The 57,671-nt window shown below is 41.7% G+C and carries 50 protein-coding genes and 1 other annotated feature (2 of these 51 running past the window's edge); of the genes, 20 read left to right on the plus strand and 30 right to left on the minus strand.

What is annotated here, in order from left to right; all coding sequences use genetic code 11:
* A protein-coding gene (gene brnQ / locus G476_RS0114105) for a branched-chain amino acid transport system II carrier protein (protein ID WP_026690677.1) crosses the window boundary here: on the plus strand, positions 1-132 show its 3' end. It extends 1,179 nt beyond the left edge of the window; the window shows 132 of its 1,311 coding nt (coding positions 1,180-1,311); the start codon falls outside the window, past its left edge; it ends in the stop codon at positions 130-132.
* A gap of 416 nt (positions 133-548) precedes the next feature.
* Here brnQ and ezrA read toward each other — a convergent pair whose 3' ends face one another.
* Positions 549-2,252, minus strand: coding sequence for a septation ring formation regulator EzrA (gene ezrA / locus G476_RS0114110; RefSeq protein WP_035186546.1), 1,704 nt, complete (start codon positions 2,250-2,252; stop codon positions 549-551).
* Positions 2,253-2,478: 226 nt separating this feature from the next.
* On the opposite strand from ezrA, the gene hisJ reads away from it, so the two are divergent.
* Positions 2,479-3,306 (plus strand): histidinol-phosphatase HisJ, encoded by an 828-nt coding sequence (gene hisJ, locus G476_RS0114115; protein WP_026690679.1) that lies wholly within the window; start codon positions 2,479-2,481, stop codon positions 3,304-3,306.
* Here the strand turns inward: hisJ and refZ are convergent.
* Positions 3,298-3,942 carry a forespore capture DNA-binding protein RefZ gene (refZ, locus tag G476_RS0114120; RefSeq protein WP_026690680.1) on the minus strand — a complete coding sequence of 215 codons (645 nt, stop codon included), beginning with the start codon at positions 3,940-3,942 and terminating at the stop codon, positions 3,298-3,300. The two genes, hisJ and refZ, sit on opposite strands and share 9 nt — an antisense overlap.
* Before the next feature lie 154 nt (positions 3,943-4,096).
* On the opposite strand from refZ, the gene G476_RS0114125 reads away from it, so the two are divergent.
* Positions 4,097-4,576 (plus strand): GAF domain-containing protein, encoded by a 480-nt coding sequence (locus G476_RS0114125; RefSeq protein WP_026690681.1) that lies wholly within the window; start codon positions 4,097-4,099, stop codon positions 4,574-4,576.
* 64 nt (positions 4,577-4,640) lie between these two features.
* Here the strand turns inward: G476_RS0114125 and G476_RS22940 are convergent, their stop codons facing one another.
* Positions 4,641-6,935 carry a sensor domain-containing diguanylate cyclase gene (locus G476_RS22940; protein ID WP_051314811.1) on the minus strand — a complete coding sequence of 765 codons (2,295 nt, stop codon included), beginning with the start codon at positions 6,933-6,935 and terminating at the stop codon, positions 4,641-4,643.
* Positions 6,936-7,419: 484 nt separating this feature from the next.
* On the opposite strand from G476_RS22940, the gene rpsD reads away from it, so the two are divergent.
* Positions 7,420-8,022, plus strand: coding sequence for a 30S ribosomal protein S4 (gene rpsD, locus G476_RS0114140; protein WP_026690682.1), 603 nt, complete (start codon positions 7,420-7,422; stop codon positions 8,020-8,022).
* 157 nt (positions 8,023-8,179) lie between these two features.
* Here the strand turns inward: rpsD and tyrS are convergent, their stop codons facing one another.
* Complete coding sequence (gene tyrS / locus G476_RS0114145) at positions 8,180-9,457, minus strand: tyrosine--tRNA ligase (protein WP_281170461.1); 1,278 nt, start codon at positions 9,455-9,457, stop codon at positions 8,180-8,182.
* Positions 9,458-9,503: 46 nt separating this feature from the next.
* Positions 9,504-9,708 (minus strand) — a binding site (T-box leader).
* 134 nt (positions 9,709-9,842) lie between these two features.
* Between tyrS and G476_RS22085 the strand changes: the two genes are divergently transcribed.
* From G476_RS22085 to G476_RS0114165, 4 genes are all read left to right on the plus strand, one after another.
* A complete protein-coding gene (locus tag G476_RS22085; RefSeq protein WP_084405749.1) occupies positions 9,843-12,893 on the plus strand; it encodes a transglycosylase domain-containing protein in 3,051 nt (1,016 codons plus the stop codon).
* 234 nt (positions 12,894-13,127) lie between these two features.
* Complete coding sequence (locus tag G476_RS0114155; protein WP_026690684.1) at positions 13,128-13,760, plus strand: GNAT family N-acetyltransferase; 633 nt, start codon at positions 13,128-13,130, stop codon at positions 13,758-13,760.
* Positions 13,761-13,786: 26 nt separating this feature from the next.
* The gene (locus G476_RS0114160; RefSeq protein ID WP_026690685.1) at positions 13,787-14,431 is read left to right on the plus strand and encodes an acetoin utilization AcuB family protein; all 645 of its coding nucleotides are present in this window, start codon (positions 13,787-13,789) and stop codon (positions 14,429-14,431) included.
* Positions 14,428-15,606 (plus strand): acetoin utilization protein AcuC, encoded by a 1,179-nt coding sequence (locus G476_RS0114165; protein ID WP_026690686.1) that lies wholly within the window; start codon positions 14,428-14,430, stop codon positions 15,604-15,606. Before G476_RS0114160 ends, G476_RS0114165 begins: the two co-directional genes overlap by 4 nt.
* A gap of 112 nt (positions 15,607-15,718) precedes the next feature.
* On the opposite strand, the gene G476_RS0114170 is transcribed toward G476_RS0114165, so the two are convergent.
* The 10 genes from G476_RS0114170 to G476_RS0114215 form a co-directional block, all read right to left on the minus strand.
* On the minus strand, positions 15,719-16,417 hold the full coding sequence (locus G476_RS0114170) for a 5'-methylthioadenosine/adenosylhomocysteine nucleosidase (protein ID WP_026690687.1): 699 nt from the start codon (positions 16,415-16,417) through the stop codon (positions 15,719-15,721).
* 142 nt (positions 16,418-16,559) lie between these two features.
* Positions 16,560-17,324, minus strand: coding sequence for a flagellar motor protein MotS (gene motS / locus G476_RS0114175; protein ID WP_035186547.1), 765 nt, complete (start codon positions 17,322-17,324; stop codon positions 16,560-16,562).
* Positions 17,311-18,126 (minus strand): flagellar motor protein MotP, encoded by an 816-nt coding sequence (gene motP / locus G476_RS0114180; protein WP_026690689.1) that lies wholly within the window; start codon positions 18,124-18,126, stop codon positions 17,311-17,313. Before motP ends, motS begins: the two co-directional genes overlap by 14 nt.
* Positions 18,127-18,172: 46 nt before the next feature.
* The gene (gene ccpA / locus G476_RS0114185; protein WP_026690690.1) at positions 18,173-19,180 is read right to left on the minus strand and encodes a catabolite control protein A; all 1,008 of its coding nucleotides are present in this window, start codon (positions 19,178-19,180) and stop codon (positions 18,173-18,175) included.
* Between the two features lie 191 nt (positions 19,181-19,371).
* Positions 19,372-19,932: a hypothetical protein gene (locus G476_RS0114190; protein ID WP_026690691.1), complete on the minus strand. Its 561-nt coding sequence runs from the start codon at positions 19,930-19,932 to the stop codon at positions 19,372-19,374.
* 225 nt (positions 19,933-20,157) lie between these two features.
* Complete coding sequence (locus G476_RS23615) at positions 20,158-20,304, minus strand: hypothetical protein (protein WP_156906573.1); 147 nt, start codon at positions 20,302-20,304, stop codon at positions 20,158-20,160.
* Between the two features lie 522 nt (positions 20,305-20,826).
* On the minus strand, positions 20,827-21,924 hold the full coding sequence (locus G476_RS0114200) for a bifunctional 3-deoxy-7-phosphoheptulonate synthase/chorismate mutase (protein ID WP_026690692.1): 1,098 nt from the start codon (positions 21,922-21,924) through the stop codon (positions 20,827-20,829).
* Between the two features lie 526 nt (positions 21,925-22,450).
* Complete coding sequence (gene ytxJ / locus G476_RS0114205) at positions 22,451-22,780, minus strand: bacillithiol system redox-active protein YtxJ (RefSeq protein ID WP_026690693.1); 330 nt, start codon at positions 22,778-22,780, stop codon at positions 22,451-22,453.
* A gap of 15 nt (positions 22,781-22,795) precedes the next feature.
* Positions 22,796-23,263 (minus strand): YtxH domain-containing protein, encoded by a 468-nt coding sequence (locus G476_RS0114210; RefSeq protein WP_026690694.1) that lies wholly within the window; start codon positions 23,261-23,263, stop codon positions 22,796-22,798.
* 3 nt (positions 23,264-23,266) lie between these two features.
* Entirely contained in the window at positions 23,267-23,737 is a 471-nt protein-coding gene (locus tag G476_RS0114215) for a DUF948 domain-containing protein (RefSeq protein ID WP_026690695.1), read from the minus strand.
* 168 nt (positions 23,738-23,905) lie between these two features.
* On the opposite strand from G476_RS0114215, the gene G476_RS0114220 reads away from it, so the two are divergent.
* Positions 23,906-25,021 (plus strand): aminopeptidase, encoded by a 1,116-nt coding sequence (locus G476_RS0114220; protein WP_026690696.1) that lies wholly within the window; start codon positions 23,906-23,908, stop codon positions 25,019-25,021.
* A 218-nt stretch (positions 25,022-25,239) separates the two neighbouring features.
* On the opposite strand, the gene murC is transcribed toward G476_RS0114220, so the two are convergent.
* The 10 genes from murC to G476_RS0114270 all read right to left on the minus strand — a co-directional run bounded on the left by murC (position 25,240) and on the right by G476_RS0114270 (position 35,188).
* Complete coding sequence (gene murC / locus G476_RS0114225; RefSeq protein WP_026690697.1) at positions 25,240-26,538, minus strand: UDP-N-acetylmuramate--L-alanine ligase; 1,299 nt, start codon at positions 26,536-26,538, stop codon at positions 25,240-25,242.
* A gap of 210 nt (positions 26,539-26,748) precedes the next feature.
* Entirely contained in the window at positions 26,749-27,423 is a 675-nt protein-coding gene (locus G476_RS0114230; RefSeq protein ID WP_026690698.1) for a hypothetical protein, read from the minus strand.
* Between the two features lie 66 nt (positions 27,424-27,489).
* A complete protein-coding gene (locus G476_RS0114235; RefSeq protein ID WP_026690699.1) occupies positions 27,490-28,596 on the minus strand; it encodes a nicotinate phosphoribosyltransferase in 1,107 nt (368 codons plus the stop codon).
* A 75-nt stretch (positions 28,597-28,671) separates the two neighbouring features.
* On the minus strand, positions 28,672-28,860 hold the full coding sequence (locus tag G476_RS0114240; RefSeq protein WP_026690700.1) for a hypothetical protein: 189 nt from the start codon (positions 28,858-28,860) through the stop codon (positions 28,672-28,674).
* Between the two features lie 158 nt (positions 28,861-29,018).
* Positions 29,019-31,715 (minus strand): DNA translocase FtsK, encoded by a 2,697-nt coding sequence (locus G476_RS0114245; RefSeq protein ID WP_051314812.1) that lies wholly within the window; start codon positions 31,713-31,715, stop codon positions 29,019-29,021.
* Between the two features lie 302 nt (positions 31,716-32,017).
* Entirely contained in the window at positions 32,018-32,284 is a 267-nt protein-coding gene (locus tag G476_RS22090; RefSeq protein WP_051314813.1) for a DUF4479 domain-containing protein, read from the minus strand.
* Positions 32,285-32,297: 13 nt separating this feature from the next.
* Positions 32,298-33,095, minus strand: a complete 798-nt coding sequence (locus G476_RS0114255; protein WP_026690702.1) for a DUF1444 family protein — start codon at positions 33,093-33,095, stop codon at positions 32,298-32,300.
* 167 nt (positions 33,096-33,262) lie between these two features.
* The gene (locus G476_RS0114260; RefSeq protein WP_026690703.1) at positions 33,263-33,583 is read right to left on the minus strand and encodes a thioredoxin family protein; all 321 of its coding nucleotides are present in this window, start codon (positions 33,581-33,583) and stop codon (positions 33,263-33,265) included.
* A 12-nt stretch (positions 33,584-33,595) separates the two neighbouring features.
* Positions 33,596-34,606 (minus strand): PTS sugar transporter subunit IIC, encoded by a 1,011-nt coding sequence (locus G476_RS0114265; protein ID WP_026690704.1) that lies wholly within the window; start codon positions 34,604-34,606, stop codon positions 33,596-33,598.
* 66 nt (positions 34,607-34,672) lie between these two features.
* Positions 34,673-35,188: a hypothetical protein gene (locus G476_RS0114270; RefSeq protein WP_026690705.1), complete on the minus strand. Its 516-nt coding sequence runs from the start codon at positions 35,186-35,188 to the stop codon at positions 34,673-34,675.
* A 181-nt stretch (positions 35,189-35,369) separates the two neighbouring features.
* Here G476_RS0114270 and G476_RS0114275 point away from each other — a divergent pair, with 181 nt between their 5' ends.
* Positions 35,370-35,816 (plus strand): YtoQ family protein, encoded by a 447-nt coding sequence (locus G476_RS0114275; RefSeq protein WP_026690706.1) that lies wholly within the window; start codon positions 35,370-35,372, stop codon positions 35,814-35,816.
* Positions 35,817-35,877: 61 nt separating this feature from the next.
* Here the strand turns inward: G476_RS0114275 and G476_RS0114280 are convergent, their stop codons facing one another.
* The gene (locus G476_RS0114280) at positions 35,878-36,390 is read right to left on the minus strand and encodes a DUF84 family protein (protein ID WP_026690707.1); all 513 of its coding nucleotides are present in this window, start codon (positions 36,388-36,390) and stop codon (positions 35,878-35,880) included.
* Positions 36,391-36,456: 66 nt separating this feature from the next.
* Positions 36,457-37,530 (minus strand): M42 family metallopeptidase, encoded by a 1,074-nt coding sequence (locus G476_RS0114285; protein ID WP_026690708.1) that lies wholly within the window; start codon positions 37,528-37,530, stop codon positions 36,457-36,459.
* Positions 37,531-37,727: 197 nt separating this feature from the next.
* Between G476_RS0114285 and G476_RS0114290 the strand changes: the two genes are divergently transcribed.
* From G476_RS0114290 to G476_RS22095, 3 genes are all read left to right on the plus strand, one after another.
* A complete protein-coding gene (locus G476_RS0114290) occupies positions 37,728-38,048 on the plus strand; it encodes a PepSY domain-containing protein (protein WP_026690709.1) in 321 nt (106 codons plus the stop codon).
* A gap of 298 nt (positions 38,049-38,346) precedes the next feature.
* The gene (locus G476_RS0114295) at positions 38,347-40,773 is read left to right on the plus strand and encodes a S8 family serine peptidase (protein WP_026690710.1); all 2,427 of its coding nucleotides are present in this window, start codon (positions 38,347-38,349) and stop codon (positions 40,771-40,773) included.
* A 338-nt stretch (positions 40,774-41,111) separates the two neighbouring features.
* Positions 41,112-43,514 (plus strand): S8 family serine peptidase, encoded by a 2,403-nt coding sequence (locus G476_RS22095; RefSeq protein WP_051314864.1) that lies wholly within the window; start codon positions 41,112-41,114, stop codon positions 43,512-43,514.
* A gap of 820 nt (positions 43,515-44,334) precedes the next feature.
* Here G476_RS22095 and G476_RS0114305 read toward each other — a convergent pair.
* Both G476_RS0114305 and trmB read right to left on the minus strand, forming a co-directional pair.
* Positions 44,335-45,186: a YtnP family quorum-quenching lactonase gene (locus G476_RS0114305; RefSeq protein ID WP_026690711.1), complete on the minus strand. Its 852-nt coding sequence runs from the start codon at positions 45,184-45,186 to the stop codon at positions 44,335-44,337.
* Between the two features lie 33 nt (positions 45,187-45,219).
* Positions 45,220-45,861, minus strand: coding sequence for a tRNA (guanosine(46)-N7)-methyltransferase TrmB (trmB, locus tag G476_RS0114310; RefSeq protein WP_026690712.1), 642 nt, complete (start codon positions 45,859-45,861; stop codon positions 45,220-45,222).
* A gap of 188 nt (positions 45,862-46,049) precedes the next feature.
* Between trmB and G476_RS0114315 the strand changes: the two genes are divergently transcribed.
* Both G476_RS0114315 and G476_RS22100 read left to right on the plus strand, forming a co-directional pair.
* Positions 46,050-46,373, plus strand: a complete 324-nt coding sequence (locus G476_RS0114315) for a hypothetical protein (RefSeq protein WP_026690713.1) — start codon at positions 46,050-46,052, stop codon at positions 46,371-46,373.
* Between the two features lie 68 nt (positions 46,374-46,441).
* Positions 46,442-46,741, plus strand: a complete 300-nt coding sequence (locus G476_RS22100) for a YtzH-like family protein (protein WP_035186554.1) — start codon at positions 46,442-46,444, stop codon at positions 46,739-46,741.
* A 43-nt stretch (positions 46,742-46,784) separates the two neighbouring features.
* Here G476_RS22100 and G476_RS0114325 read toward each other — a convergent pair whose 3' ends face one another.
* Together G476_RS0114325 and pulA are read right to left on the minus strand one after the other, a co-directional pair.
* Positions 46,785-47,585: a phosphotransferase family protein gene (locus G476_RS0114325; RefSeq protein ID WP_026690714.1), complete on the minus strand. Its 801-nt coding sequence runs from the start codon at positions 47,583-47,585 to the stop codon at positions 46,785-46,787.
* Positions 47,586-47,736: 151 nt separating this feature from the next.
* Positions 47,737-49,842, minus strand: a complete 2,106-nt coding sequence (gene pulA / locus G476_RS22105) for a type I pullulanase (RefSeq protein WP_051314814.1) — start codon at positions 49,840-49,842, stop codon at positions 47,737-47,739.
* Between the two features lie 435 nt (positions 49,843-50,277).
* Here pulA and glgB point away from each other — a divergent pair, with 435 nt between their 5' ends.
* The 5 genes from glgB to G476_RS0114360 form a co-directional block, all read left to right on the plus strand.
* Positions 50,278-52,194: a 1,4-alpha-glucan branching protein GlgB gene (gene glgB / locus G476_RS0114335; RefSeq protein WP_026690715.1), complete on the plus strand. Its 1,917-nt coding sequence runs from the start codon at positions 50,278-50,280 to the stop codon at positions 52,192-52,194.
* Positions 52,194-53,339 (plus strand): glucose-1-phosphate adenylyltransferase, encoded by a 1,146-nt coding sequence (locus tag G476_RS0114340; RefSeq protein ID WP_026690716.1) that lies wholly within the window; start codon positions 52,194-52,196, stop codon positions 53,337-53,339. Before glgB ends, G476_RS0114340 begins: the two co-directional genes overlap by 1 nt.
* A gap of 128 nt (positions 53,340-53,467) precedes the next feature.
* Complete coding sequence (gene glgD, locus G476_RS0114345; RefSeq protein WP_026690717.1) at positions 53,468-54,577, plus strand: glucose-1-phosphate adenylyltransferase subunit GlgD; 1,110 nt, start codon at positions 53,468-53,470, stop codon at positions 54,575-54,577.
* Positions 54,578-54,937: 360 nt separating this feature from the next.
* Complete coding sequence (gene glgA / locus G476_RS0114355) at positions 54,938-56,371, plus strand: glycogen synthase GlgA (RefSeq protein ID WP_342664061.1); 1,434 nt, start codon at positions 54,938-54,940, stop codon at positions 56,369-56,371.
* A gap of 13 nt (positions 56,372-56,384) precedes the next feature.
* Positions 56,385-57,671: the 5' portion of a glycogen/starch/alpha-glucan phosphorylase gene (locus G476_RS0114360; protein WP_084405751.1), read on the plus strand. 1,146 nt of this gene lie beyond the right edge of the window; the window shows 1,287 of its 2,433 coding nt (coding positions 1-1,287); it begins with the start codon at positions 56,385-56,387; its stop codon lies beyond the right edge, outside the window.

Raw genomic sequence — 57,671 nt, forward strand, 5'->3', positions numbered from 1 at the left:
GCCGATATCCTAACCGCACCGTTAACATCCGTTCTCAGCCTTCTTCCGTTTTTCGAACTAGGCATCGGTTGGATCATCCCTGCGATTATTGGCGGCACCTTAGGCTACTTTGTTTCAGAAGATCGAGAATAGCGTAGTACATTCGAGGTACCCATGTAGTGAGCAATCACTTCATGGGTATTTTTTTAATAAATGAGGAGCTTGCAATGATTCTTCCTAACGAAGGAGTGGAATTCTTCCAATATTGAGCTTATTTCTTCCAAACAGAACGTTAATTCTGCCATAATGGTGATTATTTCTGCCAATCGGAACGTTATTTCTGCCTCGAGCCTCCCAAAATAAAAAAGAAAGCATTGAAAAAGTTAAAGACCAACTTTTTCAGTGCCTTTATTTGAATGGCAATGGCTCCACTCGGTTGCGCGCCTGATACGAGAAACCCACTCGTATCAGGCTTTCAAAACAGGCAACCGTTACGCTCATTGCTTAGAAGGGACTAAAAAAGTTAAAGACCAACTTTTTCAGTGCCTTCTAAAAAAACCGAGTGTGATTTACACACTCGGCTGTAATGTTTCTTCTTTTTGGACGTTTTCCAATACATTCGGGTCAATTGGTTTGATTGCTTTCAGGCTCATCTCCAGCGCTTCTTCATATTGATAATTTCGGAACGCTTCTTCGGACTGGAGCAACAAGATATTTAAGCGATCATTCTGCCTTCTGTAGCGGTTTCCATATTGGATCACCCGCTCGGCTAAGGTCGCTTTTTCAATCACATCATGTAAAATTGCCATTACGTTCTCGATATGATCATGGGCTTGATCTACGTGATGCGTCACCTCATCTATGGATAAGGGAACCTCATCTATCTTATTGGAAGCTTGTATGAAGTATTTTTCAGCCGTATCCATTTCCTCAAGAATATCCCTTGGCAACCCAGGAATGTTGCTTTTTTGAAGTTTTTTCTGACCGCTGATTAGCTTTTGTCTTAGATGTCTTAGTGTCTCTTCCGCTTTTCTTTCGTCACTTCTCATGTCTTCAAGAACTTCTTTAGCATAAAACAGGTCTCGTTCTCCGGCTTCAAGCTTCTCTTTAAACTCCGACACCATTTTTCTTAATGCAGTATAAGACTGCTTTTGGTTCTCGATATAATCTTCAATCATGACGAATTGCTGAAGCAGTTCTTTCACTGTTTTTTCAATTTTCAAATGTGATTTGTAGTCTTCTTCCGTTATACGGTAGCTCATTTTCACTTCTTCGGTTTCAACTAACAATTGACGGAAGGTCTCTGGAAGTAAGTCCACTCGCTTGGCTAATTCATGAACTTCCTGAGTAACAACTTGCTTAGAGAGTGCTTCATATTCAAGCGTTTCGTATATGCCCTCGATTTCGCTCTGAATATCTTGAATGGGCTCTTTTACTTCGTCTACTTTTACTTCTTCCAATAGAAGAAATAGCCCGTCCAACTCTTGTTTCATCTTCGTGATTTGGCTTCCAAAACTAAAGTGTTCAATAGCAAAGCCCTTTGCTTCCATCTCTTTTAAACCAAGGGACAGTTCAGTGAGTTGCTTTGGTAATTCCTTTTCCAATAAAACGAGATAAGGAGGAACGTCTTCGATTAAACGATTGATCTCTTTTAGAGATTCTTTCATTGCTTCAAGGGTCTCCCTTGCAAGAAGGTAATTCCCTTCAGTTGTCTGCTCTTGGAATACATCAAAGGAGCCATGAACTTCTTTCATCATCTGATCGAGCTTCAGGCCAGCTTCTCCTAGTGTACTTCGCTTCATCCAAAGCTTCTTCTTCGTTTCATCATAGTAATGTTGTACTTCGCTGATTTCTTCTCTGTTTCGTTCTTCACTTTCAACTAATTCATCAATCTCTTTAATCATGTTTTTCATATGGGTTTCAATTGCGGCTAGAGTATAATCGACTTCCACTAACAGCTTTTTCCCTTTTCTGAACCGGTACTTGTTCACTGACTCTTCAATATCAAATAATTTCTCTTCCACGTCAGGAAGCTGGTGTGTAACAATGTCATCCCACTCAGAACGCCAAGCTTCGAATCGTTGCTCCGTTTCTCCAGACATAGTCAGACCTTTAATTTTCGAGATTTCTTCTGTGACAGGCTCATTCATAATTTTCATTTTCCATTGTTCCAACCTGTCAACTTCTTTATAGATCTTCTTTCTTGAAAGCGCTCCAATAATGATTAAAATGATAATGATTCCAATAAGACTATATATGATTGCAGCTGTCATAGGAAACCTCCTCTGTATCTTGCGTTTGATTATGTATGTCATGTAAAAGACTGATTGAATTTGTCGAAAAAGCGCTACTGCTTGTTGCAGTTATCACTTATGTTCCTTATAATATCATGGAAAAATATATATTTGAGCGATTTTATTGGATTTTTTTTAGTTCTTTCTGACTTTTTTCTTTTTGTTGACAAAATCTGATCGATTTTTACAAAGGGGTGAACGATTGATGATTCAACACGACGGTCATGTACACAGCGCTTATTGTCCTCATGGGACAAGCGATTCTTTCGAAGACTATGTTCAAAGAGCAATAAAATTAGGATACAAAGGGATGACATTTACAGAACATGCCCCTTTACCTCCATCGTTTCAAGATCCTGTTCCAAATCAAGATAGTGCGATGCACCCAGACCACCTTAGATCGTATTTGGAAGAGCTTCAGGTCGTAAAAACGAAGTATAAAAATGAGATTGATATAAGAATCGGCCTAGAGGTAGACTACATTGACGGATTGGAAAGAGAGACCCGTTCGTTCTTGAATGATGTCGGGCCTTTTCTTGATGATGCCATTTTGTCCGTCCACTTTTTAAAGATAAATGATCATTATACATGCCTAGACTATTCACCGGACATGTTCTTACAAGCGGTTCATGACTGTGGTTCTCTCGAAGCCTTGTACAACCTCTATTTCAAAACAGTCTTGCAGTCTTCAAAAGCTGACTTGGGTCCATTTAAACCGAAACGGATTGGGCACATTACATTGGTCAGGAAATTCCAAAAGCGCTATCCCGTTTCATTTCCATATGTACCAAAGGTTTTGCCTATTTTAAAAGAAATAAAGAAACAAAACCAATCGCTCGACATAAACGGAGCCGGTTTCATCAAGCCCCTTTGTGACGAAAGCTACCCTTCCTTTGACGTTCTCAAAGAAGTAGAGGAATTAAATATTCCGTGTGTATACGGTTCAGACGCACATGCAACAAAACAACTCGGAACCGGAATCATTGCTATTCGTGATCGTGTAACATTAACATCACCAAAAGCCCTATCCTAAAGGACTCTCCTTTAGCTCTCTTGGAATCTCACCATTGAACAGTGGTGAGAGCCACCTCGTTATTTCTTGGTAGTAACGGCTTAAGAAGTGACCTTCATGAGGCATGAGATGATAGACCTCTCGTATATATTGCGGATGGAGAAAGGGTAGAATGAGCATCCCTCTAAATTGCAACACCCAATAATCATTTGGTGGGTGACGAAATTCCCCTTTCTCGTAGCCCGTTTTAATAATCTTTTTATATAGGGATTTTTCCTTTGTTAAATATGTGGTCATTAGTTCACGAACTAAAATCGTATCAAGTGTAATTTCTCTGTGGACGAACCGCGCCAAGTGGTGTCTTCTTTGCTGATAAGCCATGACGTCCCACATAGCAGACAAGAGCACCGCTCCAGCTCCGGTTTCGTCAATATGTTCGATGTGCCTCTCGATTGATTCAACAAACCCTTCCAGAAAGTCTGTCATTAAATGTTCCAACAAACCTTGTTTACTTCCAAAATAGTAAGAGATCAATGCGACATTTGCATCCGCTTTTGATGCTATATCTCTAACTGATGTTCCTGCATATCCTTGAACATTGAACAAATCAATGGCTGCCTTGATTACTTTTTCTTTTGAGGCCTTCCTTGATGGCACAAATGATCACTCCAGACATTAAACCAAATTTCCTTATTCTATCGTAATTCGAACAAAGCAGACAAAATTCCTGCAAAAACGCTAAGCCTTTCTTTTTCACGTCCTCTTTTATCTATGATATACTTTACAAAATTTCATTTCAGGAGGGTTCTACATGTTTGAATCTAGCACTTACCAAGGTTCTCTTGAGAATCAATATAACACGCTTATTACCCAGCTTAAGGGTCTTTTATATGACGAAGATGATTTAATTGCCAACTTAAGTAACGCTTCCGCTCTCCTCAACCAGTTTCTTTCAGATGTGAATTGGGTTGGTTTTTATTTATGGAAAGAAGACGAGCTTGTCCTAGGTCCGTTCCAAGGCCTTCCCGCTTGTGTTCGTATTAAGAAAGGAAAAGGCGTATGCGGCACAGCAGCTGAGAAGCAAGAAGTCATCCGAGTGGACGATGTCCACGCTTTTCCGGGGCACATTGCCTGTGATGCTGCATCGAAGTCCGAGATCGTCCTTCCACTTGTTAAAGATGGCAAGCTCATTGGCCTCCTTGACATTGATAGCCCTGTAAAATCCCGCTTCAGCCAAGAAGATGAGCTTCTTCTTACTCGTTTTACAGAAACACTTGTAAAACACATATAGTCTCTATCCCTTTACTACAAAAGCTGTACCAAAGGTATTAAACGACCTTATGGTACAGCTTTTATTATTCCTTCAATTCGCTTGCCAAGCGGACCTGACTTTTCCCAGAATTTTTTGCTAAATAAAGGGCACGATCAGCCATATTAAACAGTCGTATACGAGACTTTTCATCTCCATAGGACCACGTAGAAACCCCACATGAAATGGTGACTCGAGGATCTGTCTGTTCTTTTACTTTATTGTAAATCCGCTTAGCTACCTGCTCCGCTCTAGCCTCATCTACCTTTGGTAAGTAAAGGGCCATTTCCTCTCCGCCCCACCTCGCTGAAACATCGCGGTCTTTTGTATGTTCCTTTAACACCTTGGCTACTTGAATGAGCACCTCGTCCCCCACTTGATGTCCATATGTATCGTTAATGACTTTGAAATCATCAATATCCATAAGAATAAAGGAACCGAACGCATCACTTTCCATAGACTCTGTTAATTTTTCATCTAAGTACGCTCGTGTATAAAGCTTTGTCAAATAATCCCGAATCACCATTTCTCCAAGTTCTTCATGCAACATGGCATTCATGATTGCTAATGTGGAATGGTGGACGAGAGACTCGACTAACTTATAACTTTCAAACGAGAAGCCATACTCTTCTTTTTTCAGAAGAACAACAGCACCTTTAATCGTTTTATCATGGACCATCGGAATGACAATGATGGATTGAAACTCGAAAAACTCATTACTTTGAACACTTCCTTGTAACACACCATCTTCATTTAATTGATTGACATACGTTTTAAGTACATTCCTTACATCTAGCTGTTGAAACGCTTCCGTACTCCCATTTAAATACTCCATCTTTTCATCTTTATACATGACAAAGCCTACTTCATCGCAACGGAAGGACTCTAGGAAACTTGTACGCATGTATGCTAAAAGATCACGTAAATTAAGCTTAGAATTCAGCTTAGCTGCTGTTTTATTTATCATTTGAAGGTTCGTTATGTGCTCATTGGATTGTTCGTATAATCTGGCATTTTCTATTGCATTTCCACCAGTATCTGCAAACATTTGGATAAACCCTAACTCATCTGGTGAAAAAACAAGGTTAGCTGTAGATATCAATGTAAGGACTCCATATATGCTTTGCTTTCCTCTTAAAGGAACATATACATACGTGCTACTTGAAGAAAGACAATCCGTTACTTGGACTCGACCGGTAAGATATGCTTCTATTGCTAGACTATTGTCATCACTAATATCCAAAGGTTTCACTTGAAGCGAAACACCCTTCATATCAAGATCATGGGTGAGCAATAATTCTGATTCAAATGTAGGATACGCCTCATGTAACGAAAACACCATCTCCTTTAAAATCCCCCGCACATCCATAGAAGAATAGAATTTTTGGTTGACTTTAAGTAACAACTCATTACGCTTCTTTTCTTCAATCATCGAATTGTAATCAAGCAACCTTTTAATCCAAGGAGTAAATGCAGAAAGAAGTTCTGTTAATTCCGTCAAGTGTTTTAAGTGACATTCTCCTTCTTCTCGAAGCATAAGCAACATACCGAGTGTGGCATCTGTAGATGATATTGGTACGGCTACAAAATCATGATAGGTGTGGTCATTTTTAAATAAAGTCCTACCGCCTAAGTCTTGCTTGTTAACAATAGTGAACCCCTGCACCCTTTTTTCCCTAAACACCTCTGAGAAGATAGGTTCCGAAATTCCGTAGCTCGCATAATCCCATTGGGGGGTATCGGTTGTTTCAAACGGAAGATAAGCATTTAACGTATTGTCATACAAGTATAAAGCCAATGTACAATCTTCCATAAGCTCAGAGACCGTTAATAACAAACGTTTAGCAAATAAATGAAGGCTATGGTTATAATCTGTATCGGACAATACGTCAATGACGCGCTCATGAACACTTTCTCTGGTCGAGGCATATTGGTAGCGTCTGTTTGTTTCATCAAGTTGCATACTCATGGACACCGTTTGTTTAAAGCCGTGTAAGAAAGCTTTTACAGCAGATGCTTGGGGATGATCTAATGGAAGCAAAATGCCAAGGTAGCCATCCCAAACTCCTTCATCTTGGTTAATTGACACCGTAACAGCATCCACTTTATACCCTTTATATATGTATGGAAAGCCTTGCTCTCTATACTCGTCTTCTATTGAATTGAAAGCAAGGATCATTTCTCTGTCTAATGTTCCTAGTTCTTTCATCGTCCAAACCTTGCCTCTCTTATCAGCGATGAAAAGTATGGCCGGATCAAAAAGGTCAATAAATGAGGATTCTTCTTTTTCATTAATGATATAATAGAAGATCTTTGAGAAATTTATTGACTTTGTGGGCATTTGATTCACCTCCGAATACACATCCATTTACCCATGCTCATAGTCATTATACCCTTGATTCAACGATTTGCACTTTTTTAATCTAAGTTTTTCAAATATTTTTTGCACCTCACACGATCTCCTTTCTCTAGATTGTGCTCGCATAAATTCTTGATTTTTGATTATCCTCTTCTTTAATAAAAATATGGTTTAAGCTTAATCGTGACGCAATCGCTCATCCCTGTGTTTCTTGTTTACAAAAACAGCGTTTATTTAAGACACCCTTGACTTTTCCCCTGTGACGTTATACACTGTTCTTTGTGCAAATAAGACAGCCAAAGGTGAACATTATATAGTTTCATTTTATTCCCGTTATGTACGAGGTGCATCGTGTAACCTCCAGCTGTCGAGGCGATGGTGCATGAAAATAAAATGACTGTGTAATCGGGATCGCCACTTACTGTTCTGTTTCACAAATATACGTTTTACGAAGGAGGAGCTAATTATGGCTCGATATACTGGACCATCTTGGAAGCTTTCTCGTCGTTTAGGTATCTCTCTAAGCGGAACTGGGAAAGAACTACAAAAGCGCCCTTACGGACCTGGTGAACACGGTCCTAACCAGCGCAAAAAAATGAGTGAATACGGACTTCAGCTTCAAGAGAAGCAGAAGCTTCGCCACCTTTACGGAATGAACGAACGTCAATTCCGTCGCATGTTTGATGAGGCAGGAAACATGAAAGGGATCCACGGTGAAAACTTCATGATCCTTCTTGAATCTCGTCTTGACAACCTTGTTTACCGTGCCGGTCTTGCACGCACTCGTCGTCAAGCTCGTCAATTGGTTAACCACGGTCACATCGTTGTTGACGGTGGACGCGTAGACATCCCGTCTTACCGCGTAAAGCCTGGTCAAACAATCACTGTTCGTGAAAAGTCTCGCAACCTAACTGTAGTTAAGGAAGCACTAGACGTAAACGACTTCGTACCAGCTTACCTTGATGCTAACACTGATAACCTAGAAGCAACTTACACTCGTCTTCCTGAGCGTTCTGAGCTTCCAGCTGAAATCAGCGAGCAGCTTATCGTTGAGTTCTACTCTCGTTAATAAGTTGACTAGCTTAAAAAAGCAGATCCTTTTGGGTCTGCTTTTTTTGTGGTTATAGGGGTAGATTGGAAATGATGCTGCCTTGAATAAAGGGGCTTGAACGAGCCTCTAAACTAAACAAACCGGTCCCTAAATAGGAACCGGTTTGTTTTGGATACTACCCTTCGTAATGAACGAGGAAATTCTTCTTTTTACCACGGCGGATGATTGTGAACTGACCGTCGATCTTATCTTCATCACTCATCGTTTTATCCATCTCTTGGCATCGGTCTCCGTTAATGTAGACCGCTCCGTTTTTGATGTCCTCTCTCGCTTGTCGTTTTGATGGAGATACGCCTCCTTCAACAAGAACATCGATGAGGCCCTTCCCTTCTTCAATGGTGAATGAAGGGACGTCTTTAAACCCTTGTTTCACCTCTTCTGCAGAAAGTGATTTAAGGTCTCCTCCTCCGAATAACGCCGCTGAAATGTTCTGAGCCTGCTTCACTGCGTCTTCACTATGAACAAATCGAGTCAATTCTTCAGCAAGGCGCTTTTGAGCTGCTCGTTCATGCGGGCGTTCGGCTACTTCTGTTTCTAAAGTAGCGATCTCATCAGGTGTTAAGAACGTAAAGAATTTCAGAAACTTAATGACATCATTGTCGTCTGTGTTTAATAAGAACTGGTAGAATTCATAAGGGGACGTCTTTTCCGGATCAAGCCAGATCGCTCCTCCTTCTGTTTTACCGAATTTTGTACCATCGGCTTTTGTTACAAGTGGGATTGTAAACCCGAACGCTTTTGCTTTTTCGTCTTCTTCCTGACCATACATTTTTCGAATAAACTCAAGGCCTGACGTAATGTTGCCCCACTGGTCGCTTCCACCTATTTGAAGTTTGCAATTCTCTTCTTTGTACAAATGGTAGAAGTCGTAAGATTGAAGAATCATGTAGCTAAATTCCGTAAAAGAAATTCCTGATTGGATACGAGACTCCACGGAGTCTTTAGCGAGCATGTAGTTCAGACTGAAGTTTTTTCCTACATCACGCAAGAAATCAATCACACTCATTTCACTGATCCAATCATAGTTGTTTTTAAGCTTTGCGCCGTTTTCGCCGTCGAAGTCCAAGAAGCGTTTTAGCTGTTCGCGGATTTTGTCACTGAATCCTTCTACGACACTTTGTTCATTTAATGTACGCTCTGCTTTTTTACCACTAGGATCGCCGATTAAACCAGTTGCCCCACCAACAAGTGGAAGCGGTTTGTGACCTTCGAGTTGAAAGCGTCGAAGGGTAATGATTGTCAGCAGGTGTCCGATATGCAGACTATCCCCTGTAGGGTCGAAACCGCAATACAAGGATACTTTCTCTTTATTAAGCAAATCCGTAAGTCCGGACTCGTCTGTCATTTGATTAACCAGGCCGCGGTACTGAAGTTCTTCTAATAACGTCATGATTTTTCACCTCTATCTTAATTTTAAACACAAAAAAAGCTCCTCCCAAAAAAGGGACGAGATTCTCGCGGTACCACCCTCGTTGAAAATGATTGATGTCATTTTCCACTCACGGATAACGGTCCGCTAGCCGCCAATGGACTTGGAAGCTCAGAGATGTAATTCACAAAACGACTGTGTTCCGGTTTTCACCAACCACCGGCTCTCTAAATACAGGGAGACGTCTGCTACTGCTTTCTCTTCATTGCTTTTAGCTATATTATTTATCCATTTTTATCATAAATCCGTACAGCTGTCAAACCTACATTACGACATAACCATACATATTGTATTAAATAAGGATCAATATATGCTATAATATTGTTGACTTTCTAGGGGGTTTTAAACAATGTCAGATAAAAAATTTTCATTCGGAGATTTATTTCGGCGGCGTGAAACCAAATCGGTTTTAAAGGGCTTCCGTGTAACATCTCAAGTTGTTTGGAATTTATTTTTAATATTTATCGTAATTGGTTTAATGAGTATTTTCTTTGTAGGAGGCGCAGGTGCTGGTTATTTTGCCTCTCTGGTAAAAGACGAGCCTATTCGAAGCTACGATGAAATGAAGGAAGACATCTATGATTACGAGCAAACGTCCACCATTTATTTTGCTGACGGTATCGAGGTCGGGGAAGTACGTTCTGATTTGGAACGACATCCAGCAGAGCTAGATGAAATTTCTCAATACTTGATTGACGCCGTTATTGCAACTGAGGATGAATATTTTTACGAGCACGAAGGAATTGTACCTAAAGCTTTGCTAAGAGCTACATACCAAGAGTTCGCGAATTCTACTGTTCAAACAGGAGGAAGTACCCTTACTCAACAACTCATTAAAAACCAAATCTTATCCAGCGAGGTTTCGTTTGATCGTAAGGCAACAGAAATCCTTCTCGCCATGAGATTGGAGCAATTCTTTGAAAAAGACGAAATTCTTGAAGCTTATTTAAACATTGTTCCATTCGGACGAAATGCTAACGGGCGTCAAATTGCTGGAGCTCAGTCAGCGGCCCAAGGAATCTTTGGCGTAGATGCGGATGAACTAAACATACCACAGGCTGCCTTTATTGCTGGCCTTCCACAAAGTCCGTTTGGCTACACACCGTTCACTGGGGCAGGTGAAGTAAAAGAAAACTTTGATGATGATCACCCTGGTGTTCGTCGTATGAGAACAGTACTTGATCGAATGCATCGTCACGGCTACATTGATTCTGAGGAGTATGAGCGATATATCAATTATGATATTGTTGCCGATTTGACTGAGAGAACGGAAGACAACTATGAGCTTTATCCTAAAGTTACGTATGAAGTGTTAAGACGAGCAACTAGTAAATTAGCTCAACAATATATTACAGAAGCTGAGATTGATCTTTCAGAAATTGAAGATGAAACCGAACGCAATGAAATTATTAACGAATATAGAGAAAAAGCCGAACGAGAGCTACGCGGTGGAGGGCTTCATATTCACACCACAATTGATAAAGAGATCTATGATGCGCAAGCAGAAGTTGTGAAAAACTTTGAGCATTTCTACAGTGATCTAACAGTTGAAGATACAGACTCTGAAACCGGTGAAGAAATTAAGTACGATGCCATGCAAGAACTTGGCGCGACACTTATAGAAAATGATACGGGTAAAATAATCAGTTTCGTAGGTGGACGCGACCCAGACCAACAGTTCAACACAGCAACACAGGCTAGAACATCCGTCGGCTCCACAATGAAGCCATTTACATTTGCTGCATTAATGGAATTAGGAGCTGTTCAACCAGGGTTCATCTCACCAGATGTCCCTTATGAAACACCGTACGCTGAGCACCCTGTTACAAACTTTAACAACCAATACAGTGGACTTATGACGATACGGGAAGCACTGCAACGTTCAAGAAACGTTCCTGCTGTAAGAGAATACAACCGTGCAGATGGTAACGACATCCGTCCATTTTTGACGAATAATAATCTAGTTCCATCTGATCAAGAAATGTATGAAGTCCTTCCATTAGGCTCTGAAGTAATCAGTGTCGAGAACAATACAAACGCTTATGCAACTTTTGCTCGAAACGGAAAATATAAAGACAGCTATATGATTGAGCGCATTGAAAGAAACGACGGTGAAGTTGTCTTTGAGCATGAAACCACCGAACGTGATGTTTACTCTGAACAAACTGCTTATTTAAGCATTGATATGATGAGAGACGTCCTAGAATCCGGTGGAGGTACTGCTGCAGCATTACCTAGCATGCTTAATTTCTCAAGCGACTTGGCTGGTAAAACAGGTACTTCTCAAGGGGTACGTGATGCTTGGTTTGTAGGCTCTAATCCGAACATATCCATGGGTGTATGGTTTGGCTACCGAGATAACCTACAACTTCCTTATGAAGACTCTAGTCAAGGATCTCTAAGCTACTCACGAAGAGTTCAAACGATGTGGGCAGAACTTGCGAATGTAGCGTATGAGATTAACCCTGATCTTATGGATCCAGGTGAGAACTTCCAAGAACCAAGCGGTATTGTCCGACAAGAAGTTTGTGGGATTTCAGGGCTACTCCCTTCCGATTTGTGTCGTGAGGCCGGACTTGTTACAACAGACTTGTTTAACGCAGAACACGTTCCTACAGAGCGTGATGATAGTCTTGAAAGAGTTCGATACGTTAAAGTCGGTGATAACAACTATAAAGCGTTAGATTCTACACCTTCTGAATTCACCCGATCGGGCGTTTCTGTTAAAGAAGAATACTTCGATTTTGATGGTGATCTTGCTGAATTCCTACCAGATGATTGGGACACATTAGTCCCTGATGAAGATGCACCAGATAACGGTCAAACGCCAAGTACACTAAACAGTGTCACTACTTCAGGCAGTTCTGTTCGTTGGAGTGCTCACTCTGATGATGACGTCATCGGGTATCGTGTGTATAGATCTTCATCAGCAAATGGAAACTTCAGTAAGGTAGACAGCGTCCGTTGGGATGAGTCCTTCTCCTACTCCGGTTCTTCCGGTTACTACGTTGTCACCGCAGTAGATGTAGCTGGAAGAGAGTCAAGTCAAGGCTCTCCGGTCAGAATTGGTTCAGGTTCTTCAAGTAATGATGATGATGATGACGATGACGACGATTCTGACAGCAACAGAGAAGATGACAGCGACTCGGACAGCAGTGATGAGGAATCAGACAACGATAATGACAACGGTAATGGTAACGGTAACGGTAATGGTAACGGTAATGGCAACGATAATGGCAATGGCAACGGCAACGGCAACGATAACGGTAATGGTAACGGTAATAATGAGAACGATGATTCTGATGATGAGCCGGATGATGAGCCAGATGACGAACCGGATGACGAACCGGATGACGAGCCGGATGATGATGAGGAAGATGATGAGCATGAGGACGATTAATCATCTGATCACCTTTTTAAAAAAGTAATTTAAAGTACAAAGTGATTGACACTAGCTACGAACATTGCTTCGAGGCTGCCCCAAAGGAAACATGTATCTTTGGGCAGCCTCTTTTTTATTTACGATAGTGTGAATTTTTTGTCATTTCTCCAATGTTTTTCTTGATTATGATATAGTGAAACAAGAGTAATGCATTTTAAAAGAGGTACGATTAGTGGAAAAGGTGGGTTGCCCGTGGAGCACCGAAAAACATACCACTCCTACGAGATTACAGACCGTGACAAAAACCTTTTAGTTGAAGGTCCAATTGAAAAAGAAACACTGGAGCGTTTAACAATGGATGAAGGCTTAGTTGCGTTTCGTCCACCGGACAAGCAAAAGGAAGCCCTTTTAAAAGTTATCGAAATGCCCGAAAGCAGGATTATCGTTGCAAGAGACGGAGACAAAATCGTTGGCTATGCAACCTTTTTATACCCTGATCCTCTTGAGCGATGGTCAGAAGCCAACATGGATAACCTGATAGAGCTTGGAGCCATTGAAATATCCTCAGACTATCGAGGGTACAACCTTGCAAAAACCATCCTTAAGGTTTCAATGATGGACGATGCGATGGAAGATTATATCACCATTACAACCGAATATTATTGGCATTGGGATTTAAGAGGTACAGGATTATCTATTTGGGAATATAGAGATGTGATGGAAAAGGTCATGAAAGCAGGCGGTCTCGAATGGTACGCCACAGATGATCCGGAAATCTGCTCTCACCCAGCCAATTGCCTTATGGCCAGAGTCGGGAACCGTGTGAATAGCGAATCTGTAGAAGAGTTTAACCGCATTCGATTTAAGCATAAATACATGTTCTGATTTTTTCTAAATTGGGGGAAAGCCTTATGATGTTAGAAGAAATAATGAAGACCGATGTGGTTTCCGTAAACGCCTCCACGTCATTAGGGGAAGCATTTAAACTAATGGAGAAGCACAAAATTCGTCACCTACCTGTTATCCAAGAAGATGGGTTCATAGAGGGTATTGTATCTGACAGGGACTTACGAGATGCAAGCCCTTCCATTTTTAATCCTTCAGAAAGTGTCTTTGCTGAAAAGAAAGTATCAGAAATAATGAAGACCGATGTTATTACGGCTTTGCCTACAGACTTTGTAGAAGATGCCGCAACGGTGATGGTCGAAAACCATTTCAGCTGCTTACCCATTGAGCACGATGACCATCTTGTAGGAATTATTACAGATTCCGACCTTCTAAAAACACTAGTCCGTCTAACTGGTGCAGACCTACCTACCTCTCGCTTGGAAGTAGAAGTTCCAAACGTAGCCGGTATGCTTACTGAGGTTGCGAATTTGATTAGCGAAAAGGGTGTTAATATTCAAAGCGTTCTCGTATACCCTGGGAAAAATCCAGATAAAAAAATTCTCGTCTTCCGAGTCCAAACAATGGACACAAGAAAACTTGTTCAAAGTATTGAAGACCATGATTATCTAGTCAAATGGCCGCAACTTAACTCGGGGATGACTCTATGACGGGAAAAGCAGTGTTTGTTTATTCCCAGGAGCAATTATCTTATCGCTTTAACGAAAATCACCCTTTCAATCAAAAGCGCCTTGAAACAACGAATGACTTACTTTTTACACTCGGTGCTCTAAAAGAAGAGGATATCGTTAAACCAAGGTTAGCCACTGAAGACGAGTTGCTACTTGTCCACACGAGAGATTATGTAGAAGCGGTAAAAAAAGCGAGTTCGAGTCAAAGTCAGGCTTCATTTGCTTCCACGTACGGTCTTGGTACGGAAGACACGCCTTCCTTTCCTTCTATGCACGAAGCAGCATCGTGGTTAGTAGGAGGTACACTGACTGCTGTTGACTGTATCTTTAACAAGGGATACGACCATGCATTAAACCTTGGTGGAGGCCTTCATCATGGCTTTAAAGGAAAGGCTTCAGGATTTTGTATTTATAATGATAGCTCCATTGCCATAGAATACATGCGAAAAAAATATGATGCCCGTGTCCTTTATATTGACACCGATGCACATCACGGTGATGGTGTTCAATGGGCTTTTTATGACGATCCCAATGTATGTACGCTATCATTACATGAAACTGGACGCTATTTGTTTCCTGGAACAGGAAGCGTAAGTGAACGTGGTTCCGGTGAAGGATACGGATATTCATTTAACGTCCCTTTGGAAGCGTTTACGGAAGATGAATCTTGGCTCCAATGCTATGAAAAGGCCATTACAGAGGTTGCAGAATATTTTCGCCCAGATGTCATTATTACTCAAAACGGAGCGGACTCTCATTTCTACGATCCTCTTACACACCTTTGTTCAACAATGAAAATCTTTCATGAAATCCCTAGGCTTGCCCATAAGATTGCCCATCAATACTGTGAAGGGCGCTGGATTGCCGTTGGTGGCGGCGGTTACGACATATGGCGAGTTGTTCCTAGAGCTTGGTCTCTCGTTTGGTTGGAAATGACCAATCAGACCGAAAGTGTGATCCACTCTCCTATACCAAAGAGCTGGATTGATCGCTGGCAAACATCATCACCTGAAAAGCTTCCAGAAACGTGGTTTGATGACTATTCCATTTACCCCGACATCCCCCGAAAAAAAGAAATAGAAAAGAAAAACGAGCGGACCGTTCAAAAAGCGCTTGAGCCTATTTTTAAACAACATAAGAATGTACCGTTATAACAAAAGAAGCTGGGACAAAAAGCGTGTGTTTAGCTGCTAACCCAAACAATTTATACGATTTATTCGGGTTCACTTAACTAAAATGCTTCTGTCCTCGCTTCTTTTTCAACGTCTATTTCATGCGACTAAGCATGCTCTCAACTATTTTTGAAGATCGCACTGCTGACTGCTCGACAAACGTTTCAAAACTTCCAGCTGCTTCGCCGTTTGCTTTATCAGAAATAGATCTGAGTATTACAAACGGTGTTTGGTTAACCATGGCCCCATGAGCCACCGATGCCCCTTCCATCTCTACGCATGTCCCATCAAAGCGTTCGCGAAGCTCCACTACTTTCTCTGGATCGGCAATAAACTGATCTCCACTTAGGACCACTCCTTTTTTAACATATCCCTCATTCAAGGAAATGGCTGCATCATAAGCGAGAGACACAAGACCTTCGTCAGCAGAAAAAACGGAAGAGTACTCAAACATAGGCACTTCTCCACGTTCAAACCCCAGTGCACTTGCATCCAGGTCATGCTCAATACACGAAGTAGATACAACTAAGTCGCCAACTTCCAACTCAGGATCCAATGCGCCAGCTACGCCAGTAAAAATAATGGCTTCTACATGATAGATGTCAATTAAAAGCTGTGTGGTGATCGCTGCATTTACTTTTCCAACCCCACAACGGGTAATGACAACCTGATGTCCGTGCCAGCTTCCTTTATAAAGCGTTAAGTGGGCTTTCTTTTCTTCCGTAAAGGACGTGCCTTCTTTTAAAAAGTAATCAATCTCTTCTTTCATCGCTCCAATAATTCCAATTCTCATATAAAACGCCGCCTTTCATCTGTTCCATTTCTCATCATATTGTATAGACAAATCCTAAAACTGTCTATTCTTGTTCCCGATTTTCTATAAGAAGACGAAAAAAAGTCCGGAGAAAACGTATTTCCCCGGAAATTGTCGAGTGTTAGAACGACTCTTCCGGATGATACTCCGGATCTGAAATCACAATCACAACACGACGATTTTGTCTTAAGTTCTCTTCTGTTGTATTCGGAACAACAGGTCTTGTATCTCCATACCCAACAGCCATAAAACGACCTGCATCCAAGTCTGAATCGTTTGTAAGGTGACGGATCACACTTGAAGCTCTTGCTCCTGACAGTTCCCAATTAGAAGGGAATGTGGATGTATTAATTGGGCGGCTATCCGTGTGTCCTTCCACCTTTACAATGTTAGGAATCTCTCCTAACAACGTACCCACTTTATCTAAGAATGGCTTAGCTCCACTTAGCACTTCTGCCTGAGCTGAGCGAAATAACGTCTGTTCCTGTAGTACAAGAACAACGCCTCGTTCATCACGTGAAGCACTTATCTCTTCTTGAAGTTCGTGGGTTTCCAAATACTCATTTACTTCTTGAAGGAGCTTGTCCAACTCTTCTTTGTCTTCTTCAACATCCAAATCAAGCATCAATTCCTCGATTTCAGTCAAATCATTAGGATTTACTTCAGTATCTTCTGAGGGATGCTCTGCAGGTATAAGGGAAGGGAAATTATCAAATATGGCACGGTCTTGAAACGATTCGGCCAAAGCCTGAAACTTTTGAGAATCAACGACGCTCATAGAAAAGAGAAGGATAAAAAACACTAGAATAAGTGTCATAAGGTCTGAAAAAGTGACCATCCATTTTGGTGCACCTTTTTCTGACCTTTGAACTCTACGCCTGATCATAGGCGGCCTCTCCTTCTTTAACCTCTTCCTCTTTTACTTTAGCTTTCTTCGGTAAAAAAGCACTCAGTTTTTCTTCCAGTACTTTCGGATTTTGTCCTGACTGAACACCGAGGATCCCTTCAATAATGATTTGTTTAATGAATACTTCTTCCTCGGTTTTATTCGCAAGCTTGTTTGCCATTGGCAAAAACACTAAGTTTGCCAGTAGTGTCCCATATAACGTGGTCAGAAGTGCAATCGCCATATTAGGTCCAAGCGTTGCGGGATCATTTAAATTCTGTAACATCAATACTAAACCTACGAGAGTTCCAATCATTCCCCAAGCCGGGGCGTACTCTCCAGCTTTTTCAATTATGTATCGACCTTTGCGGTGACGCTCTTCCATGGCGACTACTTCAGCCATTAAGATATCCTTTATGGTCTCTTGCTCAATTCCGTCAACCGCTAATAAAACACCCTTTTCAATAAACGGATCGTCCACTTCCTCCAAGCCCATTTCAAGAGAAAGAAGACCCTCTCTTCTCGCTTTCGTGGACAAATCTTTAAAGGTTGAGATCAAATTACTCAAATCATAATCTCTAGCATGAAAAGCTTCTTTAAAGACCTTTGGTAAGAGAGCAAGATCCTGCTTAGTAAAGTTAATCATAATGGCAGCTGATAAACCGCCCAATACAATGACAATAGATGTCCATTGAACGAAAAAGTGAAAGTTCCCCGCTCCAGCGTTAAAAAAGATTGCAAATAAGATCATGGTAAGACCAACAAATATACCAATCGGCGTAAAGTAATCGAGCTTCTTCATCTTTCTCCCCCATATTCTCTATCATCCGATTGGTACTTTGTCTATATTAATCGGATGACTTCGTCGAATCACGGTACTCTATGCGGTGTGGCAACAATACAACATCGTCATTTACTTCTTCTTTATTCATATACTTCGTCAACAATCTCATGGATACTGCACCGATATCATACATAGGCTGAACAACAGATGTTAACGTTGGACGAACCATTGATGCAAGTCGAGTATTGTCAAATCCGATTACTTCAAAGTCTTCCGGCACATTAAATCCTTTATCTTGAGCACCATGGATCACACCTAATGCCATTTCATCTGTAGAGGCGAAGATTGCCGTTGGCTTGTCATCCAAAGAAGTAAGTGTGCTCATCGCTTCTAAACCGGAATCGTAAGTATAATCACCAATTACCACATAATCATCATTTAGTTCCAATCCAGCATCGGTTAATGCGCGCTTATATCCGGCAAATTTTTGGTATCCATTAATTGGGTCTTCCAGGGTACCGGATAGCATCGCAATTTTCTCGTGACCTTTATCAATAAAGTCTTTGACAGCATCGTAAACACCTTGCTCATAATCAATGTTTACACTAGGAAATTCCCTCTCTTTATCCACTGTTGCAGAAAGAACAACCGGTACAGGTGACTGCTTGAATTGCTGTGCATGTTCTTCCGTAATTTCGCCACCCATAAAGATCAGCCCGTCCACTTGTTTTTCAAGAAGAGTGTTAATTAAGTGAATTTCTTTCTCTTTATTTTGGTCAGAGTTACACAGAATGATGTTGTACTTGTACATGGTGGCAATGTCTTCAATCCCTCGTGCCAATTCGGCGAAGAAGATACTTGAGATATCAGGAATAATAACCCCGACCGTTGTTGTTTTCTTACTGGCAAGCCCTCTTGCCACCGCATTGGGACGATAGCCTAACCTCTCGATCGCTTCAAGCACACGCTTTCTTGTTGTAGGTTTCACATTCGGATTTCCATTGACTACACGGGATACTGTTGCCATCGAGACTCCCGCTTCTCTTGCTACATCATAAATTGTAATATTCATTTATAGTCCTCCTTACATCAATTACCATTATATGGTTTTCATGTTTTCATAACGTAATGCTATGATACGACACTTTAAGGAGGGGCGCAAATTCTTTATTTATATCGACAATTTGGGCCCCTACGTTCACCTTAATCCTAATATTTCTTATGTTTTTTTAAATATTTACCCTGTAAATATGAAAATAATGTCTAATTGTATTGGATTGTTTTTTGTACAATCTTTGGATTTGACCCGTCACGTTCTTTCATAATTGTGTATTGGAGTCGCTCCGTTCTTCCATTCTCTACAATGTCCATTTCCACAACAGATTGTATGGTACTGTGTTGAATCACTTCTATGCTCATAGGGTCCGCATCTAAAATCGAAGGCCATCGTACATCGGTCACAGCTGCCAAGTAATTCCCGTCTCTGCTTAAGCTAAGGTCCGTTATTTTTCTAGCTACAGTGTCAGAAAGCTCATTGGATAGGACATGTTGCAGGTATTCGTAAAGCTGATTCTTTGTTTTAAAAGATTCAAATACAACCACGCCATCTTCGGTTCGCTTTGTTTCTCTTAGGGGCTTACGAATATACGACTCCGCCTCGGACAAGAAAGTAACGAGTGTCTCCTTTTCCTTTGCAGTCACTGCTTGGTTGGTAAATTGCGTGTACTCCATTGCACTATCCATTTCACCATCTTCACCTGGATTCCCACAACCTCCAGCCATTAAAAGGAACACGATACAGATAGCCCACATCACTCTTTTCATCGTCTCACACCTTTTTTTTCTTAGGGTGACACTTTCACACTCTACATATACATGAACCTTCTAAAGGAGATCTTTGGTGATGCGGGCCTGTCCCCATAGCCTGCAACTTAAACATAACTAATGTGACCCCCAGGGTTCACGCATAATAAAGAAGCTTTCTCTCAAAAGGTTTTTTAACCATGGATAAATTCCCGTTACAGGTGGACGCTTTCCGCGGGCATCGCCTTAGCCTCCTCGGGAAAGGCGTTCTGCGGGGTCTTCGGCTGAAGAGCTTCCTGCTTCTTCCTCTACAAGCATATGCTCCGAAGCATCTGCGTCGAAGCAACTCGTAGCATACACAAGATGTAAACGCTCGTCGCTGGGAGTCACCACCTTTCACTCCATTCCCTACTTTAATAGAAGATGAGCTCTATAAAACAAACAGCATATTCAACCTGTAAGAGTATTGGATTTTCATCTTCCTTCATCGTGTAGTTTTAACACTGTGTTTTAATAACTTTCTACACAAGCGTCTTTGTTTTACTTGATACCTGCTCAAATGATCCCGTAAACTATTATTCGTCATAAACGAAACGAACTTGGGCATGTGATGATGTGTAGCCGGAATGTTCACAGACTCCTGCGGCAGTGGGAGCCAGGAGAGACCCCGCAAGCGAAGCGAGGAGGCTCTCCGGCACCGCCGCGGAAAGCGAAGAACATTCCGGCTACACCTTTCATATACTGGTTTCCTTCAATAATTCCTTAAGTTGACGGCTAGTGGGTCTGACCCCGCACAATTTTATGTACATTCAAATGGAAGAGAGGTATTGTGAAGAAATTCACTATTTATGGTGTGACACAGCAAAAGCCGCCTCGGTATCTGTAATACTGAGAGCGGCTTGCATTCAGTCAAGACTAGCCTTTTACGGCTTTATGTTGCGGTTTATATAGACCTGACTCTTCAAGCTTAGCCATGAAATCGTTGAATTCATCAATGTCCATTTGCTGAGCTGAATCAGATAGTGCTACAGCTGGATCTGGGTGTACTTCAGCCATAACTCCGTCAGCCCCGATTGCCAATGCAGCCTTCGCTGTTGGGAGAAGCAAATCTCTTCGGCCTGTTGAGTGAGTAACGTCAACGAATACTGGTAAATGTGTTTCTTGCTTTAGAATCGGTACTGCTGAAATGTCCAATGTGTTACGAGTAGCTTTCTCATACGTTCGAATACCTCTTTCGCAGAGCATGACGTTTTTATTTCCTTTAGACAAGATGTATTCAGCAGCATTCATGAATTCTTCAATTGTTGCTGAAAGACCACGTTTTAGTAGTACCGGCGTATCCACGCTTCCAGCAGCTTTTAATAGCTCAAAGTTCTGCATGTTACGTGCACCAATTTGAATCACATCTACGTAGTTCACAGCCATTGGAATATCTCCTGGGTTAACAATTTCACTAATAACAGCAAGTCCGTGCTTGTCTGCTACATCTCGCAAAATCTTAAGTCCCTCTTCGCCAAGTCCTTGGAAGTCGTATGGTGACGTTCTTGGTTTAAACGCCCCACCTCGAAGGAATTTCACTCCTTGTTTCTTAAGGGCTGCTGCAACAGCGTCCACTTGCTCGTAACTCTCTACGGAACATGGACCTGCAATCAATCTTTGCTGTCCGTCCCCTACTCGTTCACCATTAATGACGACCACTGTATCATCAGCTTGTTTCTTTCTAGAAACCAATAACGCTTTTCTGTGATCATCTTCTTGAAGCTCCAAGCTTGCTTTAAAAATTTGCTTAAAGATATGTTGAAGGGTCGATGTTTCAAACGGCCCTTTATTATTTTCTGAAATCATATCTAGCATTTTACGTTCTCGAACAGGGTCAAAGCGATTTAGACCCTGGGCACTTTTTACTCGCCCAATTTCTTTCGCTAACTTTGCTCTCTCATTTATCAACTCCACCAATTGCAAGTTGACCTCGTCTAATTCTTTTCTCAACTCTTCTAACTGTTCGTTACCCATAGCTGATAACTCCTCTCCTTTTGCATCGTGTTGACCTTATTCTTTTCGATTAGGGACTATTATAAACGATACGATTCTTTCTGTCACCCCATTTTTCTTTATAACTTAAACGCTTTTAAGCGCTAAAGTGTTTTAGCCTTGCCATAGAGCGATTTTTGACAGAAAATTTTTTCTTCTTTTTTTTATTTTGTTACTATATGCGTGTCTACGTCATGTGTGACAACTACCTATTTTTGAATTATCCCATTGCTTAAAATAGACATGTGCTTTTTAACAATGTGAAATATACCCCCAAGTTAGTGTGTAAGGCTCCGCTCCCTTTCCGCAGCTGTGCCAGCGTGCGTCTTCGGTGAATGCTGAAGGCACTGTTGGGTTTCGTGAACTTCACATAAACCACCTCGCCCAGAACACCGTCCCGGGAATCAAAAAGATCCAACTCCGAAAGGTATAAGCATGGAAGAATGGCTAAATCTCATCACAAACCAAAAAGACCACCAAAAGGAATCCTTTCGATGGTCTTTGGTATTTATTTATCTAACGCTTTTGATAAAGTATCCTTGGTTACATTCCAATGAGACGCGTGCCATTTTACCTCTCCGCCCTCAACTAAAAAAATTTGGGGGGATTCGTGCTTTACATTTACATGGTTCGCAATTTCATTCGAGAGAGGGCGTGCTTCTTGTACATTTAAATAATATACTGGAACACTTTGAGCCTCTTCGCTGAACTTTTCTGTTTCATCAAAGGCCTGCGTACTAATCGGACACGTTGTACTGTTTTTTAGGAAATAGAATTGTTCCTCGTCACTTAGAAGTTTTTCCCACTCTTCTACTGTTGTGATTTTTGTCATGCTCATACGTAAGAAACTCCTTTATGATTGATCAGATTCTGATTTAATTTTTTGTTTTTCTTTTTCTTCTACCTCACGTACCAGTTCTTCTACAGAACGCTGAAGTTCTTCCACTTCTTTTTTCACACTGGCAGCAATTTCTTCTCCTGCTCCTTGAAGATCATTTGTTAAGCTTTCAGCGGATTCAGTCAGCTCTTCAACATCTTTTCGTACCGCTCGTGTTAACTCTTTGACACGGTCAACAAGCGTTGTTGATTGTTCAGAAACGGTTTGAGCAAAGTTTGATGTACTCACCTTGGCAGTAGAAGCAATCTCGGATGTCTTTTCCTTTGCCAATTTAGCACCTTCATTGATATCATCACGAAGTTCTTTGCCTGATTTTGGAGCTAAAAGAAGTGCAGTCGATGCTCCAACAATACCACCAAGCAAAGTCCCGATAAGAAAATCCTTTGTATTCATATTGCTGCTTTCTTCACTGCGATTCGTCATCTTTTATTCCTCCCCATGTTTTCTCATTGTTTTTTCAACCGTATTTGCTTTCATTTCTGCTTCAGCTCGCTTGGCTTTCCATTTTGCCAACACATCCATAGCTACATTTGCCCATTTAACGGTTTGTGCCACTTGCTCCGAGTTTTCATTCGCACGCTGACTAACAGCGTCAGACATTCGTTTCACGGATTGGTTAACCGTTTTAAGAGAGTCACCCAACTCTTTCGCTGAATCAAACACACCATTCAATGAATCGGACTTTCTCTGAATATCATCTGCGAGCAGATTTGTTTTATGTAAAAGTACGGTTGATTCCTTAGAAATACCATCAATCTGCTTTTCCATTCCTTCTACTGTTCCAGCCACGCTCTCGAGCGTCTTTGTCACCGCCTTTAAAGTTGAAATCACAAAAATAACCAACACAGCAAAAGCACCAGCTGCGATAAAGGCGCTTACATACAATAACCATTCCATGTGAACTCCACCTCCTGTGCATCATTAAAACATTGCCCATGTACATTATTCTACATTTTTTGTGTATATTCCTCTAGGAAAAAGAAAGATTTGTTATAGTTCCACACCCTTTTTACGTTAAACTAAAGAAGGACAATAGTCCTTACATAAAATAGAGGAGGAAACAAGATGAGAGATCCCCGTATTCAAACATTAGCCAAAAACTTGATCAATTACTCCGTTAATTTACAAAAAGGTGAAAATATTTTAATTGAAAACTTCGGAATCCAAAAAGAACTTGTTAAAGCATTAGTTGAAGAAGCCTATGCTGCTGGAGGGAATCCACAGGTTCTTTTAAAGGACCATGATATTAACCGTACCCTTTTTACAGGTGCTTCAAACGAACAACAACAACTCCAGGCTGACATTGAGGCTTTCGCCATGGAGAAAATGGATGCCTATATTGGCCTAAGAGCGGGAGATAACATCACGGAGCTGTCTGATGTTCCTGCTGAAAAAATGAGCCTTCACTCCCAAACTGTCGGTTCAAAAGTACACCGCCATATTCGCGTACCTAAAACAAAGTGGGTTGTTCTACGATACCCTACATCCTCGATGGCACAACTTGCAAAAATGAGTACCGAAGCATTCGAAAACTTCTATTTCGATGTTTGCAACCTTGACTACAGTAAAATGAACGAAGCCATGGATGCTCTAGTTAAGCGCATGAACAATACCGATCAAGTCAGAATAACCGGAGATGGAACCGACCTTACATTCTCTATTAAAGATATCCCGGCGATAAAATGTGCTGGAAATATGAATATTCCTGACGGAGAAGTGTATACATCCCCTGTTAGAGACTCCGTTAACGGAACGATTCGCTATAATACAGCTTCTCCTTACCAAGGGTTCACCTATGAAAACATTGAGCTCACGTTTGAAAACGGCAAGATCGTCAATGCAGAAGCGAACGATACGGAGAAAATCAATCAAATTTTTGACACGGACGAAGGTGCCCGCTTTATTGGCGAGTTCGCTATTGGCGTAAATCCTTTCATTAAGCACCCAATGCAAGACATTTTGTTTGATGAAAAAATTGATGGGAGCTTCCACTTCACTCCTGGTCAAGCCTATGACGATGCGTATAACGGAAATGATTCGGCCATTCACTGGGATATTGTATATATCCAACGCCCAGAGTACGGTGGTGGGAACATCTACTTTGATGGGGAACTTATTCGTGAAAACGGTCGCTTTGTCGTAGAGGACCTAAAATCATTAAACCCTGAAAATTTAAAGTAGTCTTAATCCCATAGCTGACCGCTCCTTTGATAAGGACGGTCAGTTTTTTCTATGAATGAACCTACCACTCTTTAATCAAGCACCATGGCCTATTCATGATTTACTAGGGAGTGTGGCACCACCATATCCTATTCGTTCTCCCGCTACTTAAACGCAAATAATCACACACGAAAAAAGCGAATTCAATTATATAAATTGAATTCGCTTCGTTGTTTCGTCTATTTCGCAAGTCGCTCGTAAGCACCCTGGAATTTCTGTACGTCTCCGGCTCCCATGAACAAGAGGATGCCTGTTTCGTGCTGCACAAGCTGATTAACAGATTCTTCATCAACGAGAACAGCCCCTGGGATTCGATCTTGTAATTCTTGAATGGAAAGGGCCTGCGCTTTTTCTCGAGCAGATGCAAAGATATCACATAAGTAAACCTTGTCTGCTTCTTTCAAGCTTTCAGCGAAATCGTCCAAGAACGTCCGTGTGCGAGTAAAGGTATGCGGTTGGAAGATCGCAACCACTTCCCGGTTAGGGTATTTTTGCTTTGTCGCTTCAATTGTCACAGCAATTTCAGTTGGATGGTGAGCGTAATCATCAATCAGAACTTGGTTACCAAACGTCTTTTCACTAAAACGACGCTTTACACCTGTGAACGTTTTGAGGTGCTCTTGAACAATGGCTACATCAATATTTTCATATTCACAAAGAGCAATGACACTAAGTGCGTTTAAAATATTGTGGTTTCCAAAGCCCGGAATTGTAAATGATCCGTAAGCGGTGTTTCGTACAAATACGTCAAAGTGTGTACCTGTAGAATCGACTTGAATGTTTTTCGCTTGGAAATCATTTTGCTCACCCAGTCCGTAATAAACCACCGGAACTTGAGCGGTAAGCTGTTGTAGATGCTCATCATCTCCACACGCTATGATTGCCTTTTTCACTTGTTTAGCCATATCTTGAAAGGCTGAGAAAACATCATTTACGTCTTTAAAGTAATCAGGGTGATCGAAGTCTACGTTCGTCATAATCGCATAGTCCGGGTGATAGTGCAGGAAGTGCCTACGGTATTCACATGCTTCAAACACGAAATATTCACTGTTTTCTTCCCCTTTACCCGTTCCATCACCAATCAAGTAAGAGGTTGGTTTAGCCTGTTGCAATACATGAGACATTAAACCTGTCGTAGACGTCTTGCCGTGAGACCCTGTAATTGCAATGTTTGTAAATCGCTGAATGAATTCACCTAAGAATGTAGGATAAGGTTGAACCTCGATCCCCTTTTCTTTTGCTTCTTGCACCTCTTCATGGTCTTCTCCATAAGCGGCGGAGGCAATAATCGTCTGACCTTCTTCAATGTTCTCTTTATTAAAAGGAAAAAGAGGAATTCCTTTTTCTTCAAGCGGCTTTTGCGTAAAGAAAACTTTATCTACATCCGATCCTTGTACATCATATTTCATATCACTGAGAATTTGCGCAAGGGCGCTCATTCCCGATCCTTTTATCCCGATAAAATGAAACATTGTCATAATTGGACCTCCAAAATTGAGTAATCACATAAATGGTGCCCGATTGCGTTTAAGCCGTTACCTAAAGTATATGCCTAAGCGTCCGTTTTCGGGAATACCTTCTAAAAATACTAAATCATTATATCAGATTAAGAGCTTTTCAACCATGGCTCTACCTCGTTGTAATACTAGTGTAACCTTTTCCATTTTCTTTTGATCTAAAACCTTTATTTAGATACGTGATGCGTATCGGATAAAATCAATCCCATACTCTTTTAAAAAACGCTTCACCTTCACATTCTCCACATCTTGAGGATGAGAGTCAATGGCATCATTCACCTGTTTTTCCACCCGATTGACTTCTCGTTGGTCAATCGAAAACCCTGGACCAATGATTTTTGTGCTGAAACCTACCGGGGCAAGCCTCATAAACCCATAATCCCCCTCAGTAACATTCGGTGATATCAAAAAACACTGTACTTCTTGTTCGACCCCAGTAATTAACCGTTCCACGGTTATGCTTTCGCCTGATACTTTATTTACTTTAACAGGCTCGAGTGTCATTAACATGAGGTGTCCGCATAAATCGAGCATCGGCTTTGTTAGATCATTTTTAGATTCTCGTACGAACATATCGAATACCCTTGACCCAATTACCGTCACGTAGTCAAACACAAACCAATGCTCAAAGTGAAGCTGATAGGTTTTGTCCAATTGTGTGTTGGATAATCCGGCTTTATGTGTGAACAGATGCTTCGCTCTCACCTTTTCTCTTAGATTGGCATGCTTTTCAACATACGAAAACAACAATCCATAAACGTCCATTAATGCTTGTTCATAAATGGTTTGTTTCTTCTTTTTCATTTGTTCAAAATCAACGATAAAGGAGGCTTGCTTTCGATCCATTTCAATGACCTGCCTTTCCGAACAAACGAAAAGGCCGCGGCAGACAAACTGACGCAACCTTTTTCGTTACTCATTTAAATCAATTCGCTCCAACCGTTCGTTTGGGCGATATTTACGTCCGAGTTTGGCTTGATGTTCCCCATCAAGCATCACATTATCACCAGTAAAAGGAACGTTCAGTTTGAGTAAACTGCTTCCAACACCATATATATCAACTGGAGCATGAATTTCCTCGTATCTTTCAATACGTTCTGAGTCAAAGCCACCTGAAGCAACGATCTTAACGTGTTGATACCCTTCCTTATCGAGGGCTTCTCTTAACGCAAACAGAAGCTTAGGGTTCACGCCTCGAGGATCAAACGTGCCTAACAATTCAGGATTTCTCGTGAAATATTTGTCTACAAGCGTATTGGATGTATCTACCCGTACCCCTTTTAGCTTGTCTCCAAACTCACGTGCTACTAACAAAGAATCGGTAATCACATCGTTGTTGTAGTCCACGAGAGCCATCAGATCATCTTCTGGGTACGTTTCGTGATACGCTCTACTCGCTTTGACAATATCCCCTTTAAAGAGTTGAATCAAGGCGTGAGGCATTGTTCCCATTCCCTTTTTTCCCCACCATTCATTCATGGCATGAGTGGCTTGAGCTCTTGATCCACCTATGTATGCTGCATATCCATCACCTGATTGCTGTGTGTAATGATCATCACGATCTCCCATGAAAATAACAGGCTTGTCTTTTCCACCTGATCTTGCGGCTCTGACCACGCCATACACATTCGTGGCAACAGATGTACGTCTAGCCAAGATTCCATCGATAACCCCTTCTAGATAACCGAAGTTTTGGTATGGCCCTTTAATGGTCATAACCGTTTCAAAAGGTTCGATCTTGTCTCCATCTTCCAATGAATGAATTTCAAGCTGATCGGGGTCTTTAGCGAATGTTTTTAGCAGAGCAATCACTTCATCCGTTCCGCAAAGAACAGCGTGTTTTTTTTGAAAGAACTGCATTAATACTTCATTATTGGGAAGATATTTTTCAGCGATTTCTTTTGTTTTCAAAAAATAAACGGCAGAAAACCAGCCTTCTCCGATCCGTTCGTCAAACTTAAACGTGTTGTTTGTTAGTCGCTTGATTTCTCCGTTTAACTTCAAGTGAATTTCCTTCATCTGACTACTCCTCATTTTAAAAAAAGAGGGAGATTGCGCCGACAGGTTAACCTGTTCGGCGCAATATTCATCCTCTTAGTGGTATATTGCATGTCGTCTTTTTTCTTCAATCACTGCTTCTACGATCTCAATTAAATCCTCTTTGCTAACGCCGCCAACCCCATCACGGATGACGACCAGTTGTAATTGCTCTTCTTCCTTTAACATGCGAAGCCAATGCGGTGAAACAAATTGAACTAGATTTACTAATGGAAGGTGCTCCATGTCAATCCCTCCTGAGACTAGTTTTTTTGTTACCTTTGCTTGTTCTTCATGTTACGGAACGTGCATATTCATTTGTGCGAAAAGAGGACCTAAATAGACATCTTTCGTCCATTTACTTGCTATTGTATATAAAAAGAGTAAAAGAGTGTAGTCTTATTTTACCCTTTTTCTACAAACTTTTCTTCCAAATCTTCATGAGTTAAGTAAACATCTCGAGGTTTGCTCCCTTTAGCAGGTGAGATTATCCCCCGTTCTTCTAGCATATCAATGAGTCTGGCAGCCCGGTTGAACCCCATTCTGAACCTTCGCTGTAACAACGAAGATGAGGCCGCCTGTTGATCAATAATGAAACGGCATACCTCTTCAAACATCGGATCATCGGCTTCCATTGCTTCTTGTGCTTGTAATTCTTCACGTTCAAACAAGAATCTAGGTGTACCAGTCTTTTTGACATGCTCTGTTACTCGTTCGATTTCATCGTCAGAAACAAATGCTCCTTGAAGACGAATCGACTTAGATTCACCGTTTCCTAAGAATAACATATCTCCCCTACCAAGCAACTTTTCTGCTCCTGAGGCATCGAGAATGGTTCTTGAATCCGTTTGGGCAGAAACGGAAAAAGCAATTCGTGTTGGAATGTTTGCTTTAATTAATCCTGTAATAACATCAACAGAAGGGCGTTGTGTAGCAACGAGAAGGTGAATACCACATGCCCTCGCTTTTTGAGCGATACGGCAGATCGCGTCTTCAACCTCTTGTGGAGATACCATCATCAAGTCCGCAAGCTCATCGACCACAATAACGAGGTAAGGAAACACCTGATCTTCTTTCCCTTGTTCCCTCATTTTCTTATTGTAACGCGCTAAATCTCTTGAACCGGTCTCCGCGAAACGCTCATATCGCTTATCCATTTCTTCCACAGCCCACTTTAAGGCCTGGGTCGCTTCCTTTGCATCCGTAATTACCGGAGCCGCCAAATGAGGTAACCCATTGTATGGGGCAAGCTCAACCATTTTCGGATCGATCAGCAACAACCTGACATCCTTTGGCGATGCTTTGTACAGAAGGCTAAGAAGAATCGCATTCATACATACACTCTTACCTGAACCCGTTGCCCCTGCAATCAACCCGTGAGGCATCTTTTGAAGATCCGTTACGACCGGTTGTCCTCCAATATCTACACCAAGAGCTGCTGTAAGAGGGGACTCACTTTGAATATACGAACGACTCTTCAAAATATCACGTAAAAATACAGGGTCAGACTTCCGGTTCGGTACTTCGATTCCAATTGTGTTCTTTCCAGGGATCGGCGCTTCCATACGTATATCTTTAGCCGCAAGACTTAATTTAATGTCATCTTGCAAATTTGTTATTTTACTTACTTTAACTCCCGGTTCCGGCTGTACTTCAAATCGAGTGACAGATGGTCCACGAGTAACGTTTACAACTTTTGCCCTAACATTAAAGTATTCAAGGGTTTGATTTAAAAGAGCGGATTGTTCGGTCAAGGCTTGATCGTCTTCTTCACTTCGTTTTGGAGGAACTTCTAATAAATGAAGTTCAGGAAGAGCCCCTTTCCCGCGATTTTCCTTTTCTTTTCTTTCTTGTTTAACTCTGTCTCGTTGGAACATCAACACATTAAACGGAACAGAAGAGGGTTTATTTTCTTGTCTAGCCGGCTTTTCTTTTCTTTTCTCGTCCTTTGGTTGTTGCTCTTCCTTTTTAATGGCGTCAGGTGCTTCTAAAGAAGCAGCAACCTCACGTTGTCCGTCTTCCTTTTCCATCTGTTTAACGGACTCGTTGTCGGTCACTTCCTCAACTTCAGCATGGTTAATCGCTGGAGATACAGACGAGATGTCTTCTTCATCATTGAACAGCTCATCATCGGTTGCTCCGTCTGGCTCATCCTCAACTTGAAGATCCTCGTGCCATTCCTCGTCATGCTTTTCATAGGAGTGGGACGACTCTTCTTCAGTCGCTTCATGTTTTTCAACTTCTTCATAAAAAGGAGCCATCTCTTGTTCCGGTTCCTCAACCTCTGGTTCTTTTTCAAAAACAGGCCGTTGAACGTCTTCAGTTGTTTCATAAGCTGGCATTGGAACCTCTTTTGCAACAACGTGTTGTTCGCTCTCTCTTTCTTCTTGTTCCTCTTGTTGTTCTTGTTGTTCTTGTTCTTCTTTATCCATATCCATCAAGTCGCGATGTTCTGATTCCGTGAGGACGCGCGAGATCACATCTTCATCCAATTCCTCTACGGCTTCTATCTTATCTTCTCGAGATCCTTTTGGCTCAATGCCTTCAAGTCGTAAAAATTCATTCAACACATCTTCACGATACTTTTGTAGCTTTTCTTCTTCACGTTTACCAAACCCGAATATCGGTGACGGAATCTGCCTTACAGAAAAATCCCTGCCTCCGAACTTGACTTTTTCTTGCTCCGACACTGTGGACTTGGTGACGGTTTCTTTCTTTTCAAAGGCAGGCTTCTTTTCCTGCATCGGTTCAACTGGTTTCCAATCCCGATGACGCTTCCTGTCTACCTTAGGCTTCTGACTTTCGTTCTCTTTATCCCCTTTAGGCTTTGGTGTGTACGTCGCATCCATATGTACGTCTTTTCCTAAAGGTTCTTCATCTTTTACAACAGGAAATCTAAACGCTCCTGTCTTCGGGTATTGATGTATAATCTTAGGCTCATCACTTTTGTTCAACGGGAGAGTGGTGTTCTTTTTAAAATTCGGTTTTGCGTTTTTTCCTTCATGGGAAGGTTCAACTGGTTTCTCAATAAATTCTCCTTCTTCATCCCCAGAGAAAAAGCCTTTCATATCGTCTATCCATTTCTTAAAGTTCTTTTTCATTATCATCACACCTTTTTTATCTATATCTAAGTTGTATACATTCGTAAGGTATTCTTAGTTTAACAGAAAAGCTCTCATACCGTAGCCCTAATCACTGAAACACTCGTGTAATATCTCACGACAAATTCCACAGTTTGAAGCCGGTTTTTGGCTTCATCTGATGGAATGAAATGATCTCGAGCTCGTAAGCGCTGGAGCTAGACGAATAAAAGCTTTACACAGAGTCGTTATCCACATATAAGAAAGAAAAAATAAATTAAACAACGAAAAAATCGACACCAGCTGATGTCGACTTTCTCGGATTATAGTGAAGCATCAATGTTGTTTTTTTTAAACGCCTTATTAATCGATTCAATGATCTCATCTGTAACCGTTATTTCCCCTTTTCCCGATACTTCTCCGTATTGAGAAAAGTTAAAGATGTTATAGCCCACTCGTTCTTGTGACTCCTTATCGTAGAAGTATGTCACATCGTTTTTTCGAACCCACAGGTGTTTTTGTTTGTTCAGATCTGTCATTTGCACGAGTAATGTATCACCAATCGCGTCTAAATTATAATAGGCTTTCACGTCTAATCACTCCCTAATCTTTTGGTTTACGCTGAGCAAGGATAAAGATCGGCTCCAATTCCCCTTCTTCGTACATAAATGGAAGGGCTGTAATAGGCGAGGTTCCTTTCGCGTAAAAAGAAAAGGCCATTTGGGCAAGAACATCATATCCTCGCTCATTTTGAATATCTCCAAAGATCAAAACATCTTGATGTGGAATGGAAACCGTAAGCTTCCCTTTTGCTTCTTTGTTCATGTGTTTTAGTAAAGCGTCATTTAAAATGCGACTTGCATCGTACCCATCATTCATGTTCACAAAGTAAAAGGTATTTCCGGCCACCGTGTCCGTTTTCATAGGTGCGTCCAATGATCGCAAGTTAAATAATGCAGCTTCTTCAATCTGCTTTTGGTTTAAATGATCAGTAGCTAAATGCTCTTCATTTAAAAGAACATACGTTTTCCCCAAGTCCAAAGCATAATAGATTCGAGATTCTGCTGTATGCTCAGTCGTAATCAACTTGACACCTTCTGATGTTTCTTCAGGAAAAGATGTGGATCGGATCACAGGGAAGATTTTGTCTTCTTTTCCCATTACCCCGACCGATGAACTCATCGCACTCACGCCTTCACGAATGTAGTGAAGAACTTCTTCCAGAGCTTTCGTTTCGTCTTTCTTAAATTTATCGGATAAAGGATTCAACGAAACAGTGATTCCTTTTTTTGTTTGTTTATCAGCTACTCGGTATGCTTCTTTTTCACGATCGTAAGACGTTATAAACGGATCGTTTTTCAAGTTTTCATCAAGTAGTCGTTTTATCGCTAAAGGTTTCATAATACCCTCCTGTATTCGCGGGATTCTAATGTATTTTAACACGTAGGACCAGAGATACAAAGGAATTGGGTTTAGTGGTGTGATAAGGCAACGCCAAAGGATCATTCGTAGAGAAAATAAAAGCACTGAAAAAGGTATGGTTTCCTTTTTCAGTGCTTTTTTATAACTTATTTAGCGTCGGCTTTCTCGATAAACTGCTTAATTTCTTCTGGGGTTTTGCGATCTTTACTAACAAAACGGTCTACTTCTTTACCATTTTTAAAGAAGAGAAAGCTTGGAATACCAAAAATCTCAAGCTCCTGACATTGTTCAATGAATGTATCCCGATCCATTTTATAAAAAGAAAGGTGAGAGAATGTCTCTTCAATTTCAGGTAATGCCGGCTCAATCACGACACAGTCAGGGCACCAGCCTGCTGTAAACATTATTACTGCCCCGTCCTCTTGCTTTACTTCTTCAAATTGTTCTGTTGTTTGGATTGAAATCATGTTTAGCGCCTCCTAAGTTTGATTAATTTTCATGTCTCCAAATTGAATAAGCCCTCTTTTTCTCAAGTACTCTGATAATAAAATACTAATCAAAGCTGGTCCAATAAAGTGCATGAGTAAAACCATTATTGCCACGTCCCATGTGAATCCCATCGTGTTAAAAGCCATGATCTGACCTACAAATCCGCTTGTACCCATTCCCGCACCTTCTTTAGAGTTTTCCATTTGAAAGATGACAGTGGATACCGGTCCTAGGATAGCAGCAGCCATTGTTGGCGGAAGGAGAATCCATGGATTTTTAACGACGTTAGCAATTTGGAGCATGGATGTGCCGATGCCAAGGGCAATGAGTCCGGACAACTTGTTTTCCCTGTAACTACTAACTGCAAAACCGATCATTTGAGCAGCACAGCCGACTACGGCGGCTCCCGCAGCAAGTCCTTCAAGGCCTAAGATGATGGCAATGGCAGCACTTGAGATCGGCGCCGTTAATGCAAGTCCCATTAAAACGGCGACAACAATCCCCATCACAAACGGTTGCTGTTCCGTGGCCCACATCACAAGCTGACCGAACCCTTGCATCCCAGATTGAATACCAGGGCCGATCACTGTTGCAACCGTGACACCAGTCATGATCGTGACAAGTGGGGTCACAATGATGTCGATTTTCGTTTCTTTTGATACAAGCTTCCCAAATTCCGTAGACAAAAGAGCGGCAATAAAAGCACCAGCCGGTCCACCTAGTTCTGCTCCTGCTGCGCCACTAATGACTGCAGCAAACAATACGAGCCTTGGGGCTTTTAATCCATATGCTACCGCAACCCCAATCGCTGGTCCCACAAGACTCATAGCTGTTTCCCCCACAGAGACTAACCATGGAATATGTAATTGAACGCCAACAGTCTGAATGATTAATCCGATAATGAGTGAAGAAAACAGTCCCAGAGCCATATAGCTTAAAGCATCAATGATATATGACTGAAAAGAAGGCTGAATGCCTTTCTTCTTCAAAAAATCTTTCATGTCCACTTGTCACCTTTCGCCATTAAATAAAAAAGAAGAATAAGGGTTCCCCCTTATTCTACCTAATTACTCTTTTGTTTGCACAGACTGGACCATTTTAAACATCATTTCAGCATCATTCAATACATCTTCTAGTGGACTGATTGAAGTTGCTTTAATGCTGTTGTAGCCGGCCATCACCTGATACGTTTCATCCTCAACTTGTTGAATGATCAAATAGCCTCGGTCACCATTTGAATGATAAAGTTTCACATATTCCGGCTCGCCGTTGATTCGCTGGGCTTCCAAAAGCTCCTCTTCCGTTTCGAAGTGACCCACGTCTCCTGCAAATACAAGATAATGGCGCTCGTCATTAGTTAACACAAGGTTGTACAAATCTTCATCTTCAACAGAAAGATGGTTTGGTTTATATATAGATAAGTAATTGTTTTCGTAGTTTGTTTCGCCAGGAGTGGCGTCCATTTTCGCTTCAAATGTTTCGTCCGCGCTTGCCATCACGTCTTCTTCAGTAACCGAACACGCCGAAAGGATCAAAACAGCAGACAAAATGAGAATCGAGAAACGTCCCTTATTCAAAAACACACCAATGTACCTCCCACTTTAGATTCATATTTCTCCACAAATCCATGATATACCTAACCAAAAAAGCCTGACAACCCTTTTTCGACAATTTATGCACAAGAAAGGTTTTCCTTATTCTTTGGCAAGGATGGTGTAAGCGGTTAAAATAGAGGAGAAATCATTCAATAGAGGAGTGTTTACAGTGGAATTGACCGTATATTTAGCAGGACAAATTCACGACAATTGGCGTGAAGAAGTAAAAAACAAAGCAAAAGAGCGCAACCTTCCATTGAACTTTGTCGGCCCAATGGAAAACCACTCCAGGTCTGATGAGATTGGTGAGGAAATCTTGGGAGAGCAGCCCGATGCTATTTATAAAGACGATCGCGCATCGGACTTTAATAATCTGCGCACGCAAGTCCTCATGGGAAAGTCAGACATTGTCATCGCCCTTTTTGGTGAGAAGTACAAGCAATGGAATAGTGCCATGGATGCTTCGACTGCCATCAGTCTGAACAAACCATTGATCATTGTTCGTCCTAAGGACCTTCATCATCCACTAAAAGAGCTATCCAACAAAGCGAACGTTACAGTGGAAAAAGTGGATCAAGCCCTTCAAGCCATCGAATATATTTTCGATACAGAATAACTTTTGAACATATGATTCGGTGCTACTTATCCAGTAGGATTTAAACTTCTTACTGGATAAGCTACACCTGTTTATGAAAGAGGTATTGACCATAAACCAGCTTCACAACGTGGCTGAACATGTCAGCTCGCGAGACAAGACCTGACGTAAGGATGCCTACCGTTCCATCCCCTTTTCTCACATCCGTTAGCCCTGTGTATGCGTCAATCACATCCCCTAGCTCTCGTCCCCTTCTCACTTTTTTTGCAAGACCAGCAGGCAAAGGAATACGAGCACCGCCTCCAATAAACACACGACCTTCTCTTGTGGCTAGGGCTCCCCAATTACAAAGATACATCTCATCTCCCTCTTCAATAACACCACCTTCAAGACCAATCCCAATATCCGCTCCCGCTTCTTTCACTAAGAAATAAGCTCTGTTCATGGCTCCTTCTTTCGTTTCCACGTCTGTCATGGGTTGAGCTGATACGTGAGAGGGGACCGTCATTCCCTGCACGGAATACTCTTTATCCAATACACTCTTTACTGCTTCAAGTTTAGCCGGGTTCATTGAACCTACCATTACTACCTTCACATTCTTTACACCCTTTATAAAAAGAGAAGCTGCCTCTCTTTTAAGAAGCAGCACTCTCCATTTCTTTTATGAATTTGAACGAATCGCTTCGACTGTAGCCTTGTCCGTCTTTCTGGCAAGTGTCTTAATCAGTTCTTTTGCCGCATCATAATCGTCAATGTGGACAATGGAAGAAGAAGTATGAATGTAACGTGAGCAAATGCCGATCACCGCTGACGGTACTCCGTTACCTGAAGTGTGAACACGCCCTGCATCCGTCCCTCCTTGAGAAATAAAGAACTGGTACGGAATGTTGTTGGACTCGGCCGTATCTAAAATAAACTCTCTTATTCCTCTGTGAGTGATCATCGTACGGTCAAAAATTCGGAGTAGCGCTCCCTTACCTAAGTGACCAAAGGCGTCCTTTTCACCAGAGGCATCGTTCGCTGGACTCGCATCCATAGCATAGAAAATGTCAGGCTGAATCATGTTCGCAGCCACTTGGGCCCCGCGAAGGCCGACTTCTTCTTGAACCGTTGCACCAGAATAAAGCATGTTCGGTGTTTTCTCGTCTTTTAATTCTTTTAATAACTCAATGGCAAGTCCACAACCGTATCGGTTATCCCATGCTTTAGCAAGGATCTTCTTCTCATTGGCCATTCGCTCCATCGGACAAACAGGGACAACTTGCTGTCCTGGTTTAACGCCAATCCGTTCGGCATCGGCACGGTCATCGGCACCAATATCAATGTACATATGCTTAATGTCCATTGGCTTCTTTCGTTTTGCTTCATCTAGCAAGTGTGGGGGAATTGAACCAATCACTCCCGTTACAGGACCGTTGTCTGTAATGATGTGAAGACGCTGTGCTAAAAGAACTTGACTCCACCATCCCCCAAGGGTTTGAAAACGAATTAACCCTTTGTCGGTAATTTGCGTAACCATAAATCCTACTTCGTCCATGTGGCCGGCAACCATCACTTTAGGTCCGTTTTCGTCCCCTTTTTTCACACCGAACACGCCGCCCAGGCCGTCTTGAATGACTTCGTCGCTGTACTTTTCAAGCTCGCTCTTCATGTACTTACGGACTTGATGTTCAAATCCAGGCGCGCCCGGTAACTGAGTTAAAGTCTCAAACATTTGATACGTTTCTTTATTCATAACAATCTCCCTTCAGGGTTCTTAAGTATGTATATCTTCTAGTTTAACGAAATCGTAAAAATCTTTCCACTTTTTCGATGAACGAAATAAAAGGATCAAGATTTGGCATTTTTTTCTCCATTCGCTATACTTAAGATTGGGCACACAAATGAACAATAACCATATAAACTAATCATTCGCTTAGGACGGTGAGCAAAATGAGTTGGAAACGTTTTATCGCAGGTGTAGGAGTCGGTGTTGCTGTTGCATGGTTTGCTAAAGATCAGCTAGAACAAACAAGCTGTAACCTCTCACCTGAACGAGCACTTAAACTGGTCAAACGAAAAATGAAAGACTTCGGCACTATCGATGGTTCTTGGATTCATATGATGGCGGAGGATTTCAAAAGCGATAACCTCACCTATTCTGTGTATCGTGGCGGGGTTTCATGTACCATTGACGGAAAGCTTCATGCCTTCGAGTTTCTAGTCGACGCTTCTACAGGAACGATATTAAAATTAAAAAGACAAGAAGATTAGTGAAGAAGTCCCATCTCCGTGGTGGGGCTTTTTTTATTCCACAGCTACCATTCCTATATCAAAAGAACTATAAAACGATCAAAAATGACACAGTTATCTCAAAAAACAGGAAATAGGACCCTTAAATTAAATATCTGATTATTCTAAATTTTAGTACTTCAGATTCAAGGAAGAAAATACTTTTAAGTGGAAATTATTACAGGAAAGTGATTTACAGGAATCTTTTGCGTAGGGAGGACGCATGTAAAAAGAACTGTATCTTACACCAAGTAAATCTATCAATTTAGGGGGAATGAATGTGAAAGCTACTTTCACACGTACGATGTTGTCGTTCTTAGCTGTATTGTTGATTGTCTCCTCGTTTGCACCTATGGGTTCTGCCAATAGTGACCGTGAGCTCGAGACCGGGGAACTCTTTGGTAGTTACGACCTATCTTCAAGTGATGAAGTAACAGTCATTGTCGAGTTGGATGAGCCATCGATTGTTGAAGCAAAAAGCAAAGGTAAATCACAAACGAAAGGAAACTTGCAACGTGTGCGGGAAGACGTAATTGATGACGTACATAGTGCTGCTCCAAATAGTGATGTTAACCGCGAATACGATTATGTATTCTCAGGGTTCTCTGTTGAACTTCCACAAAACGAGATTGGTAGTTTGCTAAGTGTAGACGGGGTTAAAGCCGTTTATCCGGATGTGGAGTATCAGGTGGATGCGTTTGAATTTGAAGAAGTAACAAGCGAGACATTCTCACCTGCTATGTTTGATAGTGCTCCTTTCATTGGATCAGAGGATGCATGGGACTTGGGTTACACAGGTGAAGGAGTAACTGTAGCCGTAATTGATACAGGTACAGATTATACTCACCCTGATCTTGCTCACGCTTTTGGAGATTACAAAGGATGGGATTTTGTAGATAACAATGATGATCCGCAGGAAACACCTCCTGGTGACCCACGTGGTGGATCTACGACTCATGGCACCCATGTTGCCGGGACAGTAGCAGCAAATGGACAAATTAAAGGAGTTGCTCCTGAGGCAACACTTCTTGCTTATCGAGTATTAGGTCCTGGTGGTTCAGGTACAACTGAAAATGTTGTAGCAGGAATTGAGCGCGCTGTGCAAGATGGCGCTGATGTAATGAACCTTTCATTAGGAAATTCATTAAACAACCCTGACTGGGCTACTTCAATTGCTCTCGATTGGGCAATGGCTGAAGGGGTTGTTGCTGTAACTTCAAATGGAAACTCCGGCCCGAATAACTGGACAGTCGGTTCACCCGGAACATCACGTGAAGCGATTTCAGTAGGCGCTACTCGTCTTCCTTACAATGTGTTTAGCGCAGAGATCTTGACTTCCGAAGGCGTTGAATATACGAGTGCTAAAGTGATGGGCTTTCCTAATGAAGAAGAACTTCTTGCACTAAACGAAAAAGAGTATGAGTTTGTACATGTTGGTCTTGGTTCCCCTGCTGACTTCGAAGGTAAAGATCTAAACGGAAAGATTGCATTGATTTCCCGTGGAGAATATCCATTTGTTGATAAAGCAACAAATGCAAAAAATGCCGGGGCGGTAGGAGCTATCATTTACAATAACGTAGCTGGTGAACAACCCGACGTACCAGGTATGGCAGTTGCGACGATTAAAACTACTTTAGCAGACGGACAAAAGTTGCTTGCTGAACTAGAAGCAGGGAACAATACGGTTTCGTTTAACATTGAAGAAACCGGCGAAGTCGGAGAAACCGTTGCAGACTTTTCTTCCCGTGGCCCAGTAATGAACACTTGGATGATTAAACCAGATGTTTCAGCACCTGGTGTAAACATTACAAGTACAATACCTACTCACAATCCTAACAACCCGCATGGTTATGGAGCATCTCAGGGAACAAGTATGGCAGCGCCTCACGTAGCTGGTGCGGCAGCCCTTGTCCTTGATAAGTACCCTAACTGGAGTGTAGACAACGTAAAAGCTGCGTTAATGAATACAGCTGAAGACATGATCAACCCAACTACTGGAAAAAGCTACCCTCACAACACACAAGGTGCCGGAAGCATTCGAGTGGTCGAAGCTCTTACTACTGAAACATTGGTAGCACCAGGGTCTCACTCTTTCGGTAAATTTGTAAAAGAGAACGGCCGCCAAGTTGAGCGCCAACACTTTGAAATTACGAATCTTTCTAATGAGCGTAAGCGTTACACAATGAATGTTGAGTTCCATGATCCTAAGGCAGCTGATGGAATTAAAGTAAACACGAGCAACAACCTTCAAGTCCAGCCTGGTAAAACACAAAAGGTGAACATGAACGTTCAAGTGAATGCAAGTGGACTTAAAGCTGGATATTACGAGGCTACAATCACATTAGCTCATGGTTCAGAAGTGATTGAAGTCCCATCCATCCTCTTTATAGGAGAGCCTGATTACCCACGTGTAACTGGAGCATCATTAAGTGGTAATAGTGGTAACTACACAGTAAGCTCTACTCTTCCCGGGGGAGCGGATAAACTAGAGTACAGCCTTCTTCATTTGACACCAGCAGGTGGAATTGGTGGTTCGATAGAAACTATAAAAATTACTGAAAATGTAAAAGCACCTGGACATTCTTTTTCATGGGATGGAAATTTGAAAAACGGTAATCAATTACCGAACGGTCAATACGTTCTAGGTGTTAACGCTGAAAAAGGTGGTATATCTACTGTTAGATATTACCTCGTAACTAAAAACTAGACTTAATAAGTAGAGACCGCACCCGCGGTCTCTTTTTATTTACCTAAAACAATAGTACTAAAATTATTTTAGTATTATTATCCTCTTACGTAGTCACTTAGACCTAAACACCACTATTACCAACACTTTCCTCCAAACCCTAAACTTTTCTGATTTTTCCCACTTTTGTTACTTTTGTCCGACGACTCGGTAATATATTCCCTGTAGACTTTTAGATAGACGAAATTTTTTGTCAATTAGGGGTGAGGAAAGTCGGAGGAAAACCTTCTTTTCTAAATTGCCTACTAATCATCTATGTATAGGGGGAATTGAACGTGAAATCATTTTTCACAAAATCCATGCTTTCGGTTCTAGCCGTTTCGCTAGTAGCTGGAGGTATTGCACCACAAGGATCTGCGAACACGCAGTCCAGTGAACCGGCTGAACTTTTCGGTAGCTATGACTTAAGCTCATCCGACAAAGCCACAGTCATTGTAGAACTTGACGAACCATCTTTACTTGAAGCAAAGCACACAGGTAAAGGGCAAACTAAAGGGAACCTAGAACAATCCCGCGAGCAAGTGAAAGAAGCATTGGCTTCCATCTCTCCTGACAGTGAAGTGAACCGTGAGTATGACACCGTATTCTCCGGCTTCTCTGTTGATATTTCTCAAGAAGACATTCCTTCTCTACTTGCTGTAGAAGGTGTCCAAGCCGTTTATGAAGACGTTCATTATGATGCAAATGAATTTGATCCTGAACTCATCGACGAAGAGTCCTTCTCTCCTGCAATGATGGACAGCGCACCATTTATCGGAGCACCAGAGGTTTGGGAAGATCTTGGTGTAACGGGTGAAGGAATTACTGTAGCGATTATCGACACTGGTGTAGACTACACTCACCCTGACCTTGCAAGTTCTTTTGGCGACTACTTAGGGTATGACTTTGTTGATAACGATGATGACCCAAATGAAGGTCCTGGGCAATATCACGGTACGCACGTTGCCGGTACGGTTGCTGCTGATGGCGGACCTAATGGTGAAGGTATCGTAGGTGTAGCACCGGATGCATCACTCGTATCTTATCGTGTACTTGGACCAAATGGCGGGACAACAGAAGACGTTGTTGCTTCAGTTGAACTTGCTGTCCAAGACGGTGTTGATGTGATGAACCTTTCTCTAGGTAACAGCTTAAATGATGCTGACTGGGCTACTTCTATCGCACTTGACTGGGCGATGAGAGAAGGTGTTGTAGCGGTTGTAGCTAACGGAAATTCAGGTCCGAACAACTGGACTGTTGGATCTCCTGGTGCATCTCGTGATGCGATTAGCGTTGGAGCCACTCAACTTCCATACGATGCTTATAATGCAGGCATCTTCACTTCAGACGGAGTAAGCTATCCTTCTGCGGAAATCATGGGCTATCCAACTGTTGAAGAACTTTTAGCTCTTGACGGTGAAGAATTTGAATTTGTTCACGTAGGTCTTGCTGGACCTGGTGATTTTGATGATGTGGATGTAGATGGAAAAATTGCTCTTATCCAGCGTGGAGAATATCCGTTTGTTGATAAAGCACAGAATGCTAAAGATAACGGTGCTGTAGGTGCGATCATCTACAACAACGCTGCAGGTGTTCAGCCAGAAGTGCCGGGACTTGCGGTACCAACAATTATGACTACACAAGAAGACGGCGAAAAGCTTCTTGCTGAGCTTGACGCAGGAAACAACACAGTTACTTTCGACATTGAATTCGATCAAGAAGTTCCAGAATCCATGGCAGGCTTCTCTTCAAGAGGACCAGCTGCTCCAACCTTTATGATCAAGCCTGACGTATCTGCTCCTGGAGTAGGAATCGTAAGTACAATGCCTGAAGCATTTGGCTATTACGCTTCTCTTCAAGGGACAAGCATGGCAGCTCCACACGTTGCCGGTGTAGTAGCGCTAATTCTTGAAGCAACGCCTGAGCGTACACCACAACAAGTAAAAGCAGCAATCATGAACACCGCTGAACCTGTATTAGATCGTGACGGCAACCCGTACCCATTCAACTCTCAAGGTGCCGGAAGTGTCCGTCCTTACGATGCTATTACAACTGAAACATTAGTATCACCAGGTTCTCACACGTTTGGCGTATTTGATAAAGAAAACGGACGTCAAACAGAGCGCCAGCACTTTGAAGTAACAAACCTTTCTGACGAGCGCAAACGTTATGAAATCGATGTAACCTTCCACGATGGCGAAGATCACATCCAAGTAAACACAAGCAACAACCTGAACGTTCAACCTGGACGAACTCAAAAAGTAAATACGGTTGTTCAAGTTAATGCTTCAGCTCTTGAAGCTGGATACTACGAAGCAACAATCACCCTTACTCACGGTGACGAAGTGATTGAAGTACCAAGTATCGCATTTGTAATGGAACCGGATTACCCACGAGTAACACACTTGTTCCTCGGTGTAAACCCTGATGGTACAATCGCTGGTGAAGCTTACCTTCCTGGTGGAGCTGATTACTTTGAATTTTGGGTTTATAAAGATGGAGAAGAATATGAATACATCGGTGCTCCTGTAACTGCTGAAAACCTTCGCGCAGGCTACTTCCAATTTACTTGGGACGGACTTGCTCCTGATGGCAGCGAACTAGAGCCAGGTGATTACGATCTTTACGCGTATGCTGAAAAAGCTGGAGAGGCTGATTACGTATACGGCGGTACTCTAACCATTGAAGAAAACGGCGAAGTTGAACTAGACTTAGCTCAGTAATACGAAAGAGGAAGCCAAACACGGCTTCCTTTTTTCTATGCTTTCAACTATGGCGGAATGCTAAGTGGCTTCAAATTCATTTTTTATAATCAATGTTAAAAAAACGTTCCATAATAATTGCAGACGACAGATACCTTAGTTCGTAGTTAATTTAAATGAAGCACAAATCCTTTTACAACTATACCATCGTTCATGAGCTCTAAATCCAACTCCGGTACATATTTAAACCCACCCTTGCTATTTTGCTTTTAATTGCTTATTCTTCGGATTGCGTATTACGAAGTTTGCCAACCAATTCCTCCCTCTCATATCAACTTTTGCTTAGGTATGAGAATTCATAGACGGAGAATTTCCGCCTAATGTAGGTAAAGGAGGTTAAATAGCCGGAGATAAGCGGAAATATTCCGGTTAACTGCTCTAAATAAGACAAAATCTAAAGGTTTTGGATATATAAGCGGAAAAACTCCCCTTATTATTAAGGAAATATGGGCATTTCTCAATTTAGTCGGAATTTCTCCCTTTATTTTTCAAACACATTGAAATGATCATCTACTTATAACAGTGTTCAACCAATATTTTCTGATTTTGCAAGTAAAAATTTAGTGTCTTTTGCTGCGGTACACTGGCTATTGTATCTATCCCCGCATTTTAATAGACAAATTGCATTACAAGTCCCCCAAAAATAATTATCGAAATCCCTTTATATCAACAAAAATAGACCTTCAAATTTCCATACAATTTGAAGGTCATTTTGTTTTACATTTTTAATGTTTGCGATAGTTAACGGAACCCGTTACACAACGGGGGCCTCATCCTGAATCTATTCATTCTCACGATTCCTAAGAACCGCTTCCTCTACCACATTCTCTTCGTTCCACTTCAATGCCCGGTATTTGTAGTCGTGGTAAAACAAAAACCAGGCATTCTCTTCTAATGCCTTGGCAATATGAGCTTGTTTAGCGGAGATCGTGTTCATAGGGTAGTCATCATAGGCCAACACCCACAGAGGGTTCCTGTGAGCGTGTGTAGGCATCGTATCGGCCATGTGGACAGCTTTCTCTCCTTCGCTCTCCAGTTTCAAAATCGCATGACCGTCACTATGACCTCCAGTATGGATGAGACGCACGCCCGTAATCGGCTCTACCTCTTCTTTATAAGTCTGAACCTGGGATTCAATCGCTTGCCAGTTTTCTTTATAATAGGTGGCTTTTGAGCGAATGTTTGGCGCCTTCAGCTCTTCCCACTCCGTTTCGTTTACGTAATAGACCGCGTTCGGGAAAACCGACACAAGTTCTTCTCCTATCCACTCTGAAGTCCCTGATGCATGGTCAAAATGCATATGAGTCATCAGTACAATGTGAATATCATTAGGTGTGAGGCCAAGCTCGTCTAAACTGACCCTAACCTTCGACTCCTGCTCGATACCGAAGTTGCGCTTTTGCTTGTCATTGAATTTTCCGTTACCGATCCCGGTTTCTACAAGAATGTTTTTTCCGTTCACTTGAAGCAACATGGGGTCGGTTCGCAGTTCAATTTGATTTCGTTCATTGACCGGGTACTTTTTTTCCCATAAGGGTTTTGGTACGACGCCAAACATGGCGCCACCATCCATGTGGGTGACCCCTCCATTTAGCCATGTGATTTTAACCTGACCTACTTCGAGCTGTTCCAATGCCATCATGTCATCCCCTTGTGTAGAGTTTGATTATCGTTTCCAAACGGCTTCAAGGCGGTAAATCGGCTGGCCTTTACGTGAGAACCTTTCTTCGTATTCTGTCATGACGTTTCCTTCAAGGCCATCTTCATGGAGGTCCAAGCTGATGTTTTTTAAAGAAAAACCGAATTCCGAGAAGCTCTGTAGTGAATATTGAAACAAGATACGGTTGTCCGTTTTGAAGTGGACTTCGCCTCCATCTTTCAATATTTCTACATATTTCTTCAAAAATCCTTCATGTGTTAAGCGACGTTTTGCATGACGATTTTTCGGCCATGGATCGGTAAAGTTAATGAATAAGCGATCCACTTCATTTTCCCCGAAAAAATCGGTAATCTCTTGAACATCTTCTTTTAGCATGTTGACATTTGGAAGCTCAAGTTGTTGCATAAGTTCAAGGGCGCTAATAATAACGCTATCGTATTTTTCAATGCCAATCACATTAATCTCTGGATGCTGGTTCGCCATCCCTGTGACAAACTGTCCTTTCCCGCTCCCTACTTCAACGTAGAGTGGATTGTCATTGTTAAAGTAATCTTTCCATTTATTTTTATGATCTGCAGGATTCGGAATAATGAGGTGTGGGTTATTCGCTATTTCTTCCGGTGCCCAAGGTTTATTTCGAAGACGCATTCGTTATCGTCACTCCATTTCTTCTTTTTTACCATCATAACAATACCACAATTTAAAGTACCACTGGAATGGAAATGATTATTATCCTTAAAATAAAGGAATAAACAACTATGTATACGAAGGTATTGAAAAAGGTAAAGATTTATTTTTTTCAGTTCCTTCCAAATATACCTTGAGGAGGCGATACCGTGTCACAGACAGAAACGATTACAAAATTGAGAAAACTGCTTATTCATATGAAAAACCGAGAGCACACAACGGAGAACGACTTTGAAAAAATGCAAGGATTTGTAAAAGAGCTTAGACATGACGAGATTAATGAAAATTTTGAGGGCAGCATTGTTGAAATGGACGCTTTTATTGATGAGCGAACTACCAGTTCTAATTTGAAAGAACACATTCAACTTCATCAAATGAACATCGCCCGTTGGATTGAGGAATTGGAGATGCTTAGAGATGGCGACGGAGGCGTGACGATTGATTATGAGCAGCGTGAAGGTAGAGAGATATAATCGCGAATAGAAAAAGGATTTTCACACACCCTATTGTGTAGACAGCGAACAAAAAGGATGTGTGTAAAATGCCAATGAACTACCACCATCAGCTTCAGTTACTTGTGGATATTCTGAAAAACCAAGACACGGAGCACTTCGGTTCGAGAGACGAATATGCCCAAATTGAACGGTTAGCCAAGTCCTTATTAAAGAACAAAGAAGTCCAACATGAAGTCAGGGACATGCTCGCAACCATTGAAAAGTACAGTACCGATCATCAAACGAGTGGTCAACTGGAATCCTTGAACGGCGAAGAGATTCAACAGTGGATTCAAGGAATTGAAACCTCAGAGCATAGCTTCTTATACCCGGACAGATTAATGTAGATTAACGATAAAAACCTTGTCGCCCTAAACGGGAACAAGGTTTTTATTCGCTTATTCTTACATTTACTTTAGTTAACACATCAGTCAAAATCGTGTTCCATTTATTTAATTCCACCAGCTGGCGTTTTTCACGATGATACAGCACACTTTCAATGCTTTGAGCCACCATGTACCAATTCATACGCTTGATTAGTTCAGGGGTTAAGGAACACCCGTAGGAGTCAAGCCACGCTTCCCATTCATTACGTGGTACATATAAGTAAAGCAACGCAGACAAATCCAGAGCGGGGTCTGCAACGTTTGCTCCGTCCCAATCAATCAAATAAAGTGAGCCATCTTCACTCACGATCCAATTGTTATGATTCACATCAGAGTGACACACAACATAATCGTCTACATGAATGTCTTGTATATGATTACGAAGCCAGACAAAGGCGTCTTCTACCACCGATTCATTGACTCCGAGGTGGTTCGCTTTGTCTACCAAGTCTTCCAATAAGCGATCTGGTGTTAAAGGCTCGTTCCCTAAACGCTTGAACATGTCGAGAAGCTCTTTTGACCGGTGGATTTTTCCAAGCAGTCTGCCTATACGTGAGGAATTCATGTCAAAAGACTTTAATTCCCTGCCATTCACCCATCGCTGCGCGGTGATTACATCCCCACTTTCCAGACGCTTCGTCCAAAGGAGCTTTGGTACAATCCCTTCTGCAGAAAGAACCGCCAAGAACGGTGAAGAATTTCGCTTTATGAAGATTTTTTGTTCGCCCTGTTCTGCAACGTATGCTTCTCCTGTTGCACCACCGGCAGGACGCAAATGCCATCCTTCACCCATCAAGTGTTTCAATCGTTTCACCCTCAATTTCATCGAATCCAGAATCACAGAAGTATTTTTCATCATATCACGAAATGAATCAAATAAGAAGACACAAAAAGTCTTTTATCATTGTAATGAAGTTTTTCCTTTTCTTCAAGAGGATGTTCTACATAAAACCATCCTACGTTCGTGATTTCTTTAATACAACCAATTCATAAGGTTCGATTTCGGAGTGATCACCTATGATAAACGATGATGAAGACACAGTCGCCACATGGTTGCTAATTAACTTATCCCACCTTCCAGGAGATGGGAGGTACAAAGGGAAACGCTTTTTGGTTGGATTAATAAATACTGCGATATCCTCTGAGTCACCTAATAGAAGATACCCAAATATCGGCGCTGGACTCGATAAGATGTGTAACCGCTGTTTAATGTCCTTTTTATCCTCAAGACGAAACACTGGATATGAGTGACGAATCTCGATTAAGGATTTAATAAAGCGGATATTGGCCTTTTCTCGCTCCCTTTGCGTCCAATCAAGCTTGTTAATCTCATCTCCTGAGATATAGCTATTCTCATCCCCTTTTTTCGTTCGAAACCATTCTTGGCCCGCATGTAAAAAGGGAATACCTTGACTTAATATCGTCAACCCCGTTGCTAGTTGATGAATCTTCTTCTTCTCCTCTTCTATTTCTGATTCATTCGTGTTTTGAAGTCGATCCCATAACGTGTGGTTGTCGTGACACTCCACGTAGTTCACACTTTGGCTAGGCTCATTCACCTTACAGTCTCCGAAGTCGTCTCGGCACGAGCCTGACACGAGCTGCGGCAGACGTTCAATGAAGCGGCCATGCCCATTTGCATATCCCGTGTCGTGTAAAAAGAATAACTGGCCTTTTAAGCTATCCCGAAAGAAATCATTAAAGAAACCAACCCCTGGGAGTTGCCACGATTTATCCATCGTAGCCTTTTGATCGGAAGGAAGCGGTGTATCCAACTCCCATCCTTCTCCGAGGAGCAAAATCGTTCTGTCGTATTCATTGCAAAGCTCCCGCACCTGCCGCATCGTCTCAACATCCATCGCACCCATCAAGTCAAACCGAAAGCCATTTACTTGATATTCGTCAAGCCAATATCGTATAGAATCAACAATGAACTTTCGGACCATCTTTCTCTCCGTAGCTAAATCATTGCCTACCCCTGTGCCATTTCCAGTCGTACCATCTCCGTGATACCTAAAATAATATCCAGGTACCAGCTTATGGAACGGAGAATCTTCCTTTAAGTAGACATGATTGTATACGACATCCAAGATTACATTCAACCCATTTTGATGAAACGCTTGAATCATCTCTTTGCACTCTTTGATTCGGGTCAAAGGATTCTCAACATCTGTTGCATAACTACCTTCTGGTGCCTGAAAATACAGTGGGTCGTAACCCCAATTGTACTGACCGTCAGGGTTGTTTTCATCCACCCTCGCAAAGTCATTAATAGGTAAGAGTTGAACATGGGTGCAACCAAGTTCCTTAATGTATGACAAGCCAGTCAAACTGTTATCTTTAGTTACTGTATGCTCTTCTGTCAGGCCTTTAAATTTCCCTTTCGCTCTGACACCACTATTCCCATCGATCGTCGCATCTCGTACGTGGAGTTCATAAATAATCGCATCCGTTACTTTTGAAAACGGAGGATGACTATGCTTTAAAAACTGTTCCGGGTTCGTTTTTGACAAATTCACAACGACACTCTCTTTGCTATTTGCAGTAAGGGATTTAGCATACGGATCATTTACTTTTATCAAGCTTCCGTTAATCGCAACTTCATAATGATAGGGAAGTTTGTTCAAATCTCCTTTAACAGTCGTGGTCCAGACCCCTTTTTTACTTTTTTTCATTTCAAAATAATTATTATTTAAATATAATTTCACGTTTAAAGCTGTAGGAGCCCACACGGAAAATGTCGTTTCATGTTTCTGATATATAGCACCTAAAGTCGCATTTTCAACTGCAAAATGTTCCTCAAACCACCCTGTTCGAACAACCGATCCAGCGTAAACAGGGAAGTGCTCATTCCCCCAAACCAATGTTGCTTCCTTTCCTACTGGAAGAGGTTCTGGAAACAAAATGGAGGCTGTATGAGATAAATGGGTATCCCCTAAATGTCCTCGAAGTTTGTTCCCTTCCCACATCAAGGTTGGCGTTTTATCGAGTAAAGTTTCTACGTTATCTGTATTCACTGTTAGACGTGTCACATCGTCAATCCAAGCTACGGATTTTTCCAATTTAATTCCTCATTTCACCTTGATTTTCTATTAATGTATGCGATGAATCTCTTAATAAATAACTATTAAATACGAGGTGAAGTAGCCATCTTATATGACATTTGATTCACTCATTGATAATACCATAGCCATAATTTCAAACCTTCAAACTATTGAAAGCGTTTACAAATAAAACTGCATATATAATCATTGTTATGGGCAAATAATGAATTCGACAAATTCCCTTAAAAAGCCCTACAAATGACGAAAAACATTAGCAAAATTTTAATATTATTTAAGCAGGAAGTCTGTTAAATTAGGAGAATATTATAAAAACCGTTGTTTAAGCTGGAAAAAACCAAGAACCTTCCATGTTTGTTTGCGGTAACAAGGTTCACTCCACGAAAATGAATGATTATTCATTTTGATGTTTATTTAGAAAGGGGTTCGTCGCCGTTGTATAACATCTCAGATAAAGATGTGTATCTATTCCATCAAGGAACACACTATCAGTGCTATGAATTTATGGGTTGCCATGAAATTGATTACAAAGGAGCAACAGGATTTCGTTTTGTTGTTTGGGCACCTAATGCCAAGTCCGTTTCCATCTCAGGGGACTTTAACAATTGGAGTGGAGAAAAACACGCTCTATCCAAAATGACTGACCAAGGGTTATGGGCAGGGTTCTTCACAGATATTTCATCTCAAACACCATATAAATACGAAATTCGAACACAAGAAGAAGCTACCATTTTAAAAAGTGATCCATATGCCTTCTTCTCAGAGGTTAGGCCTAATACGGCGTCTGTAACAGTCCCGGAAACTGACTATCATTGGGAAGATAACCGCTGGCTTACCGATCAAAAGAATGTTAATCCTCATGAATCACCAGTTAACATCTATGAAGTTCATGTAGGATCATGGAAAACCCACGATGATGGTTCTTTGTACACATACCGTGAATTGGCTAACGAACTTATTCCTTACGTTAAATCACTCGGTTATACGCATATCGAGCTCTTGCCTCTTTCAGAGCATCCTTTCGATCTCTCTTGGGGCTATCAGATAACAGGTTACTATTCTGTCACGAGTCGATACGGCTCGCCAGAAGATTTTAAATATTTTGTAGACCAATGCCATCAACACGGACTCGGAGTCGTAATGGACTGGGTGCCTGGACACTTCTGTAAAGACGATCACGGTCTTCGCATGTTCGATGGAACCCCCATTTATGAATATCAGGACCCTACTAAAGGCGAAAAGCGCAGTTGGGGTACCCTTACCTTTGATTTCGGTAGACCAGAAGTACAGAGTTTTCTTATCTCTAATGCCATCTTTTGGCTTAATGAGTACCATATGGACGGAATTCGTGTAGATGCCGTCGCCAGTATGCTCTACTTAAACTTTGACAGGGGTGATGATGAAGAAAAAATCTACAACTCATACGAAGGTGAAGAAAATCTCGAAGCAATGGCTTTTATCCGTAAATTGAACGAAGTCGTGTTTAAGTACTTCCCAAACTGCCTAATGATGGCTGAAGATAGCTCGGACCTGCCACTCGTTACCGCACCAACGTATCAAGGTGGACTTGGGTTTAACTTCAAATGGAACATGGGTTGGATGAACGACACATTAGAGTACATGGAGCATGATCCGCTTTATCGTAAGTGGCACCATCAATTGCTCACATTTTCATTTATGTACACCCATAGTGAAAACTTCATTTTGCCACTTTCACATGACGAAGTTGTACACGGCAAAAAATCATTACTTGATAAAATGCCTGGTGATCAGTGGCAACAATTCGCAAGTCTCCGGTTGCTCTACGGCTACATGATGGCTCATCCGGGTAAAAAGCTTTTGTTCATGGGTGGGGAATTCGGTCAGTATGCCGAGTGGAAAGACCAAGAGCAGCTTGACTGGCATTTGTTTGACTATCCGCTTCACAATACCCTTTTCACCTACGTCTCCAAACTTAATCATTTTTATTTGGAGAACAAAGCGCTATATGAACAAGATCATCACCATCAAGGTTTTGAATGGATCGATCCTCATAATATCCACCAAAGCATCATATCGTTTTTACGTCGTGGAAAGAACCCCGGTGAAGAGTTAATCGTTCTTTGTAATTTCACACCTAACGTTTCTTACGACTACAAAGTCGGCGTGCCTAAGCCGGGAAAATATAAAGAGGTGTTCAACTCAGACGATCAAGAATTTAGTGGCTCAAACCAAGTCAACAACGAAGAACATTTTACCAGTCCGGAAAAATGGCATGGTCACTCACAACACATCAAAGTGAAAGTTCCCCCACTGGCCATCTCCATTTTTAGAAAGATAGATGAAGGGGAAACCAAAGAGGAGGAATTGTAATGAGTAAAAAAGAGTGCGTTGGAATGTTGTTAGCTGGAGGAGAAGGTAAGCGTTTAGGTTTACTTACTAAGGATCTTGCAAAACCTGCTGTTCCCTTTGGAGGGAAATACAGAATTATCGACTTTACACTTAGTAACTGTGCAAACTCTGGCATTCATACTGTGGGGGTATTAACGCAATATTCCCCTCTCGACTTAAACAAACACATCGGGATCGGCAAGCCTTGGGACCTCGACCGCCAAGCAGACGGGGTATCTATTCTTTCACCTTACACTGCAAAAGAAGGCGGTAGTTGGTATTCAGGTACAGCTGATGCGATTTATCAAAATATACACTTTATCGACCGTTATGATCCGGAGTACATTCTGGTGATTTCCGGTGACCATATTTATCAAATGAATTATCAAAAACTTCTTAAATATCACAAAGAACAAGAAGCAGATGCCACGATCAGTGTGATGGAAGTGCCATGGGATGAAGCTTCCCGATTCGGTATCTTAAATACAACCGATGACTTGCGTATCTACGAATTCGATGAAAAACCAGCCAAGCCTAAAAACAATCTGGCTTCTATGGGAATTTACATCTTTAACTGGAAATCATTAAGAAGCTACCTCATGGAAGATGCGAAAAACCCAACGTCTTCACATGATTTTGGTAAGGATATTATTCCTGCTATGGTTGATGATGAACGCCGTCTCTTCGCTTATCAGTTTGAAGGTTACTGGAAAGATGTTGGAACGGTTCAAAGTTATTGGGAAGCAAACATGGACTTGTTGGAAATGGATGAAATGGTGTCCTTGAACAATCGTGAATGGAGAACGTACTCCCACGACTCCAACTACCCACCGCAATACATTAACGGTAACACCAATATCACAAATTCTTATATCAATTCAGGTTGCTGGATTCGTGGCACGGTTGATCGTTCTATTCTCTTTGAAAACGTCGAAGTAGATTCGAAGAGTACGGTTAGACAGTCCATTCTTCACCCTCGTGTAAAAGTCGGAGAGAACTCGGTCATCGAGCGAGCGATCATTAAAGAGGACACTGTCGTTCCTCCAAACTCCTACATTTGCACACCAGAAGGAGAAGAACCTTATGTCATTGATAACGAAAACGTCGGGATCGTGACCGTAAAATAATGGTTTATCATTCTGCGGGAAGTGCCTAAATCACTTCCCCACCAGAAGGATCTGAGTGATCATTTTGACTCAGCATGCCATTAAACCTACAACCTACACTTGCTTTATAACCAAAGGAGGAATTCTACATGGAATCCATGATGGGCTTAATAAACCTAGAGCACGAACACGACTTTTTAAATGAATTGACTTATTTCCGATGTGGCGCAGCCGTTCCATTTGCTGGCCGCTATCGTTTAATTGATTTCACCCTTTCGAATATGGTTCGCTCAAACGTCCAAGATATTGCTATTTTCACACGTAACAAATATCGATCTTTGATGGATCACCTTGGCACTGGCGCCGATTGGGAGCTTGACCGAAGACACGGAGGATTGTTTATCTTGCCTCCTGACTGGAACGATCCAACTGACATCTCAAAAGGAGACCTTTCTCACTTTCATAACAACCGAGATTACTTTAACAGAGGGAAGTCCAACTACGTGATTGTGAGCGGCAGTCAATATCTTTCCAATGCGGACTACAGTGATGCATTTGACTATCACTTGGAACGAGGAGCCGATGTGACGTTGGTCACTACTCGCGTCGATGAGTTGGGACCTGAGCATGATCCTTGCCTTCGCATAAACCAAGACGACCAAGGATGGGTATCAGACATTACAAATGAACGAAGCAACCCTCATGTATTTACAGGGGTCTATATTATTAAGAAAAGCTTAATGCTGGACCTCGTTGACGAGTGCATTGCCCACCACAAGGATCACTTCTTTATTCACGGTGTTAAAGAAAATCTTGAGAAGCTAAATATCCAAACCTTTGAACAAACAGGCTACTCTGCCTTTATCAATTCAATTGAAAGCTTTTACCGACACAATATGAACTTGTTAAACCCTGAAAATTACCGTGAACTTTTTTATCAAAATGCGTTTATTAAAACGAAAATCAGCAATGAGCCACCTACCAAATATCAGGATATCTCGGAAGTTAAGGATTCCCTTCTTGCTAACGGTTGTGAAATCAACGGAGAAGTGGAAAATAGTGTATTGTTCCGTGGAGTCGTCGTAAAACCAGGTGCCAAAGTCATCAACTCTGTCATCATGCAGCGTTGTACTATTGAAGAAGGCGTTCATTTGGAAAATGTCATTTTGGATAAAGACGTGACGGTGACAGAAGGGCAAACGTTTATCGGTTCCCACGAAAAACCATTCGTCGTAGCTAAACGAACAGTAATGAGCTAAAAAAAATAAGGTTCGGTTTAAATCGAATAAGTCGTTGTTTCATCAGTAGCGGAACTTATTCTGTTGATGGACCAACATTAAAAAAAGCGAGAAAAATTAAGACCAAAAGAGGCTGGAACATAAAGAAAGTGAATGAAATGAAGTCCGAACCATTTGCTAACAAAGCGGATGAAATATACGTAGACTCCTGCGGGATGAAAAGCGAAGATGAGACCCCGGAGGGCAAAGCCCGAGGAGGCTCAGCCGCTTCCCGCGGAAAGCGAAGTATATTTCAGTAGCGGTTTAGTTGCACCGCATCCCATTGTTCGGATTTAAGATCATAACAAACATTTCTGTCCCAGCCTCCAGAGAGGAGAAACGATGATGACAAACATTTTATTTACAGCATCGGAATGTACCCCATTCATTAAAACAGGAGGCTTAGCCGATGTCATCGGTTCCCTCCCACAATCGATCAACAAAACTACAAACTCCCATGTAAAGGTCATGCTTCCCCTGTATGATGAAATTCCAGATCACTGGCAGTCACAAATGGAACTAGTTACAACCATTAACGTCCCAGTTGGTTGGAGGAATCAAGAAGCATCCATTTATACACTAGAGCATAACGGTGTAGATTACTTTTTTATTTCCAACGATTATTATTTTACCCGTAAAGGGGTATATGGATATTACGATGATGGAGAGCGTTTCGTCTTTTTCAGCCGTGCCGTTATCGAAGCCTTACCATACTTAAACTTCACTCCGGATATCATTCATGCTCATGATTGGCAAACGGGTCTTGTTTGTGCATTCGCAAAGATATTGCAGCCGATCGAGAACCTTAAAACCGTCTTTACCATTCACAACATCCGTTATCAAGGGATTATGCCTCATACTATGTTTGGAGAGATGTTCAATTTGTCCATGGATCACTTCGGGGGAATGGAATGGAACGGGATGCTTAACTGCATGAAGAGCGGTATCTTCCATGCGGATAAAGTCACAACAGTAAGCCCTACCTACGCAGAAGAAATCAAAGACCCATACTATGGAGAAGGGCTACACCAGTTACTACTTGAAAGAGATGACGATCTGACTGGCATTATTAATGGCATCGACACGAATGATTATCATCCCTTAAAAGATCCGTATATTTTTTCAAATTACCGTCATTCCAGAGGGAAGAAAAAGGAAAACAAAGAGTATTTACAGGAGATTCTAGGATTACCGATCGATGGGGAGAAACCTTTTTACGTGATTATTTCAAGGCTAGTTGAACAAAAAGGCTTCCATCTTATTCAACGAATTTTGGATGAATTTTTACAAGAAGATGTTCAAGTCGCTGTTCTTGGAACCGGCGATGGTGAATTTGAAGGCTTCTTTTATCATGCAGCCGAACGACACCCTGAGCGTCTGTCTGTTAGCCTCACCTTTGACGAAAAGCTTGCGCGACAAATGTATGCAGCAGCTGATTTCTTTATCATGCCCTCCCAGTTTGAACCGTGCGGCCTAACCCAGCTAATCGCTTTACAGTATAAAGCTGTACCGATTGTACGGGAAACAGGAGGACTAAAGGACACGGTGCAATCATTTAATGAAATTACCGGAGAAGGTAATGGATTTAGCTTCCAAAACTACAACGCCCACGAGCTACTCGAAACATTGAAACATTCGTTACGCGTCTATCACAACCCAATTCAATGGATTCAATTATTAAAAAACGTCAACAAGAGTCAGTTCAGCTGGAAAGAATCCGCCATTCAATATAATCAGCTTTATGCCGAGTTCGAGACGGCCAACATTTATTCATAGGGAGTGACTGACGTTGCCACACTTAACAACCGATAAATGGATTGCAGCGATTAAGCATAAGACAGAAAAGGTCGGAGGCATTTCCATTGGTGAAGCCTCCGAGCGCGATTTGTTCTATGCTATTTGCGCGATCGCTAGTGAAGAAATGAACAAGAACTGGATCGACACGCAGGAAAAGTACCGAGAATCCGAGTGTAAACAAGTTTATTATCTATCCATGGAGTTTCTTGTGGGACGTCTTTTGCAGAGTAACCTTCTTAACAGCGGCATGCTCTACGAATGTAATGCCGCTCTTAAAGCGATGGGCTTTGATCCAGATAAAGTATATTCAGTCGAACCTGACGCTGGTCTCGGTAACGGAGGCTTGGGAAGGTTGGCTGCTTGCTTTCTCGAGTCGATTGCATCTCTTAAATTCCCAGGCCACGGCTGCGGTATCCGCTATCGCTACGGCTTGTTCGAGCAACGGATCATTCATGGGCATCAAGTCGAGCTACCTGACTACTGGCTAAAAGAAGACTACCCTTGGGAAACAAGGAAAGCTGAAGAAGCAGTGGATATTCATTTTGGCGGCGACATTCACATGTTCAAAAAGAATGACGGGACGTTAGAATTTAAATACGAAAATACTGACAAAGTAACCGCCGTTCCTTACGACGTGCCAATCGTTGGCTATCAAAACGAAGTGGTGAATACCCTTAGACTCTGGAGCGCTGAATCGAATACTGGCTCATCAGACTTACTCACGAGCAAAAGCTCTCAATATTATCATCACCTCGATCACAAACATTCGATCGAACAAATCTCAGGATTCTTATATCCTGACGATTCTGGTTATGAGGGAAAAATTTTACGACTAAAACAGCAATATTTCCTTGTTTCCTCAAGCCTTAAAAGCATCATCCGTCAGTATAAAAAAACAGGTCGCAGATCTCTATTGCATTTGTCCGATTACATCGTCATTCAGATTAATGACACCCACCCAAGTCTAGCTGTCCCTGAACTCATGCGTATCTTAATGGATGAAGAACGGTTTGGGTGGGATGACGCTTGGGAGATTACGACTAAAACCATTGCTTACACCAATCATACGACGTTGAGTGAAGCTCTTGAAAAATGGCCAAAGGACATGGTGAAGTCTCTCCTTCCTCGACTTTACATGATTATAGATGAAATCAATGAACGCTTTTGCAAGAAAGTGTGGGAAGAGCATCCTGAACTTCATAACAAGATTCATGAGCTCGCCATCATTGCCGACGATCAAGTCCATATGGCTCGCCTCGCTATTGTTGGAAGCTTTAGT

The sequence above is a fragment of the Alteribacter aurantiacus DSM 18675 genome (genome assembly GCF_000429705.1).
GTDB lineage: Bacteria > Bacillota > Bacilli > Bacillales > Salisediminibacteriaceae > Alteribacter > Alteribacter aurantiacus.

Excerpts from the sequence above, each read along its gene's own strand:
- ezrA (WP_035186546.1), bottom strand. The coding sequence starts at position 2,252 with ATGACAGCTGCAATCATATATAGTCTTATTGGAATCATTATCATTTTA.
- hisJ (WP_026690679.1), top strand. The coding sequence starts at position 2,479 with ATGATTCAACACGACGGTCATGTACACAGCGCTTATTGTCCTCATGGG.
- G476_RS0114125 (WP_026690681.1), top strand. The coding sequence starts at position 4,097 with ATGTTTGAATCTAGCACTTACCAAGGTTCTCTTGAGAATCAATATAAC.
- G476_RS22940 (WP_051314811.1), bottom strand. The coding sequence starts at position 6,935 with ATGCCCACAAAGTCAATAAATTTCTCAAAGATCTTCTATTATATCATT.
- rpsD (WP_026690682.1), top strand. The coding sequence starts at position 7,420 with ATGGCTCGATATACTGGACCATCTTGGAAGCTTTCTCGTCGTTTAGGT.
- G476_RS22085 (WP_084405749.1), top strand. The coding sequence starts at position 9,843 with ATGTCAGATAAAAAATTTTCATTCGGAGATTTATTTCGGCGGCGTGAA.
- G476_RS0114160 (WP_026690685.1), top strand. The coding sequence starts at position 13,787 with ATGATGTTAGAAGAAATAATGAAGACCGATGTGGTTTCCGTAAACGCC.
- G476_RS0114165 (WP_026690686.1), top strand. The coding sequence starts at position 14,428 with ATGACGGGAAAAGCAGTGTTTGTTTATTCCCAGGAGCAATTATCTTAT.
- G476_RS0114170 (WP_026690687.1), bottom strand. The coding sequence starts at position 16,417 with ATGAGAATTGGAATTATTGGAGCGATGAAAGAAGAGATTGATTACTTT.
- motS (WP_035186547.1), bottom strand. The coding sequence starts at position 17,324 with ATGATCAGGCGTAGAGTTCAAAGGTCAGAAAAAGGTGCACCAAAATGG.
- motP (WP_026690689.1), bottom strand. The coding sequence starts at position 18,126 with ATGAAGAAGCTCGATTACTTTACGCCGATTGGTATATTTGTTGGTCTT.
- ccpA (WP_026690690.1), bottom strand. The coding sequence starts at position 19,180 with ATGAATATTACAATTTATGATGTAGCAAGAGAAGCGGGAGTCTCGATG.
- G476_RS0114190 (WP_026690691.1), bottom strand. The coding sequence starts at position 19,932 with ATGAAAAGAGTGATGTGGGCTATCTGTATCGTGTTCCTTTTAATGGCT.
- G476_RS0114200 (WP_026690692.1), bottom strand. The coding sequence starts at position 21,924 with ATGGGTAACGAACAGTTAGAAGAGTTGAGAAAAGAATTAGACGAGGTC.
- ytxJ (WP_026690693.1), bottom strand. The coding sequence starts at position 22,780 with ATGAGCATGACAAAAATCACAACAGTAGAAGAGTGGGAAAAACTTCTA.
- G476_RS0114210 (WP_026690694.1), bottom strand. The coding sequence starts at position 23,263 with ATGACGAATCGCAGTGAAGAAAGCAGCAATATGAATACAAAGGATTTT.
- G476_RS0114215 (WP_026690695.1), bottom strand. The coding sequence starts at position 23,737 with ATGGAATGGTTATTGTATGTAAGCGCCTTTATCGCAGCTGGTGCTTTT.
- G476_RS0114220 (WP_026690696.1), top strand. The coding sequence starts at position 23,906 with ATGAGAGATCCCCGTATTCAAACATTAGCCAAAAACTTGATCAATTAC.
- murC (WP_026690697.1), bottom strand. The coding sequence starts at position 26,538 with ATGACAATGTTTCATTTTATCGGGATAAAAGGATCGGGAATGAGCGCC.
- G476_RS0114230 (WP_026690698.1), bottom strand. The coding sequence starts at position 27,423 with ATGGATCGAAAGCAAGCCTCCTTTATCGTTGATTTTGAACAAATGAAA.
- G476_RS0114235 (WP_026690699.1), bottom strand. The coding sequence starts at position 28,596 with ATGAAGGAAATTCACTTGAAGTTAAACGGAGAAATCAAGCGACTAACA.
- G476_RS0114240 (WP_026690700.1), bottom strand. The coding sequence starts at position 28,860 with ATGGAGCACCTTCCATTAGTAAATCTAGTTCAATTTGTTTCACCGCAT.
- G476_RS0114245 (WP_051314812.1), bottom strand. The coding sequence starts at position 31,715 with ATGAAAAAGAACTTTAAGAAATGGATAGACGATATGAAAGGCTTTTTC.
- G476_RS0114255 (WP_026690702.1), bottom strand. The coding sequence starts at position 33,095 with ATGAAACCTTTAGCGATAAAACGACTACTTGATGAAAACTTGAAAAAC.
- G476_RS0114260 (WP_026690703.1), bottom strand. The coding sequence starts at position 33,583 with ATGATTTCAATCCAAACAACAGAACAATTTGAAGAAGTAAAGCAAGAG.
- G476_RS0114265 (WP_026690704.1), bottom strand. The coding sequence starts at position 34,606 with ATGAAAGATTTTTTGAAGAAGAAAGGCATTCAGCCTTCTTTTCAGTCA.
- G476_RS0114285 (WP_026690708.1), bottom strand. The coding sequence starts at position 37,530 with ATGAATAAAGAAACGTATCAAATGTTTGAGACTTTAACTCAGTTACCG.
- G476_RS0114290 (WP_026690709.1), top strand. The coding sequence starts at position 37,728 with ATGAGTTGGAAACGTTTTATCGCAGGTGTAGGAGTCGGTGTTGCTGTT.
- G476_RS22095 (WP_051314864.1), top strand. The coding sequence starts at position 41,112 with ATGCTTTCGGTTCTAGCCGTTTCGCTAGTAGCTGGAGGTATTGCACCA.
- trmB (WP_026690712.1), bottom strand. The coding sequence starts at position 45,861 with ATGCGTCTTCGAAATAAACCTTGGGCACCGGAAGAAATAGCGAATAAC.
- G476_RS22100 (WP_035186554.1), top strand. The coding sequence starts at position 46,442 with ATGCCAATGAACTACCACCATCAGCTTCAGTTACTTGTGGATATTCTG.
- G476_RS0114340 (WP_026690716.1), top strand. The coding sequence starts at position 52,194 with ATGAGTAAAAAAGAGTGCGTTGGAATGTTGTTAGCTGGAGGAGAAGGT.
- glgD (WP_026690717.1), top strand. The coding sequence starts at position 53,468 with ATGGAATCCATGATGGGCTTAATAAACCTAGAGCACGAACACGACTTT.
- glgA (WP_342664061.1), top strand. The coding sequence starts at position 54,938 with ATGATGACAAACATTTTATTTACAGCATCGGAATGTACCCCATTCATT.